Below are 56,451 nucleotides of genomic sequence, written 5' to 3'. Positions count from 1 at the left end.
TAGGAGACATCCGGACGTCAAGACGCGGCCTGAACGGCGGCGGCGGCGGTCGAAGCGATCGGTGAGGGGCGTCCGGCGAAGATATGGTATCAGACGCTCCGAGCGCCGAACCCCGTGCCAATCGTTCGTTGACCCGAATAGGTGTGCGATGGTGTTGAACTGCGCCGACTTCTACGACGCTGAACTGCGGCGGCACAACGAGGTCTTCCGGGCGGCCCTCCAGGTCGGGCCGCGTGATCGCGTGCTCGATATCGGATGCGGTGCGGGACTGACCACGCGCGAGGTTGCCCGCATCGCGGTGCAAGGCAGCGTGCTGGGCGTGGATGTGTCGGCGGAGATGCTCGAGGTCGCCCGCCAGCGCAGCGCGCAAGAGGGGTTGTGGAACGTCGCTTTCGAGGAGGGCGACGCACAGCTGCAGGCGTTTCCCCCTGCCAGCTTCGACCTGTGCATCAGCCGGTTTGGGACGATGTTCTTTGCCGATCCGGCCGCGGCTTTCGCCAATATCGGCCGGGCGATGCGGCCGGGGGCGCGCCTGGCGTGGATGGTGTGGCAGAGCCGGGGCCGCAACGAATGGGCGACCGTGATCCGGCAGGCGCTCGCCCCGGAGACTGTCGCAGCAGCGGATGCCGCCCCGGCGTTTTCGCTGGGTGACCCGGCCATCGCCACGGACCTCTTGAACGCATCCGGCTTTGTCTCGGTCGACTTTGCCGAGGTCCACGAACCGGTCTTCTATGGTTCGGACGTCGATGCGGCCTACGAGTCCGTGATCGGCCTGCAATTCGCCAGGGATGCGCTGGCCGGAACGGATGCAGAGGCCGATGCGGCGCGGCAGCGGCTGCGCGGTCTGCTCGAAACGCACCTGACCGCGGACGGTGTGCTGTTCGATTCGCGCGCGTGGATCATCACCGCATATCGGGCGAAGGGTTAGCCGACAGGCCCTCTGTGCCGCCTGCGCTCCCGTCGGCTTTGGGGTGCCTTGGGCGATGGCCGGTTGTGGCGCGGCTCATCCGGGCAGAGGGCGGACCGCCCCTATGCGGCGCGGCGCATAGGGGCTTGGTCCTTTCGGGTCGTCACGCCGGCAGCTGGAACGCCCAGTTGGCGATCAGCACGATCGCCAGCCCGCCGGCAAGGGCCAGGTAGGGCAGCATGCCGGCCTTCCTGACCCCGAGGTCCTGGCCGACCAGGCCGAGATCGTCCATCGCGCCGGCGGGGAATTTGCCGCCATCGCGCACATAGTGGCGATAGGCGAACACCGGCAGGATCAGGGCGGCGAAGGCGAAGCCGATCCACAGCGCGTTCTCATAGCCCCAGACCTTCGCGCCGGCGCCGAGGAACAGCGCGTTGACGAAGGCCAGAACCGTGTTCAGCCCGATCAGCCAGGTCGGGGCCTTCCAGGGCCGCGCGATGTGTCCGGAATCGATCCGGTGGATCCAGCCGGAGTTGAGGTTGAGGAAGTTGAAGATGATGTAGCCGACGTTGGACACGGCCAGGACGAAGAAATAGCCGCCGGTGTCGGACGCGATCGCCAGCAGGACAAGGTTGAAGGTGAAGTCCGTCCACATCGCGCGGGTCGGGGCACCCTTCTCGTTCACATGCTCGAGATACTTCGGCAGCCAGCCGTCCTTGGACCCCTGGTACAGCGTGCGCGACGACCCGGCCATGGCGGTCATGATCGCCAGGAACAGGGCCAGGATCATCAGCGCGACCAGAATCTGCGTGATGACGGGGCCGGCGCTGATCAGCCCGCCCAAGACCTCGGCGACGCCGGTGCCGTCGACCACCCCGGTCGCCAGCATGCCTTCATGGCCGAGCACGCCCTGGAAGGTGAAGGGGATCAGGAAGAAGAACAGGCAGCAGGCCAGGCCGGAGTAGAAGATCGCCTTGAAGGTGTCCGTCTTCGGGTTGCGGAGCTCGCGGGTGTAGCAGACGGCCGTCTCGAAGCCGTAGGTCGACCACGCGGCGATGTAGAGGCCGCCGAGGAACAGCGTCCAGCCGCCATTGCTCCAGCTGCCCTCCACGGCGGAATAGGCCGCGCTCGGCGGCACCAGCCCGGTCACGTTCGCCCACTGGATCTGGCCGCTGAAGATCGGGTACAGGCCGATCAGCAGCAGCGGCACCAGCACGATGATCGCCAGCCATTTCTGCACGCTGGCGGTCTGGGCGATGCCGCGATGCTGGATCGCGAAGATGACCAGCATCAGGATCGCGCCGATGAAGAAGGTGGCGTTGATGTTGGCGGTGGCGAGGAACGGGATGCCGAAGCTGGTCAGCGACCAGGTGCGGATCGCGGGCGTCAGGGCCGCGACGCCGTCGGCGCTGAGCAGGGCCGAGATCGCATCGCTGGGCGTCGAGCCGGCATGCGCCGCCAGCCACTCCGCCACGCGCGGGCTGTCCGCGGTGATCGAGCCGGCATGGGCGGCGATCCAGGCCACCACCTGCTGCGCGTCGGCCGCCGGGATCGGGAAGAAGGCGTTGAGGATGTAGCCGGCGGCGATGGCGCAGCCCAGCGACAGCACCGGCGACCAGGCGAACCAGTTGCACCACACCGACAGCGGCGCGATGAACTTGGAATAGCGCAGCCAGGCAGTCGCGCCATAGACCGAGGCGCCGCCGGACTTGTTGCCGAACATGCCGGCGATTTCCGCATAGGTGAAGGACTGCAGGAAGCCCATCACCATCGAGATGATCCACACCACGAAGGCCAGCTTGCCTGTCGTGCCGGCGATGCCGCCGATGGAGAAGAGCACGAGCGGCGGCACGCCCGCGGCCACCCAGAACGCGCCTTTCCAGTCCAGGGCGCGGATCAGCCGGCCTTCGCCGCTGGCCGGGACCGCACCGTCCACATTCACCACGTCTGCCATTGGTGATGCTCCCCTGTCGTTGTTCAGGACGTTTCTTTTCACGCCTTGCTGAACGTGCCTCCCCCCGGCGCGTCCCACCGCGCCGCCGTCTCGGCGATCCGCATTCCCCCGCAGATCCGCCCCATTCGAAGCCTTTATACATAGTGAAGATATTTTCCCCTTGGTCAATATGGCTTTACTTTCGGACCGCATTTTGTAACCTGCGCTGCGTGCTCGACTGCGCCATTCCCGTGAGGGTCCATGCGAGATCTCCATCCGCTGACGGCCGGCGTGCGCCCTGCCTCCCCCAGCCTGATCCGCACTCCCGGCATCCCGGTGCTGCCGCCGGGGACCGAGCGGTATCGTGTGCGTGGCGGTGGCTCACTGGTCATGCGGGTCGAGGCCGGCGACCAGGTGATGGTGACCGACCTGGAGGGCGGCCAGGCCTGCGAGCTGTCGTTCCTCGATGAAGCCGGGCGGTTCCTCGCCGCCGGCCTCGGCCTGCCCTTCACCACCGCGGCCGACGGGCTGAAGGCCTGCCTCGCAGGCAACGATGACGGCGCCCGGCGCACCCGTGCCGCCCTGGCGCGGCGCGGTGCCGACCTGGCCTCCGCCGGCGCCGCCCGCCTGTTCGGCGAGGGCTCCCGGCCGGGCGAGCGGGCGGAATTCACCATCCAGGGCCAGGGGCTGCTGATCGCCGTGGCGCCCGGGGCGGTGATGCTGCCGGACGCCCAGGACACGGCGACGCCGATCGAGCTGCGGGTCCGGCGCAGCCGGCTGGTCCGCGACTACGCCGCGGCCCTGCCCGAACCGCTGGCCGACCCGATCGAGGACATCCGCATCCGTGCCGCCACCGCCTCGGCCTATGTCGTCCGGGCCGGCGACTTCATCCAGGTGATCGACGTCTACGGCCGGCAATGCACCGACTTCCAGGCCTTCTCGGCCCGCAAGGTCGACAAGGGCCTCGACCTCGCGCTGGATTCAACCGTCACCCGCACGCTGCTGGGCCGCAGCTATCCGGTGCCGGGCCTGCCCTCCAAGGCCTTCGACCGGGATTTCGAGCCGCTGGTCGAGATCGTGCAGGATACGGTCGGCCGTCACGACGCCTTCGCGACCGCCTGCAATTCCCGCTACTACGACGACATGGGCTATCCCGGGCATGTTAACTGCACCGAGAACTTCAACGCCGCCCTGGCGCCCTATGGCATCGCCGCCCGCAAGGGCTGGGAAGCGCTGAACTATTTCTACAACACCGCTATCGACCACACCAACCAGCTGTACCTCGACGAACCTTGGTCGCGCCCCGGCGACTATGTGCTGATGCGGGCGCTGACGGACCTGGTCTGCGTCTCCTCCTCCTGCCCTGATGATATCGACGCGGCCAATGGCTGGGACCCGACCGACATCCACATCCGGACGTTTTCCGGCAAAGAGACCTTCTCACGAGCGGTGGCCATTCGCATGACGCCCGACGCCGACCCGGAACTGACCCGCGAGACCGCCTTCCACCCCCGCCTGTCCGCGCTGACGCGGGACTATGTGGAGTATCGCGGCTACTGGCTGCCCAACCGCTTCGCCGCCACTGGGCCGGTCGAGGAATACTGGGCCTGCCGCGAGAAGGCCGTGGTGATCGACCTGTCGCCGCTGCGCAAGTTCGAGGTCACCGGCCCCGACGCCGAGGCCCTGCTGCAATATTGCCTGACCCGCGACGTGCGCAAGCTGTCGACCGGCCAGGTGGTCTATTCCGCCATGTGCTACGACCATGGCGGCATGATCGACGACGGCACGCTGTTCCGGCTCGGCGACCGCAACTTCCGCTGGATCGGCGGCGACGATGCCAGCGGCCTGTGGCTGCGCGAGCAAGCGGAGAAGATGGGCTTTAAGGCCTGGGTCCGGTCCTCGACCGACCAGATGCACAACATCGCGGTGCAGGGCCCGGCTAGCCGGGACATCCTCAAGGACATCATCTGGACCGCGCCGCGCCAGCTGACGATCGCAGAGCTCGAATGGTTCCGCTTCACCGTCGGCCGCATCGGCGGCTTCGAGGGCGCCCCGGTGGTGGTGTCGCGCACCGGCTACACCGGTGAGCTGGGCTATGAGGTCTTCTGCCACCCGAAGGACGCCGTGGCGGTGTTCGACGCCGTGTGGCAGGCCGGGCAGCCGCATGGCCTCAAGCCGATGGGGTTGGAGGCGCTGGACATGGTGCGGATCGAGGCCGGGCTGGTCTTCGCCAACCATGAATTCACCGACCAGACCGACCCGTTCGAGGCCGGCATCGGCTTCACCGTGCCGCTGAAGTCGAAGACCGACGATTTCATCGGCCGTACCGCGCTGATCGAGCGCAAGGAGCACCCGCGCCACCGTCTGGTCGGCCTCGACGTGCAGTCCAACGACGCGGTCGGCCATGGCGACTGCATCCATATCGGCCGAGCGCAGGTTGGCGTGGTGACCAGCGCCACCCGCTCGCCGATCCTCGGCAAGACCATCGCCCTGGCGCGGATCGACGTGACCCATGCCGCCGTCGGCACCGCGGTCGAGATCGGCAAGCTGGACGGCCACCAGAAGCGCCTGCCGGCCATCATCGTGCCGCTGTCGCATTACGATCCGCAGAAGACCCGGCCGCGAGCCTGAACACGGCTTCGGGCGCCGTGTCCCGCATGGCCCATGAGGACCACCGCGGCGCTCGAAGTTTTCTCCAGAGTTGAGGGAATTTCACTATGGCGATAGCCTGGACCCAGGCACCACTCGCCAGGACCCATCGATGACATCCAAGACCAAAGACCCGGCGCCGCAGAAGCCGCCGCGCGGCCGGGCCGTCGCGTTTTCCCAGGATCCGCATGCGGTGCGGGAGCCGAAGGACAACAACCTCGAAATGGCGATCGGCCACGAGGTGCGGGCCTATCGCAAGAAGCTCGGCATCACCGTGACGGACTTGGCCGCCGCCACCGGCATCTCGCTCGGCATGCTGTCGAAGATCGAGAACGGCAACATCTCGCCGTCGCTGACCACCCTGCAGTCGCTGTCGCGGGCGCTGGGCGTGCCGCTGACGGCGTTCTTCCGCGGTTATGAGGAGCCGCACAATGCGGTCTTCGTCAAATCGGGGCAGGGGGTCGAACTCGAACGCCGCGGCACGCGCGCCGGCCACCAGTACAACCTGCTCGGCTATATCGGCGGCGGCACCACCGGCGTCGTGGTCGAGCCGTACCTGATCACGCTGACCGCGGATTCGGACGTGTTCCCAACCTTCCAGCACGAGGGGATGGAGTTCCTCTACATGCTGGAAGGCGAGGTGGTCTACCGCCACGGCGACCAGCTGTTTCCGATGCAGCCGGGCGACAGCCTGTTCTTCGACGCCGATGCGCCGCACGGGCCGGAAGTGCTGGTGAAGCTGCCCAGCCGGTACCTGTCGATCATCAGCTACCCCCAGCGCTCGGCCAAGGGTTGACTTGCCCTGAAGGAAAAAATTATTCTTCGTAATTGAGGGAAGCGAAGCGGCCTGCTGCCCCTCGTCCGAAGGCAAAGCGGAGGGTTGCGGTCATGTGCGGGATTGTGGGTCTCTTCCTCAAGGACAGGAGCCTCGAGCCGCAGCTCGGCAGCCTGCTCTCGTCCATGCTGGTGACGATGACGGATCGCGGGCCGGACAGCGCCGGCATCGCGATCTATGGCGACACCGACCATCGCCACGCCAAGCTGACCATCCAGTCCGCCAATCCGAAAGCCGACTTCGCCGGCCTGGCGGGCGAGCTGCAAGGCGCGCTCGACGCGCCCGTGTCGATCGAGGTCAAGAGCACCCACGCCGTCCTCCTGCTGCCGAGGGACAAGCTGGACGAAGGCCGGGCGGCCATCACGCGGCTGCGGCCGGATGTCCGGGTGATGAGCAGCGGCGACGCGATCGAGATCTACAAGGAGGTCGGCTTGCCCAAGGACGTCCTGTCCCGCTTCGCCGTCGCCGGGATGTCCGGCACCCACGGCATCGGCCACACCCGGATGGCCACGGAATCCGCGGTCACCACGCTGGGCGCCCATCCGTTCTCGACCGGGTCCGACCAGTGCCTGGTGCACAACGGCTCGCTGTCGAACCACAACAATTTGCGCCGCGAGCTGCGGCACCAGGGCATGTCGTTCGAGACCGAGAACGACACCGAGGTCGCCGCCGCCTACCTGACCGCGGAGATGGCGAAGGGCAAGAATCTCGGCCAGGCGCTGGAAGGCGCGGTCGACGATCTCGACGGCTTCTTCACCTTCGTCGTCGGCACCAAATCCGGCTTCGGCGTGGTGCGCGACGCCATCGCCTGCAAGCCGGCGATCCTGGCCGAGACCGACCGCTACGTCGCCTTCGGGTCGGAATACCGCGCGCTGGTCAGCCTGCCCGGGATCGACACCGCCCGGATCTGGGAGCCGGAGCCGGCGACAGTCTATTTCTGGGAACGCTGAACGCCCCTCGCACGGCTTCCTCCCCCTCGGCTCGATCTCATCTCAGGGCGACACGATGCCAACATTCGACCTTGCCGCGACCTCCCTCCGCGACCTCAACCAGGCGCTGCACGACATCGCCCCGGGCGACAATGACCGGCAGTTCGAGGTCGTCAATCCGCGTGGCCACCATGCCGTCGCGGTCGGCGTCAGCGCGCCGGTGACGATCGATGTCAGAGGCAGCGTCGGCTACTACTGCGCCAGCATGAATGACGAGGCGACGATCACCATTCACGGCTCGGCCGGCCCGGGCGTCGCCGAGAACATGATGTCCGGCACCGTCGTGGTCAAAGGCGATGCCAGCCAATATGCCGGGGCGACCGGCTGCGGCGGCCTCCTGGTGATCGAAGGCAACGCCTCCTCGCGCTGCGGCATCTCGATGAAGGGCATCGACATCGTCGTGCACGGCAGCATCGGCCACATGTCCGCCTTCATGGGCCAGGCCGGCAACCTCGTCGTGCTGGGCGATGCCGGCGAAGCCCTGGGCGATTCCCTGTACGAGGCGCGCATCTTCGTGCGCGGCAAGGTCAAGAGCCTCGGTGCCGACTGCGTGGAGAAGGAGATGCGGCCGGAGCACATCGCCGTCCTGGCCGAACTGCTCGACAAGGCCGGCGTTACCAACGCCAGGCCGGAGGAGTTCAGCCGCTACGGCTCATCGCGCAAGCTCTACAACTTCCACGTCGACAATGCCGACGCCTATTGATCGAGGTTTGTCATGAGCTATCACAACCCGCCCACCAAGCCTCGGGTCTCGGCGACCTTCGACGAATACACCATCTCGGAAATCCGGCGGGCCGCAGCCACCGGCATCTATGACATCCGCGGCGCCGGCGCCAAGCGCCAGCTGCCGCATTTCGACGACCTGCTGTTCCTCGGCGCCTCGATCTCGCGCTATCCGCTCGAAGGCTATCGCGAGAAGTGCGGCACCAATGTCGTGCTCGGGGCGCGTCATGCCAAGAAGCCGATCGAGCTCAAGATCCCGATCACCATCGCCGGCATGAGCTTCGGGTCGCTGTCCGGCCCGGCGAAGGAAGCGCTCGGCCGCGGCGCCACGCTGGCCGGCACCTCGACCACCACCGGCGACGGCGGCATGACGGAGGAGGAGCGGGGCCATTCCGAATGCCTCGTCTACCAGTACCTGCCGTCGCGCTATGGCATGAACCCGCGCGACCTGCGCCGCGCCGACGCGATCGAGATCGTCATCGGCCAGGGGGCCAAGCCCGGCGGCGGCGGCATGCTGCTGGGCCAGAAGATCTCCGACCGGGTGGCCGAGATGCGCACCCTGCCGAAGGGCATCGACCAGCGCTCGGCCAGCCGCCATCCCGACTGGACCGGGCCGGACGATCTCGAGATCAAGATCCTCGAGCTGCGCGAGCTCACCAACTGGGAAAAACCGATCTATGTGAAGGTCGGTGGCGCCCGGCCCTATTACGACACCGCCCTGGCGGTGAAGGCCGGCGCCGACGTCATCGTGGTCGACGGCATGCAGGGCGGCACCGCGGCGACGCAGGAGGTCTTCATCGAGAATGTCGGCATGCCGACCCTGGCCTGCATCCGCCCGGCGGTGCAGGCGCTGCAGGATCTCGGCATGCACCGGCAGGTCCAGCTCATCATCTCGGGCGGCATCCGCAACGGCGCCGATGTCGCCAAGGCCCTGGCGCTGGGCGCCGATGCCGTGTCGATCGGCACCGCGGCGCTGATCGCGATCGGCGAGAACGATCCGCGCTGGGCGGCGGAGTATGAGGCGCTGGGCACCACCGCCGCCGCCTATGACGACTGGCACGAAGGCAAGGATCCGGCCGGCATCACCACCCAGGATCCGGAGCTGATGAAGCGGGTCGATCCGGTCGCGGCCGGCCGCCGGCTGGCGAATTATCTCAAGGTTATGGCGCTGGAAGCACAGACCATCGCCCGCGCCTGCGGCAAGAATCACGTGCACAACCTGGAACCCGAAGACCTCTGTGCCCTCACGGTCCCGGCCGCCGCCATGGCGCGGGTGCCGCTGGCGGGCACGGACTGGATCCCGGGCCAGGGACGCGACTGACGGCAGGCGGCTGGGGCGGACCGCCCCGGTCGCCTGATAACGACCAAAACGTCGACGGGAAGCCACAGGGGGCTGAGAATGACGCTGGACCTTGCTGCCTTTGCGAAAGACAGGGGCATCAAATATTTCATGATCAGCTACACCGACCTGTTCTCGGGTCAGCGCGCCAAGCTCGTCCCGGCCCAGGCGATCGCCGCGATGCAGGAGGACGGCGCGGGCTTCGCCGGCTTCGCCACCTGGCTCGACATGTCGCCGGCCCATGCCGACCTGTTTGCCGTGCCCGACCCGTCCTCCGTCATCCAGCTGCCGTGGAAGAAGGATGTCGCCTGGGTCGCCAGCGACTGCAGGCTGGATGGGGAACTGCTCGCCCAGTCTCCGCGCAACGTGCTGAAGCGCCTGGTCAAGGAAGCCGCGGCCGAAGACAAGCGGGTGAAGACGGGGGTCGAGGCCGAATTCTTCCTGGTCACCCCCGACGGCAACCGGATCTCGGACGAACTCGATACGGCGGGCAAGCCCTGCTACGACCAGCAGGCGCTGATGCGCCGCTACGACATCATCGCCGAGATCTGCGACTACATGCTGGAGCTCGGCTGGGGCGCCTACCAGAACGACCATGAGGACGCCAACGGCCAGTTCGAGATGAACTGGGAGTTCGACGATGCGCTGCAGACCGCCGACAAGCATTCCTTCTTCAAGTTCATGGTCAAGTCGATCGCCGAGAAGCACGGGCTGCGCGCGACCTTCATGCCCAAGCCGTTCAAGGGGCTGACCGGCAATGGCTGCCATTGCCACATCTCGGTGTGGGACAACAGCGGCCGGACCAACGTCTTCGCCGACCGGGAGGCCGAATTCGGGCTGTCGGCCGAGGGCCGCGAGTTCCTCGGCGGCATCATGAAGCACGCCTCAGCGCTGGCGGCGATCACCAACCCGACGGTCAATTCCTACAAGCGGATCAACGCGCCGCGCACGATTTCGGGCGCCACCTGGTCGCCGAACTCGGTGACCTGGACCGGCAACAACCGCACCCATATGGTGCGGGTGCCCGGCCCCGGCCGGTTCGAGCTGCGGCTGCCGGACGGCGCGGTCAACCCGTACCTGCTGCAGGCCGTGATCATCGCCGCCGGGCTGGACGGCGTGCGCACCCATGCCGATCCGGGGCCGCATCACGACATCGACATGTACACCGAAGGCCATCTCGTGAAGAACGCGCCGCGCCTGCCGCTCAACCTGCTCGACGCGCTGCGCGCCTATGATGAGGACGAAGGCCTCAAGCAGGCGATCGGCGCGGACTTCTCTGCCGCCTATCTCAAGCTCAAGCACCAGGAGTGGAACGCCTACGCGTCCCACTTCACCCAATGGGAACAGGACACCACGCTCGATATCTGATATCGGCGGTTGATCTGTCGAACCGTGATGGCGCGGCGCGGCGATCCAGGTCTTCCGGCTGCCGGATCGCCGCTTTTAAGCTCAAGGGCGGCGCTTTGCGCCGTGCATGACGGTCTCGCACAGCCGATAAGTCGCATGCCTGTTTTTGCAACGACCTAGGCCTCGGGATGGACCGGATGAAGAACTTCGTGCTGACCGTATCGTGCAGGTCGACCCGCGGCATCGTCGCCGCGATCTCCACCTATCTCGCAGGGCAGGGCTGCAACATCATCGACAGCTCGCAATTCGACGATCTCGACACCGGCGAGTTCTTCATGCGGGTGAGCTTCATTTCCGAGGAAGGCCGGTCCGAGGCCGACCTGCGCGCCGGCTTCGCCGCAGTCGCGGCGCCGTTCGGCATGACCTATGAGTATTACGACAGCGAGCGTCGGCCGAAGGTGATGCTGATGGTGTCACGCTTCGGCCATTGCCTGAACGACCTGCTGTACCGCTGGAAGATCGGCGCCCTGCCGATCGACATCGTCGGCGTCGTCTCGAACCACTTCGACTACCAGAAGGTCGTGGTCAACCACGACATCCCCTTCCACCACATCAAGGTGACGAAGGAGAACAAGCCGCGGGCCGAGGCGCAGATCATGGAGCTGGTGGAGCAGACCGGCACCGAGCTGATCGTGCTGGCCCGCTACATGCAGGTGCTGTCGGACGAGATGTGCCGGACGATGTCGGGGCGCATCATCAACATCCACCATTCCTTCCTGCCCAGCTTCAAGGGCGCCAACCCCTACAAGCAGGCCTATGAGCGCGGCGTGAAGCTGATCGGGGCGACGGCGCATTACGTCACCGCGGATCTCGACGAAGGCCCGATCATCGAGCAGGATACCGCCCGCATCACCCATGCCCAGAGCGCCGAGGACTACGTCTCGATCGGCCGCGACGTGGAAAGCCAGGTGCTGGCCCGGGCCGTGCATGCCCATATCCACCACCGCACCTTCATCAACGGCAACCGCACCGTGGTCTTCCCGGCCAGCCCGGGCAGCTACGCCTCGGAACGGATGGGCTGACCGATGGCGCAGGTCATCGACGGACGGCAGGTCGCCGCCTCCATCACCGGCACGGTGAAGGCGGCGGCCGCGGCGCTGGAGGCCGAGACCGGCGTGAAGACCGGCTTGGCCGTCGTCATCGTCGGCGACGATCCGGCCAGCCACGCCTATGTCGGCGCCAAGGGCCGGATGGCGAAGGAATGCGGCTTCAATTCCGTGCAGCACACGCTGCCGGCGACGACGACGCAGGCGGATCTGGCGGCGCTGGTCGCCGCGCTGAACGCCGACCCGTCGATCCACGGCATCCTGGTCCAGCTGCCGCTGCCGAAGCCGCTGGCATCCGACCCGATCATCCAGTCGATCCTGCCGGACAAGGATGTCGACGGGCTGCATGTCGTCAATGCCGGCAAGCTGGCGACCGGCGACCTCGCCACCGGCCTCGTCTCCTGTACCCCGGCCGGCGCCATGGTCTTCGTCCGCCGCACCCATGGCGACGACCTGTCGGGCCTCAGCGCCGTGGTGATCGGCCGGTCCAACCTGTTCGGCAAGCCGATGGCGCAGCTGCTGCTCAACGCCAACGCCACGGTCACCATCGCCCATTCGCGCACCGCCGACCTGCCGGAGGTCTGCCGCCGCGCCGACATCCTGGTCGCCGCCGTCGGCCGGCCGGAAATGGTGCGGGCCGGCTGGATCAAGCCCGGCGCCACCGTGATCGATGTCGGCATCAACCGGGTCCCGGCGCCGGAAAAGGGCGAGGGCAAGACCCGGCTGGTCGGCGATGTCGCCTTCGCCGAAGCGGCCGATGTGGCCGGCGTTCTCACCCCTGTTCCGGGCGGCGTCGGGCCGATGACGATCGCCATGCTGATGGCCAACACCGTGATCGCGGCGCATCGCGCGGCCGGCCGGGTGCCGCCGGCCTTCTAGGCCGGGCCCAAGGCCGGCCAACCGCACAAGATCGGCTTGTCACGGCGCGAAACATGCCTATAGTGAGGAAATAAATATTCTGTAGAGTAAAAACAGGGGACCGGACGATGGCTCTATCGTGGCGCTTTTCAGCCCTGGCCGACCGTCATCGCGCGCTGGGGTCGAAGCTCGAGGACTGGAGCGGCATGGGCACCGCCTGGACCTACGCCAAGGACATGTCGGAAGAGCATGTGGCGGTCCGGACCAAGGCCGGCCTGATGGATGTGTCGGGCCTGAAGAAGGTCCACCTGGTCGGGCCCCACGCGATCGCCGTGCTCGAATACGTCACCACCCGCAGCATGGCCAAGATCACGCCCGGCCGGTCGGTCTATGCCTGCATGCTGAACGACCGCGGCTACTTCACCGAGGACTGCATCGTCTACCGCACCGGGCCGAATGCCTGGATGCTGGTCCACGGCTCCGGCTCCGGCCATGAGGAAATCGCCAAGCAGGCGGCGGGGCGCAACTGCGCCGTGCTCTTCGACGACGACCTGCACGACCTGTCGCTGCAGGGGCCGCTGGCGGTCGACTATCTGGCCCAGCACGTCCCCGGCATCCGCGACCTCAAATACTTCCACCACATGCAGACCACGCTGTTCGGCGTGCCGGTGATGATCTCGCGCACCGGCTACACCGGTGAGCGCGGCTACGAGATCTTCGTCCGCGGCCAGGATGCGCCGCTGGTGTGGGACCGCATCGTCGAGGAGGGCAAGGGCATGGGCATCATCCCGTGCTGCTTCAGCGTCCTCGACATGCTGCGGGTCGAAAGCTACCTGCTGTTCTACCCCTACGACAATTCGCAGATGTACCCCTTCGCCGATCAGGGCCCGGGGGATTCGCTGTGGGAGCTGGGCCTCGACTTCACCGTCAGCCCGGGCAAGACCGGCTTCCGCGGGGCGGAGGAGCATATCCGGCTGCAGGGCAAGGAGCGGTTCAGGATCTTCGGCATGCTGATCGATGCCGACCGCCCGGCCGATGCCGGCGACGAGGTCTGGGCCGATGGCCGCAAGGTCGGGGTCATCACCTGTCCCTGCTATTCCTCGCTGACCCGGAAATCCATGGCGATCGCGCGGCTCGATGTCGACAAGGCCGTGCATGGCACCAAGCTCGAAGTGCGTGGCAAGGCGCTGGAGGCAGCGGCCAGCTCCCACACGCTGCCCTTCGACGACCCGGAGAAGAAGAAGCGGACCGCCGTGGGCTGAGGGCCGGCCATGCTCGTCGCAGGCATCAAGAGCCGGCCGGTCTACCGGGGACTCGACATCCAGCCCCACGCCCGGCGGCATGTCTTCGCGCTCGAAGGGGAGGGGGCGCTGGCCCTGCTCGACCGGCGGGTGGCGCTCGACAGCCCGATCCTGTCCCGCAGCGAGATCCTGTACGCGCCCTGCGGCTCGCAGGGGCGGGGGTATGACGACGCTCTGTTGGGTCTCGGCGCCAATGCCTTCAGCACCGTGCCCAGCATCGCCACGCTGGTGTTCCGGCTGAACGGCACGCTGGCGACGGCGCGGATGGGCACGCGGCTCTACATCTCCGGCACCGAAGGCTTCATCGGCCAGGCCATGGCGGTGGCGCTCGACCGCGGCATGGACCATGCCTCGGTGATCACCGAGCATCGCGGGTCGCTGGCCCGGCGGGTCCAGTGCGTCCATTGCAAGGGCATCACCGAGGACGTGACCACCAGCCCCTTCGCCTGCAGCCATTGCGGCCTGGCGCTGCTGGTGCGCGACCACTATTCGCGCCGGCTTGGCGCCTTCCAGGGCGTGAATGTCGATGCCGAGGCACCGGGCACCGCACCGGCGCCAGAGGAGCTGTTCCGGTGAGCGGCGGCACCGAACTCCCCGTCCGCGTGACCCGCATCACCCCGGTGGCCGAACGGGTCAAGCGCTTCCGCTTCGAGCGGCTGGACGGCCAGCCGATGCCGTATTTCTCCGGCGGCGCCCATGTCATCGTCTCGATGGACGATGACGGCCATATCCGCCGCAACGCCTATTCGCTGATGTCGCCGCCGCATGACTGCTCAGCCTATGAGGTCAGCGTGCTGCATGTCGAGAATTCGCGCGGCGGGTCGACCTTCCTGCACGAGCGGGTGCGGGAAGGTGATGCGCTGCGGATCAGCCACCCGATCAACCTGTTCCAGCCGGATTGGCGCGGCCGCAAGCACCTGCTGGTCGCCGGCGGCATCGGCATCACGCCCTTCATCGCCATGATGGAGCAGTTCGCCCGCGAAGGGCTGAATTTCGAGCTGCACTACGCCATCCGCAGCCGCGACCGCGGCGCCTATTGGCGCGAGCTGGCGGACCGCTACGGCCCGCACCGCGTCACGATCTACTGCGATGCGGAGGGCGATGTCCTCCCGCTCGGCCGCCTGCTCGACAGCCAGCCGCTCGGCACGCATCTCTATGTCTGCGGGCCGTCCGGCATGATCGACGGCGTCCTGAAGGCAGGGATGGAGGCCGGCTGGCCGGCCGAGAATCTGCACTTCGAGCGCTTCCTGGCGCCGCTGCCCGGCAAGCCCTTCACCATCCAACTGCTGCGGTCGGGCAAGACCGTCCATGTGGGCCACCACGAAAGCATGCTGGATGCGATCGAGGCGGCGGGCGTCGATGCGCCGTTCCTGTGCCGCGGCGGGGCCTGCGGCCAGTGCGAGGCCGCGGTCGTCGCCTGCGACGGCACGCTGCTGCATCACGATGTCTATCTGACCGACGAAGAAAAGGCGGCCGGCGGCAAGGTCATGGTCTGCGTGTCCCGCTTCGAGGGGACGACGTTGCATCTCGACCTGTAGCAGGCAGCCATAGAGCGCGGGACAAGGAGGCCGGACATGGCGATCGTCTTCAAGCAGGAGACCTTCCGCGACGATTTCAGCTACCGCAACAGCCCGGAGAATATCCGCCGGTTCCCGTTCCCGTTCCACGAAGACGCCTACATGTACTCCGTCAACATGGAGCCGCATGTCCGGGGGCAGGCGGGCACGGTCTACGAGAACCTGATCGACGTCGACGAGCACTATGTCGCCGAGATGCGGGACCGGGCGCTGGTGCTGGCCGAGGATCCGCTGCGCTACCAGGCCCTGCCGCACATGATGAGCGCGCAATGGGACACGCTGGAACTACTGATGGAGGAACAGGCAGCCGGCTACCCCGACCATTTCACCCTGATCCGCAACGGCGACCAGTGGCGCTGGATCAACCGGCCGCTCGGCATCGACGACAGCTTCACCTTCGGCAACCTGTCGACGCTGCCCTATGAGCCGTTCGAATACATCACCCGGCAGGCCCAGGGCGATTTCTGCATCGTCGACCAGCGCAACGGCAATCTGTGGATGGATGCCGGCATGGTCACGACCCAGGCCGACTGGTCGCTGGATTTCGACCTCGGCATGAACTTCATGGAATGGCACGGGCCGGTGCCGCTGGCGCACCAGATCGGGGTGTTCGACCGGGCGCTGAAGTTCCTGCTCAACCTGCAGCAGGGCCGGCCGACGCGCCGGTTCAACTGGACCATGACGATCAATCCGCGGCTCGACACCAGCCCGGAGAACTATCCGAAATGGGGCCCGGACCGGGCGACCGTGACGCCGGACAATGTCGGCGAGAAGGTGCATCTGCGGGTCGAGCTGCAGACGCTGTGGCGGCTGCCGCGGTCGAACGCGATCCTGTTCGTCATCCGCTGCTACCTGATGAACATGAACGAGCTGGTGACGGTGCCGAAATGGGCGCGGCGCCTGCCGCGGGTGCTGCGGACGCTGCCGCCGGAGCTGGTCGACTACAAGGGGCTGACCCGCTACCGCGAGGACACGATCGCCTGGCTGTCGGCCCATGACGACGGCGCCCCGACCAGCCCCGGCATCTGGCCGGATTGAACGACGAAGATGCGCTTTAAGAACAGCATGCCAGCGACAGGGGACCATCCATGACCAGAGTAGCCGTCATCGGCGCCGGCCCATCCGGCCTTGCCCAGCTGCGGGCCTTCCAGTCCGCCGCCCAGAAGGGGGCCGAGATCCCGGAGGTCGTCTGCTTCGAGAAGCAGGCCGATTGGGGGGGCTTGTGGAACTACACCTGGCGCACCGGGCTGGATGAGTATGGCGAGCCGGTGCATGGCAGCATGTACCGCTACCTCTGGTCCAACGGGCCGAAGGAATGCCTGGAATTCGCCGACTATTCCTTTGAGGAGCATTTCGGCAAGCCGATCGCGTCCTACCCGCCGCGGGCCGTGTTGTGGGACTACATCAAGGGCCGGGTCGAAAAGGCGGATGTCCGCAAGTGGGTGCGCTTCAGCACGCCGGTGCGCATGGTCAAGTTCGACGCGGAGACAAAGAAGTTCACGGTGACGGCCCACAACCGCATTGAAGACCGCATGTATGACGAGGCGTTCGACTACGTCGTCGTCGCCAGCGGCCATTTCTCGACGCCGAACGTCCCCTATTTCGAGGGCGTGAAGACCTTCAACGGTCGGGTGCTGCACGCCCACGACTTCCGCGATGCGGTCGAGTTCAAGGGCAAGGACATCCTGATCGTCGGCCGCAGCTATTCGGCCGAAGACATCGGCTCGCAGTGCTGGAAATACGGCGCCAAATCGGTGACCACGAGCTACCGCTCGAAGCCGATGGGCTTCAAATGGCCGAAGAACTTCGAGGAGCGGCCGCTGCTGACCCGGCTGGAGAACCGCACGGCGCATTTCCTCGACGGTTCCTCAAAGGATGTCGATGCGCTGATCCTTTGCACCGGCTACCAGCATCACTTCCCGTTCCTGCCGGATGATCTGCGGCTGAAGACCGCCAACCGGCTGTGGAGCGACAGCCTGTACAAGGGCGTGGTCTATGACCGCAACCCGCAGCTGTTCTACATCGGCATGCAGGACCAGTTTTATACCTTCAACATGTTCGACGTTCAGGCCTGGTGGGCGCGCGACGTCATGATGGGCCGGATCGAGCTGCCGCCGGAGGCCGAGCAGACGGCGCATTTCGCCAAGTGGCGCGCGCGGGAGGAGACGCTGGACGGCGCCGAGCAGATGATCTGGTTCCAGGGCGACTATGTGAAGGAGCTGCTGGCCGAGACCGACTACCCGCCCTTCGACATCGAGGCCACCAACCAGACCTTCATGGAGTGGGAGCACCACAAGGCGGAGGACATCATGGGATTCCGCAACCACGCCTATCGGTCGCTGATGACCGGCACCATGTCGCCGAAGCACCACACGCCCTGGCTGGAAGCGCTCGACGATTCCATGGAAGCCTATCTCGGAGGCTGAGGCGCCGGTCGATGTCTGGTTGTGGCGCTGCCGCTGCTCAGACCGCTCGAACTTCGGCAAGTCGCTTGATCGCGTGCTCGTCGTCCCAGCAGACGGCGGCTTCCCATGCGGCCGACGCTTGCGCGGCGATGTCATGCGCGCCGCCGTCGAGACCGGCGGCGTTGTAGGGCAGCACCAGGTCGAGGTCGGGGACGTCGACATGCGCCTCGTCCCAGTCGATCAGCGTCACCCGATCCGCGGTCATGCGGACATTGCCGGGGTTGTTGGGGTTGCCGTGGACGACGCAGGTCCGACGTCCGACCAGCCGCGCCCACGCCGCCCGGCATCGCGCAACGCCCTCGGGCGGCATCGCGGCGAGATCGATCTTGGTCCCGGTCTCGGCGTGCAGGAGGTCGGTCGACGATCGCCAGCCTGGGCGCTGCGGCCAGCCCTGCGTCAACCGATGCAGCCGGCGGAGCGTGTCGGCCACGCGACCCCAGTCGGCCTCCGTCTCGGGCGGTCCGCCCTCCACATAGGTCATCACCACCAGACCGTCCGCGAACAGCCGGCCGTCCGTCGTCGGGATCGGCACCGGCACGGCCAGACCTTCACGATCGAGGTGTTGGAGCAGCGCGGTCTCCCAGGCGAGATCGGCGTCGCTCCTGGCCCCGAGACGACCGACCGCGAGGCGCCCGCGGACACGCACGCTCCACACGTCGTTGGCAACTCCGCCAGCGAGCGGTTCGATGCGAGCTGCGTCTTCACCCCACTGCCTGAGTGCCTCCCATCCCACTGGCGACATCTTCGTCCAACCCGATTGGTGCTTGACTTTAACTTAACGCAAGTCTGGAACAGCGTAACCGTTCAGGCCGTCGCGGATGATCTCGCATGCTGAGAACGGAGAAGCAACACCGGTCGGGACTATGTCGGGACTCTTGCTGACTCGTCCTGATGATCGGTGATGTTTCGTTCTCCTGGGCTTTAAAGATGACCCTTGCCAAACCCTTGTGAAATCTCTAGGAAATCTGCGGTGTTTCGGGCCGTCGGGGCGTAGCGCAGTCTGGTAGCGCGCCTGCTTTGGGAGCAGGATGTCGGGAGTTCGAATCTCTCCGCCCCGACCATCCGACCGCCCGCTCAGCCCCGAAAAAATCACGCTCGCCCGGTCCCTGGTGGAAGGCTGATCCGTGCCGACAGAACCCGTGCCCCGGCCGCCCTTGCGCCTCGCCCTGGTGGGATGGGGCGCGATCGGCCGCCGCGTCGTCCAACTGCTGGCCGAGCGCGACGCCGGCATCGTCCTGGCCGGCATCGCCGCGCGGACTCGTCCCGCGGAACTGCCGTCCGGCGTGCCCTGGCTGCAGCACCCCGACGACCTCGGCGCGGCAACGCCCGACCTGGTGGTCGAGGCGGCAGGCCGGGACGCCGTCGAGCCCTGGGGCCACGCGGCGCTGCGGCTTGCGCGTGGCTTCGCCGTGTCCTCGACCAGCGCCTTCTGCGATGACGGGGTGCTGGACCGCCTCGTCGCCACGGCGGAGCGGCATGGCAGCCAGATCCTGATTCCGCCCGGCGCCCTGGCCGGCGTCGACGCGCTCGCGGCCGCCGCGGCGCTGCCGCTGGACGAGGTGCGGCACCAGATCGTGAAGCCGCCCGCGGCGTGGCGGGGAACGCCGGCGGCGGGGCTGGTCGACCTCGACCGCCTGACCGAGGCCACGGTGTTCTTCGCCGGCTCGGCGCGCGAGGCGGCGGGCCGGTTCCCGGCGAACGCCAATGTCGCCGCCATCGCGGCGCTGGCCGGCATCGGCCTCGACCGGACCCGGGTCGAACTCGTGGCCGACCCGAAGGCCGTCGGCAACGGCCATCGCCTGCGGGCCACCGGCGCCTTCGGCACGCTCGACATCGCGATCGAGAACCGGCCGCTGGCGACCAACCCGAAATCCTCCGAGATGGCCGCCCTCAGCCTCGTCCGGCTGGTCGAGAACCACGTTCGGCCGCTCTGCCGGTAGCGGCCGTCGCTGCACCGGTCGCTATGCCGGCGCGGGCGCGACCGCCTCGATGCTCTTGCGCTCGGGTTCGATCCCCAGCCAGGCGACCACGACGATCAGCAGGACCAGGGCCACGCCCATCAGCGTCAGCACGCCGGCGACACCGTGCTGGGCCAGGATCGGGGCGATCAGCAGCGGCACCACGATGCTGGCGCTCCGCCCGGCCGCATTGCTGATGCCAACGCCGCGCAGCCGGAGCTCGGTCGGGAACAGCTCCGGGATGTAGACTGCGAACAGCGCCGCGACCAGGACGTAGATCGGGATGGTCAGCAGGAAGCCGATCGCCGCGGTCAGGATGATGTCCTGGGACAGCGGGAACGCGGCGCTCAGCAGGATGGCGACGGCGGCTGCGGTGATAATGGTGCGCTTGCGCCCGAACAGGTCGGCCGAGACCGCCCCCAGCGCCGACCCGATCGGCCCGCCCACCGCCATCAGCAGGGCGAAGGCGGTGCTGCTCGCGATGGTCTGGCCTTGGCCGATGAAGATGGTCGGCAGCCAGGTGACGAAGCCGTAGATCAGGGTGTTGACCACCATCAGCGACACGCAGCCGACGATCAGCCGCGACAGCAGTGGCGCGCGCAGGAGGTCGGCGGCACGGCCCGGGGCGACCGGCCTGGCCGACAGGTCGGGCGCCGGCAGGGCGCCGCCCATCGCGGCATGGCGCTCGATGTCGGACACCAGCGCCTCCGCCTCGGCCTGGCGCCCGACCGCCTCGAGCCAGCGCGGGGATTCGGGCAGGCCGCGCCGCAGCAGCCAGGCGATCAGGGCGCCGACGCCGCCCAGGATGAACATCACCCGCCAGCCGAAGGTCGGGACCAGCAGCCAGGCCATGAGGGCGGAGGCGGGCAGGCCGCAGGTCACGGTGGTGGCGATCAGCCCGGACCAGCGGCCGCGGACCTTCGGCGGGAAGAATTCGGTGACGATGGAATAGCCGACCACGGTCTCCGCCCCCAGACCCAGCCCCATCAGGAACCGCAGGACGATCAGCGTCTCCATGTTGGGCGCGAAGGCCGAGGCGATCGAGGCGGCGCCGAACACGATCAGGTTGAGCTGGTAGGTGCGGCGGCGCCCGTAGCGGTCGCCCAGGAAGCCGGTCAGGAACGCCCCCAGCGTCATCCCCACGAAGGTCATGGAGATGAACAGGCCGTTCTGCGCCAGCGTCGAGAAGCCGGATTTGTAGGCGGCCCCCAGCACGCTGGCGGCGATGTAGATGTCGAAGCCCTCGAAGAACATGCCGACGGCGACGAGGCCGAAGACCTTGCGGTGGAAGGCCGAGACCGGCAGGCGGTCCAGCCGTGCCCCGATGGTGGCGCCGGCGGTTACGGATGACATCGTGCAGTCCCCCTGTTCGCAGGGTCGCGGTTCATTCGATGACCGCGATGCCCTGGATCTCGATCAGCATGGCCGGGTCGGCGAAGCCGGTGACGGTGATGGCCGCGCTGGCGGGGAAGTCGGAGCCGAAGATCTCGGTCCGGATCTCCGTCATCCGGGTGGTGTGGCGCGGGTCGGTGAGGAACACGGTCATGGTGACGATGTCCTTCAGCGTCGCCCCGGCCTCCTGCAACGTGGCCTCGATGTTGCGGAAGGTCTGGTAGGTCTGGGCCCCGAAGTCGCCGGCGAGCGACTTGCCGTCCTGGTCCTTCTGGCCGGTGTGCCCGGCGATCCAGACGATCCGCCCGCCTTCGGTGACGATGGCCGGCGAGAACGCACGCGACTGCTGCCACGTGCCGCGGACGAATGTCTTCTTCATGGGAAGCTCCCGTATGGGCCGGGCCCGGCCCGGCATGCCGAGATGATGTCCAAACAATCGATTGCAGAACAATCGATTGCGGTCAAGCCGAATTTGCAGTAGCTGACCGGAACGGAAGCTCGGTGAAACGGGAATGGCGCAGCCGCAGAAGACCACTCGACGGGCCGTGACGCTGAAGCAGGTGGCGGCGGCAGCCGGGGTGCATGCGTCGACCGTGTCGCGCGCCCTGAACCCGGCGACGCGGTCGATGGTGGCGCCGGCGGTGGTGGCGCGGGTGATGAAGGCGGCCGCCCATCTCAGCTACCGCCCCGACCCGGTGGCCGCCAGCCTGCGCACCGGGCGGTCCAAGCTGGTCGGCATCCTGGTGCCCGACATCGCCAACACGGTGTTCGCGCCGATCCTCAGCGGCGCCAGCGAGCGCCTGTCGGCCCAGGGCTATTCGGTGATCGTCGCGGATGTCGGCAATGACGGCGACCGTCAGCTGGATCTCGCCGCCGGGCTGGTGGCCCGCCGTGTCGATGGGCTGATCCTGGCCACGGTCAGCCGCGACGATCCGCTGGCGGCATTCTGTGTCGAACGGAACCTGCCGGCGGTGCTGGTCAACCGGGCCGAGACCATGGCGCGGCTGTCGGCGGTGGTGTCCGACGACAGCTTCGGCATGCAGCTGGCCGTGGATCATCTGGTGGAGCTCGGACACCGCCGCATCGGCCATCTCGCCGGCCCGGCCCAGCATTCCACCGGCTTCCTGCGCCGCCGCGGCTTCGGTCACGCCCTCGCGGCCCATGGGCTGGACCCGGCCGCGGCCCCCTGCGAGGTCGCCGCGGCCTACACGCGGGAGGAGGGGGCGGTGGCGATGCGCCGGCTACTCGACGCCCATCCCGGGATGACGGCGATCGTGGCGGCGAACGACCTGCTGGCGCTCGGCGCCTACGACGTGCTGCGCGAACGGGGGCTGGACTGCCCGCGTGACCTGTCGATCGTCGGCCACAACGACATGCCGCTGGTCGACATGGTACAGCCGCCGCTGACCACGGTCCGGATCAGCCATCGCGAGATGGGCCGGCAGGCAGCGGACCTGCTGCAGCAGGCGATCGAAGAGGAGGGCATCTCCGTCCGCAACGTGGTGCTGCCGTCCCGGCTGATCGTCCGCGGCTCCACCGCTGCGCCGCGGAAGGCGGCGCCGGCTGAAGGTGCCAAGCGACCGCGCAAGGCGCGGTGACGGCACTCGACGCCGTCCGTACGATCAGGTCGGGACCGGAACGGCGCCGGGCAGCGGCATGGCCAGCAGGATGGTGGCTGTCCGGTTGCTGTCGTTGCGCAGCGCCCGGGCCTCGCCCGGCGCGATGCGGCAGGAATCCCAAGCGTGCAGCACCACCTCCTCGCCGCCGGCGACGACCGTGACCTCGCCCTCGAGGACGAGATAAAGCTTCTCCAGCGGCGAGGCGTCGAGCGAGGTGCCGCCGCCCGGCAGCAGATGCGAGGCGCCGAGCCACAGCATCGAGGTCGGGCCGGCCTCATGGCCCTGCAGCCGCAGGCAGCGCATGTCGTCATGCGCCGGCGGATGGTAGAAGGGCGCGTCGTCGAAGCGGGTGACCTGCATCACGGGTGCCCGTTCGGGGCGAGGACGATGCGGTCCCGGGTCGATCCCAGCACCTTGGCATAGGCCTCGGCCGCCCGCTCCAGCGGGTAGATCGAGGATGGCAGCACCGGGAACGGCTTCAGCGCGCCGCTGTCGAAGCCGGGCGTCAGCTGCGCCAGGATCGACACGCTGTCCTCGGTGCTCAGGCCCAGGCTGTCGATCCCGACATAGGTGTGCTGGCCGCGGTAGAACGCCAGGATGTCGAAGGGCACGGTGCGGTCGATGGTGGCGATCAGGACCTGGCGCCCGCCCAGCGCGAGCACCTGATGTGCCGTGTCGAAATAGGGGCTGCCGACCGCGTTGAAGACGATGTCGGCGCCGTGGCCGCCAGTCGCCTCGCGGATACGGGCCGCGATCTCGGGGCCGGGTCCCGCCACGATCTCCAGCGGCCCGCTGTGATGGCCGTCGAAGCCGCCTTCGCGCCGGACGACGCCGAAGGTGCGGGCGCCCAGCATGGTGGCGATCTGGATCGCCGCCTGGCCGACCTTGCCGGTGGCGCCGAAGACCACGACGGTGTCGCCCGGCTTGGGCAGGCCGGCCCGCTCGAACCCCTTCCAGGCGGTGACGAAGGGCACGCCGATGGCGCCGGCCTCCGGCAGCGACAGCGCGCGCGGCTTGGCGCGGACGCTGGCGGCGCCGATGACCAGATGGGTGCCGTGGCTGCCGTCGGTCCGGATGCCGAGGTCGCCGCTCGACCCCCAGACCTCCAGGCCGAGCAGTCCGTCCGGTCCCTCGACCACGGTGCCGGCAAAGTCGCGGCCCGGCGTCCGCGGCCATCTGGCGTAAGGCATCTGGCCCAGCACGGCCTTGACGTCGCTCATGTTGACCGCCGCGGCCGCGACCTCGACCACCACCTCGTCCGCCGCCCGCCGCACCGGGGCGCTCTCGATCTCGAAGGACAGCGTGGTCCCATCCTCGGCCTTGCTGTGAACGCGAAGACTCCGGCCGGTCTGGGGGCTTGCCGTCGTCGATCGCGAAGGGGCGGACACGCTCATGACGCTCTCCGGGGCGCTTGGGGCGAGGGGCTCATCAATTCGTTTCTACAATCGATTGCAATTCGGCCGAAAGTCAAGATCGGTCGCCGGTTGTGGGGTGGCGCCTAGCGACGCTCCAGCACGATGCCGAGGTCCCGGGCGATGTAGATCTCCAGGAATCCGGGCAGCAGGCCGGCCTTGACCATCTGCTCGAACGGCTCGATGAAGCGCGGGTCGCGGCGCTCGGTCAGGATCACGATCCGCCACAGATTCAGCGGCGCGGCTTCGGATCCGCCGGCGGCATGGATCACATGGAACAGCGGCTGGTTGTCGCCGGCCCGGATGCGTCCTCCAGCCTCGGTCGTCATCTCGTCGCGGCCGAGGAAGACGACCTCCTGCCCGGCGTGGTCGATGAAGACATCCTCCAGCACCTGGCCGCGATCGTTACCGATCCAGGCACGCTGCTCCGACGCCCTGAAGAAGCGCTCATGGCCGTCCTTCAGCATGTGGCGGCCCCAGGACGTGCCGCCCGAGACGACATAGGGGATGTAGGTCGCGGGGTCCCAGGCCTTCTTGGTCTCCATGTCCCACACCATGGTGCGGGTGACATGGACCGGCGCACTTGTGCGGTAGCGATCCTCCAGCACGCGGTTGACGTCGACGGCGGGCAGTTCGAACCGGGTGTGGCTGGGGTCCTGCCAGGCTGTCTCGAACTCCGCCTTCGCGGCGGCGAAGGAGGCGGTGGTGTGGTCCGGGCTGCTCATGCTGTGCGCCTTGGTCCTTCGGAAGGGGCTGCTCGCAACGGGCGGGCAGGGGACAAGCTCAGAACGTGCAATCGCTTGCATAAACCGGGCCCGGCTGTCAAGCTGACGTCAATCATGACGAAAGCGGCAGGGATGTCGCACTCGGAGCCCGATGCTTTCGCGTCAAAGTTCCTTGCCGCTTGCAATCGATTGTAATAGAAGGCCGTCAGGAGGCACTCATGATCATTGCCAATCAGGAGATGGTGACGGAGGCGGTCCTGCAGGCCATGGCCGCCGCGCCGGATGCCCGGCTGCGGGAGATCATGGCCGCGCTGGTGCGCCATGCCCACGCCTTCGCCCGGGAGGTCCGCCTGACCGAGGAGGAGTTCGAGCAGGGCGTCGATTTCCTCAACCGCATCGGCCAGGCCACCAATGACAGCCACAACGAAGGCGTCCTGTTCTCCGATGCCATCGGATTCTCGACGCTGATCTGCCTGCTGAACAATGGCAATGCCGGCGCGACGGAGACGGCCTCGGCCCTGCTGGGCCCGTTCTGGCGCAAGCATTCGCCACGCACGGCCAATGGCGGCTCGATCGTCCGGTCGGCGACGCCGGGGCCGGAGCTGTTCGCGCGCTGCCGGATCACCGACCCGCAGGGCCGTCCGATCCCCGAGGTCGAGGTCGATGTCTGGCAGGCCTCGCCGGTCGGCCTGTACGAGAACCAGGACGACAGCCAGGCCGATATGAATCTGCGTGGCAAGTTCACCACCGATGCGGATGGCCGGTTCTGGTTCCGCTCGGTCCGCCCGGCCGGCTATCCCGTGCCGACGCATGGGCCGGTCGGCGACCTGCTGCGGGCGCAACACCGCCACCCCTATCGCCCGGCGCATCTGCATGTCCTGGGCTACAAGCCCGGCCACAAGACGCTGATCACCCAGGTCTTCGTCGCCGAGGATGAGCGGCTGGAGACCGATGTCGTGTTCGGCGTCACCCGGCATCTGGTGGGCGAATATGTCCGCCACGAGGGCGGAGTGCCGCCCGAACCCGGCGTCACCTCCCCCTGGTACACGCTCGCCTACGACTTCGTCATGGAGCCGGGCGAGGCGAAGCTTCCCGTTCCCCCGATCAAGTGAGCCGCAGCATGGCCTATCCCAAGGACCTCTCCGGAACGGTTGCCCTGATCGTCGGCGGCGCCGGCGCGATCGGGGCCGCCACCGGCCGGATGCTGGCCGAGGCGGGCGCCACCATCGTCGTCACCCACATGCCGGGCGCGGAGTTCGGGCGCGCCGCGGCCGAGGCGGTCGGCCGGCTGCCCGGCGGCCGCGACCATGCCGCCTATCCCGCCGATGTGGTGGACAGTGCGTCCCTGATCGCCCTGCGCGGGGAGATCGAGCGGCGCTACGGCCGGCTCGACATCCTGGTCAATGCGGCGGGCTTCACCAAGCCGGTGCCGCATGCCGATCTCGACGCGCTCGACGACGCCTTCATCGACCGCATGTTCCAGGTCAACTGGCGCGGCCAGTTCGCCGCGATCCGCAGCTTCGCGCCGCTCCTGAAGGCTTCCGGCGACGGCCTCGTGGTCTCGATCTCCTCGATCGCGTCCTTCACCGGGGTCGGGTCGAACATCGCCTATTGCGCGGCCAAGGCCGGCATCGACGTCATGACCAAGGCGCTGGCGCGGGCCCTGGCGCCGCAGGTGCGGGTGCTGGCGGTGTCGCCCGGCGTGGTCGACACCGCCTTCGTCCCCGGCCGCAGCGCCGACTTCAATGATAAGGTGGCGGCCTCCACCCCGCTCCGGCGCATCGGCGGAGTCGAGGATATCGCCGCCGCGATCACCGCCTGCGCCACCCATCTCGGCTATTCCACCGGCCATATCATCCAGGTCGATGGCGGCCGCGCGCTCTAGGAGGGCTGGCACATGCTCGACAAGGTCCTGATCACCTGCGCCATCACCGGCAACCTGACCACGCCGGAGCAGACGCCGCACCTGCCGATCACCCCGGCGCAGATCGCGCAATCGGCGCTGGAGGCGGCGAAGGCCGGCGCGGCGGTGGCGCATATCCATGTGCGCGACCCCGAGACCGGCCGGCCGTCGATGGCGATCGAGCTGTACCGCGAGGTCGTCGCCCGCATCCGCGACGGCAACCCCGACCTCATCCTCAACATCACCACCGGCCCGGGCGGGCGCTTCGTGCCCTCGGCCGACGACCCCAAGGTCTATGGGCCCGGCACGACCCTGATGGTGCCCGAACAGCGGGTCGAGCACATCGCCCTGCTGAAGCCGGAGATCTGCACCCTCGACCTCAACACCATGAATTCGGGCCGGGAGGTGGTGATCAACACGCCCGGCAATGTCCGTCGCATGGCCAAGGTGATCCGCGAGGCAGGGGTGAAGCCGGAGATCGAGCTGTTCGATTCCGGCGACATCGCGCTGCTGAACGATCTGGTGACGGACGGCACGCTCGACCCCGCGCCACTGTGCTCGATCGTCATGGGGGTGAAGTACGGCTTCCAGCCGGGGCCGGAGACCGTGCTCTACGCCCGGGGGCTGCTGCCGGCGAAGGCGACCTGGACCGCCTTCGGCATCGGCCGAACCACCTTCCCGATGGCGGTGCAGTCGCTGCTGGCCGGCGGCCATGTCCGGGTCGGGCTGGAGGATGCGGTCTACATCGCCCGCGGCGAGTTGGCGCCGTCCAATGCGGCCCTGGTCGCGAAGGTGCGGCGGCTGGTGGAGGAGCTGGGCGCCACGGTCGCAACCCCGCAGGAGGCGCGCGGGCTGCTCGGCCTCGGCGGACCGTCATGACCATCCACGGGCTGGATGACGATGATCCGCGGATCGACAGCGACGTCTGGATCGCCCCCAGCGCCGATGTCATCGGGCGTGTCCATCTGCGCCGCGGCGCCAGCATCTGGTTCGGCGCCATCCTGCGCGGCGACAATGAATGGATCAAGGTCGGGGCGGATTCCAACATCCAGGACGGCGCGGTGCTGCACACCGACATGGGGGCGCCGCTGACGCTGGCGGCGCGCTGCTCGGTCGGCCATCGCGCCATCCTGCATGGCTGCACGGTGGGGGAGGGCTCGCTGGTCGGGATGGGCGCGACCATCCTCAACCACGCGGTGATCGGCCGGAATTCCCTGGTCGGGGCGAATGCGCTGGTGACCGAGGGCAAGGCCTTTCCCGACCGCTCGCTGATCATCGGGGCCCCGGCGCGGGCCGTCGGCATACTCGACGATGCCGCCGTGGAACGCTGCCTGGCCGTCGCCGCCCGCTATGTCGCCAATGGCCGGCGCTTCGCCGCGGGCCTGCGGCCGGCGCGATCGTAGGAGCCTCCGCCGTGTCGATCCGGTTCCAGGTCAATGGCGAAGAGGTCGAGGTCGGCAGCGATGGGGCATCGACGCTGATCCTGGCATTGCGCAACGAGCTGGGATTGAAAGGCACGCGCTTCGGCTGCGGCGAGGAGAATTGCGGCGCCTGCAACGTCATGATCGACGACCGGCTGCACTATGCCTGCAGCATCTTCGTCGAGGATGTTACCGGCAAGCGGGTCGAGACCGTGGAGGGCCTGCGGGGCCCGGTCGCCGACGCGCTGCGGGCGGCCCTGGCCGAGGCGGGGGCCGGCCAATGCGGCTACTGCCTCAGCGGCATCTTCGTCACGGCGCACGACCTGCTGTCGCGGCGGCAGCGCCCGTCGATGGTCGAGGTGAAGCAGGCGCTGTCCCGCAACCTCTGCCGCTGCGGCGCGCATCTCGGTATCCTCAGGGCGGTCGCGGCCGCGATCGACACCGTCGTAGCGTCGGGAGGCTATGATGAAGCCTGAGGCCGCCAGCCCGTCGCCGGGCCCGAGCCGGCGCCTGGGCGCCTGGTTCGACCTGGCCGAGCCCGGCATTGTCACGCTCAAGACCGGCAAGGTCGAACTGGGGCAGGGGATCCTGACCGCCCTGCGCCAGATCGCGGCGGAGGAGCTGGACCTGCCGCTGGACGCGATCGCGGTCGTCTCCGGCGACACCGCGGTCTCGCCCTTCGAGGGCGGCACCGTCGGCAGCATGTCGGTACAGGTCTCGGGGCCTCTTGTCCGAGAGGCGGCGGCGGAACTGCGGCAGCGGCTGTTGCGGGCGGCGGCGATGCGGTCGCAGGTTCTGGCCGCCGAGCTGACCACAGCCGCCGGCCGGTTCTACCGGGATGGCGCCCCACTCGGCGACACCTTCTGGACCGTGGCGGGGGAGATCGACTTCGACGCCGCGATCTCCGGCGACGCGCCGGTGAAGCCGCCGGACCGGTACCGGATCGTCGGCGCCAGCCCGCGACATGCCGGGCTGCAGGATCGCCTGGGCGGCGGTGTCTACATCCACGACATCGCGCCGGCCGGCATGCTGCATGGCCGAATCCTGCGCCCGCCCCATCCGCAGGCCCGCCTCGGCGCGGTGGCCGCCGACAAGGTCGCGGCGATGGCCGGCGTGCTCCACATCCTGCGTCAAGGTGACCTGATCGGCGTCATCGCGGCCGATGAGCACACGCTGTCGGTGGCGATGGAGCGGCTGGCGCGCGCCTGCGACTGGCAACCGCCGCAGCCCAACGACCGCAGCCGGACGGTGCTGGACATCCTGGAGCAGCACGCCGGCCAGGACAGCGTGATCCGCGACGATCCGGGTGTGGCCGACGCCGCCGGCGACCGGGTCGAGGCGACCTACACCAAGCCGCTGATCGGCCATGGCTCGATCGGGCCGTCCTGCGGCATCGCCGTGGTCGATCCCGACGGCATTTCGGTGTGGAGCCATTCGCAATCGGTCTTCGCCCTACGCGACCAGATCGCCCGGGTGACCGGACTCGCCGTCGACCGGGTCCGGGTGCGGCACGCCCAGGGCGCCGGCTGCTACGGCCACAACGGCGCCGACGACGCGGCCATGGATGCGGTGCTGCTGGCCCGGGCGGCGCCGGGCCGCCCGGTCCGGGTGCAGTGGACCCGGCGGGACGAGCTGGTGTCCGAGCCGCTGGGGTCGCCGATGCGGGTGCGCATCGTCGCCAGTGTCGCCGGGGGGCGGATCACCGGCTGGGAGATGGAGACCCGGTCGGGCACCCACATGCGCCGCCCGGGCTGGAACGGAGAGATCAACCTGCTAGGCCCGGCCGCGGCCGCCGGCGGCTGGAGCTTCGAGCGGCAGAAGGACCTGCCAGCCCACAATGGCGGCACCAAGAACGCCGTCGCGCTCTACGACATGCCGCAGCGCGTCACCCACCAGTTCGTGTCCGACCTGCCGTTCCGCCTGTCGGCGCTGCGCTCGCTCGGCGCCTTCGCCAATGTCTTCGCCATCGAGGGCGTGATGGACGAGCTGGCGGACAAGGCCGGCATCGACCCGGTGGCGTTCCGCCTGGCGCATCTGTCCGACCCGCGGGCCCGCGCCGTGATCGAGCGCGCGGCGGCGCTGAGCGGCTGGTCGGACCCGTGCCCGCCGGGCTGCGGCCTGGGGCTCGGTTTCGCCCGGTTCAAGAACACCGGGTCCTACTGCGCCGTGGTCGCCCTGGTCGCGGTGGAGGAGCAGGTCGAGCTGCGCCGGATGTGGGCGGCGGTGGATGCCGGGCTGGCGATCAACCCGGAGGGCATCGTCGCCCAGGTCGAGGGCGGCATGCTGCAGGCCGCGAGCTGGGCCCTGAAGGAGGCGGTGCCGACCGAAGGCACGCTGCTGACGGCGGAGACCTGGAAGGATTATCCGATCCTGAGCTTCGCCGAGATTCCTGAGGTCGAAGTCGACGTGATCTCCCGACCCGAGGAAGACTCGACCGGGGTCGGGGAGGTCTCGCTGGGGCCGGCGGCGGGGGCGATCGGAAATGCCGTGGCCCGGGCGCTCGGTATTCGCATCCGCGACCTGCCGATGACCCGCGAACGAGTGGTCGACGCCGTCATGAACAGCTGAGACGACAGCGGCCGGCGCGCGCTCGCAACCCCTGCCACCGCATCCGATATGCCGCTCGCCACCCTGGTCTGCCAACTGTTCGTCGCCTTAGGCGAAGAAGCACTGATCCAGCGCGACGGGGACGTCGTATAGGGGATGGATCGACAATCGAGATCCCAAACCCGGACGCCGGAGAAACCATCCGGCGTCCGGCAACGAACCAAGGCCAGCACCTGACATCAGCAGTCCGGTCATTTAGACCAAAGACTGAAAGGTCCAGAGTGGGGTCTATGAATTCGATGTCATTTCTTCTCCAGCTATCGACGTGCGCTTGCGCTGGAGGTAGTATGGTAGACTTCTTAAAAGAAACGGGCTCAACAGGGAACAACGACGGGGGCAATGTGTTTGGGTGCGGACTTGTATGATGACAGTGTTTGTCTCTGACGGGAATCCTAGAGTCGCTGTGTCGCCGGGGAATGCGGGTCAAGGCTCCGCATGCCTATGGCGCAGTTGGCCGTTCGGGGTCTCCAACCTGGAGCACGGGTGACGATGAGCGTTGAAACAAGAGTGACGATGGGCGTCGATTCACGGTTCATGATGAGCGTCGAAACCACTCAGGCGGTGCGCGTCCTGGTCGTCGATGACGATCCTGCGATGCTCCACATGATCGTCAACTATCTCGACGAGCATGGGTTCCGTGGCATCCCCGCGGCCGATCCCCACGACATCAACGACCATTTCGCCCAGGGCGAACCGGGCCTGGTGATCCTGGATCTGCATCTCGGCCAGGGTGACGGGCTCGACCTGCTGCGCGACATCCGGTCGCGCTCCGACGTGCCGGTCATCATCACCACCGGCCATCGGCGGGATGAGATCGATCGCGTCGTCGGGCTCGAACTCGGGGCCGACGACTACGTGACCAAGCCCTTCGGGCTGCGCGAGCTGCTGGCGCGGATCCGGGCGGTGCTGCGCCGACATGAGGTCGGCCGCACGGTGCCGGCGCGGGATCCGGAACGGGGCCGCTACCGCTTCGGCGGGTGGCAGCTCGACCGCCGCACGCGCCGCCTGTCGGATTCCGCCGGCGCCCCGGTCACGCTGACCAAGGGCGAATACGCCCTGCTGATCGCCTTCCTCGGCGCCCCGCAGCGGCCGCTCTCGCGCGAACACCTGCTGCAGGCGACCCGGGTGCATGAGGACGTCTTCGACCGCACCATCGATGTCCAGGTGCTGCGGCTGCGGCGCAAGCTGGAGACCGACCCCAGCGCCCCGCGCGTCATCCAGACGGAGCGCGGCGTCGGCTATGTCTTCGCCCTGCCGGTCGAAGTGATCTGACGACGGCTGCCGGGCGAATCGGCAGCCGGGTTCCGGCCGGCATCTGTGTCATGCCGGCCGGATGGGCGCTGATCCTGGCTGCGACAGGATCAGCGCGGCATCTCCTCAGGGGATGGCCGTTTCCACTTTCTTGTTCATGCCCGGTCTTGGAGAAGCAGTCGTTCGACGATGTTCGGACGACTGTCAGTGCTTGCTCGCATGATTCATGTATTCGTCAGAGAGGGTCTTTGAACTCGTGCTCCAGAGACGCGGGTGCGATCGATAAAATTACGATTGTAGCCTTATTCCACGGATCCGAACTGATACGGTAACGACGGATCGCCAAGGTCTCCCCATAACCTCGTGGGAGAAATCCATGCGATCCGTGAACCGACCACCCGATGACGCCAGCGTCGTTCCCAGCGGACGGGCGCGCCCGGGTCCCAGTGGCAGCCTGCGCTTCTGGATCAACGGCCGCGCATTCGGCATCGCCATCGATTCGATCACGGCATTCCCCACCGGCTGGGTCAGCCGTGACCATGCCAATGACCAGCCCGTCGGCGTGATATCGGTCGTCACGCCCGGCGCTCCGCTCTCGCTGGACGAGATTGCGGCCTCTTCCGCAAACAAAGGCCGGCCATGCGCTCCGGAGGGGGCTACCGGCCGCAGCGCTGCCGGACCGAAGCCGAGGGTCGGGGCATGACGGCGAACCGGCGATCGTCGCCCGGCCCGGCCACGCGGCGACGTCCCTTCGCCACCGCGACGTCGCTGGTGATGCGCCATGTGATCGCCAGCTTCGCCTTCGGCGCGACCGCCATGCATCCGGAACTGTTCTATCGGGTCTACGGGCGGCCCGAGCATGACGACTTTGTCGACGACGCCCCCGGCAATTGGCGGGCCGAAAGCCACTTCGACGAAAGCATGTGAGGGGAATCAGATGGTGTCTCTGTTGAAATCCGCGCGGGCGGTCGGGCTTGCGGCCTTGATGATGCTGGCCGCGGTCATGGGGGGAACGCTGGTCAGCCACGCCCTGCCCAGCCCCGATCCGGACGACGTCCCAACCCGGCTGGGTCCCGATGCGGTGAGCAGTTTCCAGGCTGCGCCGATGGTGTCGCAGCCTGAGGAGATGTCGAGCGGCGCCGGTCACGCTTCGGCCTCGGCGGACGGATACGGCCGCGCCGCGATCGATGGCAGGCCCTGAGCCGGTTTTGCGGTGAGGGCGGACGCCGGTCCGGACAGTGTTAGAGACGATGCGGTTTGATTTCGGGCGCCCGATCGTCGATACGACGCGATATCCTTCGAAACCGTTGACGGCGGATGCGCCGCATGGCGGGATCGTGGGCATCGACCAGGGCTGTCATCGGTCGATCGCTATCGTCGTCGATGCCCGGTGCGGACGCCAAGGCCGAGCTGCCGCCCCATTGCAAGGACATGACCGTGGCCGCTTCGCTCGCCCTGGCCGGCGCATCGTATCGCCGATGGATCCCGATCGGCGCCGCGCTGCTGGTGCTGACCGGCGCGGCGACCGCGCAGGCGCCGGATCCGCTCGCCCCGCGCGCGGTGGTTCCGATGACTCAGGAGCCGATCACGCCGATCCCGCCGATGGCCGATCTGGATCCGCGGAAGGTGGCGCTCGGGGAGAGGCTGTTCAGCGACGTTCGCCTGTCCGGCGACGGCGCGCGGAGCTGCCTGTCATGCCACGACACGCGCACCAACGGTGCGGACGACAACCGGCGCGATCCGGGGCCCGATGGGTCGGAGCTTTCGCTCAACACCGATACGGTCTTCAATTCCGCCCTCAGCTTCCGGCTGAACTGGGAGGGCAACTACCGCACGCTGCAGGCGCAGGCCAAGGCGTCGCTGGAGAACCCCGATATCATGGCCACCAGCATCGACGATGTCCTGGCCAGGCTTCAGGCGGATCCGGAGGTGGTCAGGGAATTCCAGGAGGCCTATGGCGGCGATCCGGACCAGGACTCCCTGCTGGATGCCATCGCGACCTTCGAGCGGTCGCTGGTGACGCCGGGAAGCCGCTTCGACCTGTGGCTCGGCGGCGATGCCGATGCCCTGTCGGCGGAGGAGCTGAACGGCTACCAGCTGTTCAAGTCGCTGGGATGCGTCGCCTGTCATCAGGGGGTGAACATCGGCGGCAACCTGTTCCAGCGGCACGGCATCTTTCATCCGCTGGCATCTCCGAACCCGAAGATCCTGCGCGTGCCCAGCCTGCGCAACGTTGCGACGACGGCCCCGTATTTCCATGACGGCAGCGCGGCCACGCTCGACGATGCCGTCAGGCAGATGGCCCGGGCGCAGCTGGACCAGACGCTGTCGGACCCCCAGGTGTCCTCGATCGTCGCGTTCCTGCGCACGCTCACGGGAACCTATCGCGGCCGCCCCATCACTGCCAACGCGCCATGAGGCTGACGCCGACGGTGGTGGCCCTGCCGCTCCTTCTCCTGCTGCTGATGCTGACCTGGCTGCTGGTCCGCGGCATCAACACGGATGCCGAGCTGTTCGACCGCACGCTCGAGGCCGTCGACCAGTTCGCGATGACCAACAGCGCTCTGGGGCGCGATGTCCTGGCCACGCGGGCAGGCCTGTTGCGCACCTACGACCCGTTGGTCCGGGAGGTGAAGGGGCTGTACGATTCCCTCGACCGGCTGCGTGAAGCCGCGGCGGTGGACACGGATCTGGCGACGGCGATCGAGCAGCTCGCGACCTCGGTCGGCCAGCAGGAGCAACTGGTCGAGCTGTTCAAGAGCGACAACGCCCTGCTGCAGAATTCCCTCGCCTATTTCGGGCGCTTCAGTGCCAACCTCGGCACCGCAACCGCAGACGGGCCGCTGATCGCGGATGTCAGCGGCCTGGCCGCGGCCATCCTGCATCTCTCGCTCGACACCTCGCCGGCGACCGCACGAGAGGTTCAGGACCGGCTGGACAGCCTGTCGCAGCTGATGCCGTCCTTCAACGACGTCAACGCCGCGAAGGGGCTGCTGGTGCACGGCCAGATGCTGCACAACCTGCTGCCCGCGACCGACGGCCTGCTGAAAGCCCTGTTCGCCCTGCCGATCCGCCAGGATCAGGTCGCCCTTCGCAACATGATCGTGCGGCACCAGATCCATTCGCGGGATTCGGCGCGGCAATACCGGCTGGTGCTGTATGCCGTGGCGGTGATGCTGCTGGCGCTCCTGATCCATCTCGGGCTGCAGCTTCGCGAGCGGGCGATGGCCCTGCGGGACCGGGCCGCGTTCGAGCATTTCGTGGCCGGCATCTCGACGCGCTTCATCAATGCGCAGCCGCAGCAGGTCTCCGCCCATGTCGAGCAGTCGCTGGCGGAGCTGGCGCAGCGGGTCGGCGCCGACCGCGCCTATTTCGTGTGGCGCAGCCCCCAGACCCAGCGATATCTGTGGAGCCGCGACGGCGGCCCCTATCCGCCGAACTGGCCGGACCAAGCCCTGGCCCTGGCGGCCCGGTTCGACCCGACCAAGGACGGGGTCATCCACATCCGGCGGGTGGACCGCCTGCCGTCCGGTGCCGACCGGGACGCCCTCGCCGATGCCGGCCTGTCCAGCTGGGCTTGCGTCTCGCACCGGAACGCGGGCGCCATCGTCGGCCTGCTGGGGTTCGACGTGCTCGGCCCCTTCGCCGTGATGCGGCACAGCGAGTTCGGCCTGCTGCGCATGGCGCTCGACGCCCTCACCAACGCGGTCGGGCGCGAGCAGCTGGAACAGGAGCGGACACGCCTCGAATCCCGTCTCCAGCAGGCCCGCCACATGGAAACGGTGGGCGTCTTCGCCAGCGGCATCGCCCACAATTTCAACAATATCGTCGGTGCGATCCTCGGCTATACCGAGATGGCGGAGGGCCAGGTCGAACCGGACAGCCGGCCTGCCCGCAACCTCAGGGAAATCCGCCGGGCGGGGGAGCGGGCGCGCGATCTGATCGAACAGATCCTGACCTTCGGCCGGCGTCGCCAGCTGGGCCGCAGGGCCGTCGGCATCCCGGCCCTGGTCGCGGAGGCGGCGTCGCTGCTCCGGGCCTCCCTGCCGTCGGCGGTGGAGCTGACGGTGCACGCGGTCCCGGAGGGTGCGGTGGTGCTCGGCGATCCCGGCCAGCTGCAGCAGGTCATCCTCAATCTCTGCAACAACGCGTCGCAGGCGATGGACGAAGCCGGGACCATCGACATCGAGAGCGAGATCTACGACGTCACCGCGGAAAGCCCGCTGCCGCATCGGGAGTTGGCGTCTGGACGCTACGCGGTGCTGTCGGTCAGCGACCACGGGCGCGGCATGGACCAGGCGACCCTGGAGCGGATCTTCGAGCCGTTCTTCACCACCCGGCTGGCCGGCAACGGCCTCGGCCTGGCCACGGTGCAGGAGATCGTCCGCGAGCATGGCGGGACGGTGGTCGTGCAAAGCAAGCCGGGCTTCGGCAGCCGGTTCGAGGTCTGGCTGCCCTGCGTCTCCGCGGCCGAGCTGGAGATGACGCCGGATCAGGACACGCCCGATGCCATCCCCTTCGGGCGCGGCGAGACGGTGCTGGTGATCGACAGCGACCGGGACCGGCTGCTGCGCGACGAGGAGATGCTGGCGGCGCTCGGCTACGAGCCCGTCGGCTTCGCCCGCGCGGCCGGCGCCCTGGCCGCCTGCAAGGAGGCGCCGGACCGCTTCGACGCGTTGCTGGTGAGCCATCCGGCGTCGGCCGCGGCCGCGCTGGCCCTCGCGAAGGAGCTGCACGGGATCGCACCGTCCCTGCCGGTGCTGCTGGCGGCGAACTCGGTCGACGACTTCAATGCGCGTGATCTGGTGGATGCCGGCGTCGACGAGGTCGTGCGTCAGCCTCTGGCGTCTTCCGAAATCGCCGCCGCCCTGGCGCGGTGCCTGCCGGCGGCTGCGGAACGCCCCGTATCGGCATCCTGATCCATCGTCCCGATCCGCGACGCTGCGGCCGCTACGCCGGTAACGACGATCGGCCATAAGGCAATCATCCGGTGGCTGTGTCCCCCTAAGCCCAATACCCGATGGCCGGATCCTGTCTCCGATCATGCCCTGGCGCAGTTATGCCGGCCCGCACAGCGGTGTTCCCCTGCATCCGGGTTGGTGCTAGGAGGAGGCAGGACGTCGGGAGCGCGAATCTCTCCGCCCCGACCGCCCCGCGAGCACGAGAGGTCGACTGAGGCATGCAGGCGCGCATTTATCGCCGGTCGAAGACCGCAATGCAGAGCGGTCGCGGCAAGATCCACGACTGGGTCCTGGAGTACGAGCCGGCCACGCCGCGCCGGCCCGAGCCGCTGATGGGCTGGGTCGCGTCGGGCGACACGCTGAACCAGGTGCAGCTGGCCTTCCCGACCAAGGAGGAGGCGGTGGCCTTCGCCGAGCGCAAGGGCATGGTCTATTCGGTGCAGCAGGAGCATGAGCGCCGGGTGGTGCCGCGCAACTACTCTGACAACTTCCGGCCGCGGCCGACGCGCTGAGCGCAGGCGGGCCGGTCCGCGACGGAAGGGCTTGGCGCTTCATATTGAAATGGAGTACCGAGACGGCCACGACCCCATAGCTCAGTGGATAGAGCAACCGCCTTCAATCGGGAGTGCGCCGCCGGAAACGGCGGACGTAGAACCTGTCAAATTCGGGGAACCCCCAGCCGCCTTGCGGCGGGCAATCCCGAGCCAAGCCCGGCCGATGCCGGGAAGGTGTAGAGACTAGACGGCAGGCGCCTAACGGCAGGAATGCCCAGGGCGAAGGGATAGTCCAGACCACGAACGCCGGTTGCGGCGGCGGCGGAAGCCGAAGTGGGATGCTAAGCGGTAGGTCGCAGGTTCAAATCCTGCTGGGGTCGCCACTCCATCCAGGCTGGGTCGGGTGGGAGGCAGGGCTATCCTCCTGCCTCCGTCGCGATCATTCTGCCGCCAGACCCTCGGCCCGGCTCGGCGTCAGCCGGACCTCGCCGCCGATCTGCTGCGGGTTCTTCAGCAGATTCAGGATCGGGCAGTTGCGCTCCACCGCCTCCTGCAGGGCGTCGATCTCTTCCCGGCTGGCGGATGAGGTGACGTTCACGGTGTAGGTGATGTCATGGGGATAGATCGGCACCTGCTCGAAGCCCGGACGCCCGGCGCGCGGGTCGATCTGCCCCCGGATCTCGACCTCCAGGGACTCGAGCGGCACGCCGCGGTCGGCGGCCTGGATCAGGAAGATGTGCGTCAGGCAGCTGCCGAGCACGCCGAGCTGCAGCTCGGGTGAGCTGGGGCCGAGGTCGTAGCCGGCGAAATCCGCCTCGCTGTCGCTGATCACCTGAAAGTCGCGGATGCGGATGCGGCGGATGCCGCTGCGGCCCTCGGCGCGCACCTGCGCCGTCAGGGTTTTCGGGCCGGAGTCGCCGGCGGCGATGCGAGCCTTGCGGGCGGTGATCGCCTCGCGCTTCTGGCCGAGATAGTCGTTGAGCGTGCTCATCTTCGAATTCCCATGGGTCGGAAGGGCGGTCGGTCAGTCGGCCTTGGCGACGGCGGCGTAGCTGGTCTTCGGCTGCAGGACCAGGCCGTCGACCGTGCTGCGGTGGGCGGCGACCAGGGTCTGCTGGAACAGCAGGACAAAGGGTCCTTCGGCCTGGACCTTCCGCTGCAGGTCGCCGTACAGCGCGGCACGCTTGCCGGCATCGGGCTCGCGCAGCGCCTCGGTTACGGTCTGGTTCCAGCCGGCATCCTGCCAGCGGTTGCGCCAGGCCAGCGTCTTCGGCGCGGTCGCGTCATTGACGTCCTTGTCGAAGGCGAAGGCGTCGGCATTGCTGTGCGGGTCGCGGTAGTCCGGGCCCCAGGTGCCGATATAGATGTCGTGCGTGCGGGCCCGGTATTTGGTGATGGTCTGCTTGCCGTCGCCCGGCAGGATCTCCAGCTTGATTCCGGCCTGGGCGAAGCTGGCCTGCAGCGCCTGGGCGATGTCGGCGAAGGGGGCGACGTTGCGCACGTCGATGGTGACGCCGAAGCCGTCGCGCAGTCCGGCCTGGGCCAGCAGGGTCTTGGCCCGCTCGACGTCCAGGCGGTAGGGGGCGTCGTCGACGGCGCCGAGATAGCCCGTCGGCAGGAAGCTCTGGCGCACCGTATAGGTGCCGCTCAGCAGGGCGGTCTCGATGCCCTGGTAGTCGACCAGCCACTTCAGGGCCTCGCGCACCTCGGGCTTGGCGAGGTTCGGATTGGTCTGGTTCAGGCCGAGATACAGCAGCAGGTCGCCGCCCTCGCTCTGCAGCGCCACGCCGGGTGTGTCCTTCAGGGACAGGATCTGGTCGCGGGTCAGGTCGCGGGCATAGTCGACATCGCCCTTCTCCAGCAGCAGGCGCTGGCTGGCCGGCTCCGGCACATGCAGGAACACCAGATGCGGCGTCTTTGGCCCGCCGTCCTGGGCGTGCGGATTGGCGTCCAGCACCACCCGCTCATTCGGCACCCAGCGCTGCAAGGCATAGGGGCCGGTGCCGGCGCTGTGGCCCTTCAGCCAGGCATTGCCCAGGTCGCCGCCCACATCATGGGCCTGGACCTCCTTGGCATCGACGATCGAGGCCACGCCCGCGGTCAGCGTGTTCAGGAAGAAGGTCGGCGCCACCGCGTGGTCGATCTTGATCTCCAGCGTGCGGTCGTCGACCGCGTGGATCCGGTCCGCCGCATTGTCCGGGGTGAAGCCGAACTGGGTCAGGATGAACGCCGGCGACTTGTCCAGCCGCACCGACCGCTGCAGCGACCAGGCGGCATCCTGGGCCGTCACCGGATTGCCACTGGCGAAGGCCACGCCGGGCTTCAGCTTGAAGCGGTAGGTCAGCCCGTCATCGCTGATCGACCAGCTTTCGGCCAGGTCGCCGACGATGGTCGGGTCGGCGGCGCTGCGATACCCCACCAGCTGGTCGTAGAGATTGCCGGTGACCTCGCCGACGCCGGGCTCGAAGGCTTCGGCGGGGTCGAGCGAGATGAACTGGTCGATCTGCTTGGCCACCACGATGGTGTCGCGCGGGGTGCCGGCATGGGCGGCGCCGAGGCCGGGCAGGATCAGCAGGGCGCCGAGCAGCGGCGCCGCGAAACGACTCATGGGACTCTCCGTGAGATCGTGTGAGGGGATTTAACGGAGTAGATTGTATAAATAATATTCTATTGACAGTAGAATGTGTATTTCATGAGATAACAACATGAATCTTTGACCTATGGCCGACCGGCCACGGTCCGACCCCGCACGTCATCCCGGGATGAACGGCATGAGTTATGTCCTGAGCCTGCTCGACAAGAGCCCGATCGATGGCGGCGAAGGCGCCTCCGAGGCGCTGGCGCGCACCGTCGCCCTGGCGCAGCGGGCGGAGCGCTGGGGCTTCCACCGCTTCTGGGTGGCCGAGCACCACCACACGGCGCAGCTGGCGAGCTCGTCGCCCGAGGTGCTGATCGCCTATCTCCTGGCCCACACCCGGACGATCCGCGTCGGCTCCGGTGGGGTCATGCTGCAGCATTACAGCCCCTACAAGGTGGCCGAGAACTTCAACCTGCTCGCGGCGCTGGCGCCGGGCCGGGTCGATCTCGGAATCGGCAAGGCGCCGGGCGGGCTGCCGCTGTCGACCCGGGCGCTGCAGGCCGCGATCGATCCGGCGCGCAAGCCCGGCTTCGCCGAACAGCTGGCCCAGCTCGACGCCTTCCTCGACGACACCATCGCCGATGCCGACCCGCTGGCGGGCGTCAGCGCGACGCCGCGGCCCGGGGTCCCGGCCCAACGCTTCCTGCTCGGCGCCAGCGTCGAGAGCGCGCAGCTGGCGGCGGCCGAGGGCTGGGCCTTCGTCCATGCCAGCCACATCAATGGCGATCCGGTTCTGCTCGAACAGGTGTTCGCGGCCTATCGCGCCGTCAGCGGCGGCAAGGCGCCGCTCCTGGCCGTCGGCATCATCGTCGCCGAGACCGAAGCGCGGGCCGAACGGCTGGCCGCCGGGCTGCAGCACTTCAAGGTGCATGTCGACAATGGCCAGAGCGTGAATGTCGGCAGCATCGCCCAGGCCGAGGAGTATGCCCGCCAGGCCGGCGCCAAGCAGTACCGGATCGAGGAAAAGCCCTCGAGCGTGATCCACGGCACGGCGGAGCGGGTGCGGGCCGAGCTGGACCGGCTGCACCGCCAGCACGGCGTCCGTGAATTCATCATCGACACCCCGATCGCCACCGCCGCCGAGCGCCTGGTCTCGATCGAGCTCCTCGCCCAGGCGCATTTCGCGCTCGCGGCCTGATCCCTTTCCGTGTCCAAGGACATCGTCGCATGAGCAAGTCTCAGATCACCTTCGGCGTCATGCTGCAGGGCCCCGGCGGCCACATGAATGCGTGGAAGCATCCCAGTGTGCCGGCCGATGCCAGCGTCAATTTCGGCTTCCTGCTCGACGCCGCCCGCAAGGCCGAGGCGGCGGGCATCGCCTTCGCCTTCATTGCCGACGGGCTGTACATCAACGAGAAGTCGATCCCGCATTTCCTGAACCGGTTCGAACCGATCTCGATCCTGTCGGCCCTGGCGGCCGTAACTTCGAAGATCGGCCTCGTTGGTACGCTGTCGACCTCCTACAGCGACCCGTTCACGGTGGCCCGGCAGTTCGCGACCATCGACGCCATCAGCGGCGGCCGCGCCGGCTGGAACGCCGTGACCTCGCCGCTGGAAGGCTCCGGCCGGAACTACAGCCGTGAGCATCCGGAACACGGGCTGCGCTACGAGATCGCCGAGGAATATCTCGAGGTGGTCAAGGGCCTGTGGGACAGCTGGGACGACGACGCCTTCATCCGCGACCGCGCCACCGGCCGCTTCGTCGACTTCACCAAGATGCGGCGGCTGAATCACCAGGGCCGGTTCTTCTCGGTCGAAGGGCCGTTGAACATCAGCCGCTCGGCGCAAGGGCAGCCCGTGCTGTTCCAGGCCGGCGCCTCCGATGACGGCATCCGGCTGGCGGGGCATCACGCCGATGCCGTCTTCACCAATGGCGGGCCGATCGAGGACGCCAAGGTGTTCTACAAGCGGGTCAAGGACAGCGCCGTGGCCCATGGCCGCCGGCCGGAGCATGTCCGGATCTTCCCCGGCATCGGCCCGATCGTCGGCCGCACGGCGGCGGAGGCGGAGGAGAAGTATCGCGCCATCCGCGACCTGCTGTCGGTGGAGGAGGCGCTGCTGTATCTCGGCCGCTTCTTCGACCATCAGGACTTCAGCCAGTACCCGCTGGACGAGCCGTTCCCGGATCTCGGCGACCTCGGCAAGAACAGCTTCCGCGCCACCACCGACACGATCAAGCGCACCGCGCGCGAGCGCAACCTGACCCTGCGCGAAGTGGCGCTGGAGACGGCGACGCGGCGGGCGCTGATCGGCACGCCGGACACGGTGGCGGACGAGCTGATCCGCTGGGTGGAGGAGGGGGCGGCCGACGGCTTCATCCTCGGCTTCCCGGTGCTGGGCGAAGGGCTGGACGATTTCACCCGCCACGTGCTGCCGCTGCTGCAGGAGCGCGGCCATTACGATCCGGTGCTGCGCGGCACGACGCTGCGGGAGAACCTCGGCCTGCCCTATCGCGAAAGCCGCTATGCCGGAGGGCCGGCGCGCGAACCGGCCGCGGCCGGGCAGGGCGCGCGCCGATGACCGACAGCATCCGCATCGCCGGCCCGGAGGACGCGCCGGCGCTGCTCGACCTGCTGAATGCGGCCTACCAGCCGCTGCGGGAGATGGGCATCCGTTTCACCGCGGTCACCGCCGATCTCGACCTGGTGCGGCGCATCATCCGGCGCCACACCACCTTCCTGCTGGAGCGGGACGGGGAAGCGATCGCCATGGTGTCGGTGCGCTTCCCCTGGCCGATGGGTGAGGGGCACCTCGCCAGCTATCCCTTCATCCATTGGTTCGCGGTGGCGCCGCAGTTGAAGCGCCAAGGCATCGGCGCCGCGCTGCTGGACCATGTCGAGGCCGATTTCCTGCGCGACCGCATCAAGGCACCGGCCGTCTACCTCGCCACCGCCACGCGCCATCCCTGGCTGGCCGGCATCTACGAGCGCCGCGGCTATGGGGCGTTCCACCGCCAGCCGAGCAGCCGGGGCGAGGAGATGGTGTTCCTGCGCAAGATCCTGCTGCCGGAGATCTACAACGATCTCGAGGTCGGCGAGCTGGCGCATGCCTTGTCGCCGGTGCCCGCAGCGGTGCTGGCGGAGGTCCGGGCGGGATGAGCGGCGGAACTGACATCGCCGCGGGCGTCGAGGCCCATCGCGAGGAGATGGTGGCGCTGCGCCGCGACCTGCACCGCCATCCGGAGCTGGCCTATGCGGAACGGCGCACCAGCGACCTGGTGGCGCAGTCGCTCTCCGACTGGGGCTACCAGGTCAGCCGCGGCCTGGGCGGCACCGGTGTGGTCGGGACGCTGGCGCTGGGCGACGGCCCGCGCCGCGTCGGCATCCGGGCCGACATGGACGCGCTGCCGATCGTCGAGGCCACCGGCCTGCCCTATGCCAGCGGCACATCGGGGGTGATGCATGCCTGCGGCCATGACGGGCACACCGCCAGCCTGCTGACCGCAGCCCGGGTGCTGGCCGAACGGCGGGACTTCTCCGGTACGCTGAACCTGATCTTCCAGCCGGCGGAGGAGGGCGGCGCCGGCGCGCGGCGGATGATCGAGGACGGGCTGTTCGAACGCTTTCCCTGCGACGCGGTGTTCGGGCTGCACAACTGGCCCGGCGTGCCGACCGGCCAGTTCGGCTTCGTCACCGGCCCGGCCATGGCCGCGGCCGACCGGGTCGTGATCCGGGTGGTGGGCAAGGGCGGCCACGGCGCCGCGCCGCACCAGACCGTCGATCCGGTGGTGGCGGGCGCCTCGCTGGTGATGGCGCTGCAGAGCGTGGTGTCGCGCAACGTCGACCCGCTCGACGCCGCCGTGATCACCGTGGGGTCGATCCATGGCGGCCTCGCCGCCAATGTCATCCCGGACAGCGTCGAGCTGCAGATCACCGTCCGCACCTTCAAGCCGGAGGTGCGCGACCGGATCGAGGCCCGCATCACCGCCCTGGCTCGCGCCCAGGCCGAAAGCTATGGCGCCGTCGCCGAGATCGACTACCGGCGCGGCTACCCGGTGCTGGTCAACCATGCCGATGAGACCGAGTTCGCGCGCCGGGTCGCCGCCGAACAGTTCGGCCCGGAGCGGATCCAGGCCGGCTTCCCGCCGATCACCGCCAGCGAGGATTTCGCCTATATGCTGCAGGCGCAGCCGGGCAGCTATCTCTTCCTCGGCAACGGCGACAGCGCCGCCCTGCACAGCCCGGGCTACAACTTCAACGACGAGATCCTGCCCGTCGCCGCCCGCTACTGGGTGGCGCTGGCGGAGCGGTATCTGGCGGCGTAGGGCTTCTCTCACCGTCATTGCGAGCGCAGCGAAGCAATCCATGCCAGGCGGCGCCATGGATGGATTCGTCGGCTTCGCCTCCTCGCAATGACGGAGGAGGGGCGGAGTCACGCCGTCCGGCGAACCGCCGGGGCCGGCACGCCGAGGGCCTTCCTGAACGGCAGCGTGCCGTGGATCTCTGGGTCGACCGCGGTGTCGAACAGCGCGGTGTAGCCGGAGCGGAGATAGAGGCCGGCGGCCTCCGGCTGGCGGAAGCCGGTGGTGAGATACAGCTGGGTGTAGCCCTGTCGCGCCGCCTGGGCCTCCAGCTCCTGCAACACCCGGCGCGCCAGGCCCTGGCGGCGGAGGTCGACATGGGTCCAGACCCGCTTCATCTCCGCCGTGGTGTCGTCATAGCGCTTGAAGGCGCCGCCGGCGATGGCGACCCCGTCGCGCAGCAGCAGTAGGAAATTGCCGTCCGGCGGCGCGAACAGCTCGGCCGGATAGCGGTTCATCTCCTTGATCCCGTCCCCGGCGCCCCAATAGTCGCCGTAGCGCGTCTCGTATTCCTGGGTCAGGGCCTGGATCAGCGGCTGCGCCTGCGGGTCCAGGGGGCTGGTGTAGAGGAAGCTGTCGGTCATCTCGGTCATGCCTGTGCGGGACGGGTGAGGGCGGCCGCGACGCCAGAAGGGCCGCGGCCGCTGGCTGGGCACTTAGACCTTGGGCAGGCCGGGTGGGTTGGTCCGGGACTGGGCGACGGCCTCGGCGGTCAGGTTCCAGCGGGCCAACGCCTCGGCATATTTGCCGTTCGCGATCAGCCCGTTGATCGCCGCCGTCAGGGCGTCGGCCAGGCCGCTGCCCTTGCGGGTGGTGATCGCGATCTCCGCCGTCAGCGGCCAGCCGCCGTTGATGACGCCGACCTGGCGGGTCTTGCCGCCGACGGCCGCGGAATAGGCCAGGCGGGAATTCGGGTTGACCTCCACATCGGCGCGGCCGGACTGGAGGGCGAGCAAGGATGCCCCATTGTCTTCGAAATACAGGAATTCAGCCGGCTTCAGGCCGGCCGCGACGTTCTGGCGATTCCATTCCAGCACGATCTTTTCCTGGTTGGTGCCGGCGCCGACGATGACCTTGAGCCCGGCGATGTCCTTGGGCTCCTTGATCGACTTGATCGGGCTGTTCAGCGCGACATGGGCGCCGAGCACGTCCTGGCGGTAGGAGGAGAAGTCGAAGCGCTGCTTGCGCTCCTCGGTCACCGTCACGTTGCTGATGACGGCGTCGAACTTGCCGGAGGTCAGGCCCAGCGGCCAGTCGTCCCAGGCCACCGGCACGAACTCCACCTTCCGGCCCAGGCCTTCCGCCACCAGCGAGGCGAGGTCGGCATCGGTGCCGATAACGGTCTTGGCGTCGGTGGCATAGGTGTTCAGCGGCGGGTCGCCGACGCTGACACCCACGGTGAAGACCCCGTCCTTGACGAATTTGAAGCCGGCGGGGATGGAGGCCGCGGCGGCATCGATCCTGGTGGTGTGGACGCGGCCGGCCTGTTCGGGGCTGAGGTCGAAGGCCTTGGTCTGGGCGGCGGCGCCGAAGGCCGTGAGGAGGGCGGCGATGCCGATGGCCGCGGCTGCCGCGTTCCGGCGGATGGACATGGTGTGACTCCTGGTCTTGAGGCGGTTGGAACCGGCCGCGGTGACGCGGACGGCACGCGGCGGCGTGAAGAACCCGGTGGTCCGGGAAGGGGGCTAGAGCACCTTGGCCAGGAACTCGGCGGTGCGGGCGTGCTTCGGCGCGGTGAACACCTGCGACGGCGGGCCCTGCTCCAGGATTCGGCCGGAATCCATGAACACCACGGTGTCGGCGACCTCGCGGGCGAAGCCGATCTCGTGGGTGACGATGACCATCGTCGTCCCGGACCTGGCGAGGTCGCGGATGACGTCCAGCACCTCGCCGACCAATTCCGGGTCGAGGGCCGAGGTCGGCTCGTCGAACAGCAGCACCTTGGGCTTGAGCGCCAACGCCCGGGCGATGGCGACGCGCTGCTGCTGCCCGCCCGACAGGCGGCGGGGATAGGCATGGGCCTTGTCGCTGAGGCCGACCCGGGCCAGCAGGGCCAGGGCATCCTGCGTCGCCGCCGCCTTCGACTGCCGGCGGACCGTGACCGGGGCCTCGATCACGTTCTCCAGCACGGTCAGGTGGGGGAACAGGTTGAAGGTCTGGAACACCATGCCGACATCGACGCGGCGCTTCAGGATCTCGGCCTCCTTCAGCTCGTACAGCGTGTCGCCCTTCTCGCGGTAGCCGAGCAGGTCGCCGTCGATGGTGACGAAGCCGCTGTCGACCTTCTCCAGGTGGTTGATGCTGCGCAGCAGCGTCGACTTGCCGGAGCCGGAGGGGCCGAGGATCACCGTCACATCGCCGGACGGGACGGTCAGGCTGATGTCGTCCAGCACCTTCAGGGCGCCGAAGCTCTTCGACACGCGATGGATCTGCACCTCCCCGGTGGCGCCGGTCGGCTGCTGCCAGGCGGCCGGGGCGGGGATGGCCGGCTTCGGCACGACGGTGGGCAAGGGGAGGGGGTTGTGGTTCTCGAGTTCCACCGGGACCGGAGCGGCCACGCGGCCGGCCCGCCAGGCCCTCAGCCGCTGGATCGGCGTCGGCGGCAGGGTGCGCAGCGCGCCGCGGGCGAAATGGCGCTCGACATAGAACTGGAGGACCGACAGGCCGGTCATGATGATCAGGTACCAGACTGTGGCGACCATCAGCAGCGGGATGACCGCGAGGTTGCGCCGGTAGATCACCTGGACCGTGTAGAACAGCTCCGGCAGCGCCAGCACGTAGATGATCGACGTGCCCTTCGCCAGGCCGATGATCTCGTTGAAGGCGGTCGGCAGGATCGCCCGCATCGCCTGCGGCAGCACGATGCGCAGGGCCTGGCGCGACCGCGGCAGCCCCAGCGCGGCGGCGGCCTCCAGCTGCCCCTGGTCGACCGACAGGATGCCGCCGCGGATGATCTCGGCCGAGAAGGCGGCCTGGTTCAGGCTGAGGCCCAGGATGGCGGCGGCGAACGGCCCCAGCAGCGCGACCGTCGGGTATTCCGCGAAGACGACGTCGGTGAAGGGGATGCCCAGCCAGACCGTCTCGTAGAGGTAGCCGAGGTTGAACAGGATCAGCAGCAGCACGATCAGCGGGATCGACCGCAGCAGCCAGATATAGCCCCAGGCCAGGCCCGACAGCAGCGGCGATTTCGAGACCCGCGCCAGGGCCAGGGCGGTGCCCAGCAGGAAGCCCAGCGCCGATCCGATGACCGTCAGCAGCAGGGTGCGGCCCAGCCCGCTGATCACCGGCTCGGCGAAGAACCACTCGGCGAAGACGTCCCATTCCCAGCGCGAATTGGTCAGGATCGACTGCAGCACGGCGATGATGACGACCGCCGCGAACAGGGTGCCGGCGAGGCGGCCGGGATGGCGGGCGCCGATGATCCGATGGCCGGAATAGTCGCGCGGCCTGGCCGGGTCCGGCCAGCGAACCTGCGGCTCCGCGGCCTTGGGGACCGGAAGGATCCGGGGACTGGTTTCGATCTCGGCGTCGCGGGTGGTCATGCGGCCTCGCGGGAAGCTCGATGTCGGAAGGGGATTGCCATGGAATCGGGGTGCAGCCGGGCGGGCAGGCGCCGCAGCGGCCCGCCGCGGAACGGCTCGGGCGCCGGCACCACGCCCGGGCGGCGCGGTTCGGCGCCGCACGCCACGACCACCGAAGAGGGCTTATAGAACATATTTAAACTGCATAATTATCAAGATTCACATCACTATTGCGCATATGTATTTTCAAACTGTCAATTGAGATTGTATATGTGATGGCGCTTTCGGCCTGGTCGGGCGGGACCATCACAGTTTTGCGAGGGAGAATTGGGTGTGACCGTTTCCAGGAAGGCGGCAGCCGCCGCGATCGCTGTCCTCTTCGTCGCCCTGGGGTTCGGCGGCGCGGCCTCGGCCCAGACCTTCGACCTCAGCCCGGAGCAGCCGGACCGCGTTCGGGCGCAGAAGGACGACGCGATCGCCGCGTCCCTGCCGAAGGACTTCAAATTCGTCGAGGACGGGGCCCTGACCATCGCAGTCGCGCCGAGCACGCCGCCGATCGCCACCTATGCCACGGATGCGCGGACCGTGGTCGGCGCCGACCCCGACCTGATCCAGCTGGTCGCCGATGTCCTCGGCCGGCGCCTGGTGCTGGTGCCGATCGCCTGGGAGGACTGGCCGCTGGGCCTGGTCTCCGGCAAGTTCGACGCCGTCGTGTCCAATGTCGGGGTGACGGAGGAGCGCAAGCAGCGCTTCGACTTCTCGACCTACCGCAAGGGCCTGCACGGCTTCTACGTGAAATCCGACAGCCCGATCCAGGCGATCCGCGAGCCGAAGGACATCGCCGGCCTCAAGATCATCACCAGCCCCGGCACCAACCAGGAGAGGATCCTGCTGGAATGGAACCGGCAGAACCTGGCCGCCGGCCTCGCCGCCGCCGACCTGCTGTACTACGAGGACGTGGCCGCCTGGCCGCTGGTCATCCAGTCCGGCCGCGTCGATGCGGAGTTCAGCGTCAACTCCGCCCTGGCCTACCAGGCCGCCCGGAACGGCCATCTCAAGCCGGTCGGGACCGTCAGCTCAGGCTGGCCGCTGGCGGCGGAGGTCGGCATCACCACGCGCCGGGGCAGCGGCCTCGCGGCCCCCTTCACCGCGGCGATCAATGCGGTGATCGCAGACGGCAAATATGCCCAGGCGCTCTCCCGTTGGAGCCTGGGTGAGGAGGCGGTGGACGTGGCCCAGACCAACCCGCCCGGCCTGCCGAAATTCTGACGCCCGCCCAGCCCTACCCAGCGACAAGGACCGGATCATGGGATCATTCCCGATCACCCTCGACCATGCGGGCTTCCTGACCCCGGGCAGCTACCCGGACGACGCCCCCCATGACGGGCTGGAGAAGACGCTGCGCCTGTTCGCCTTCGGGGAAGACCTCGGCTTCGACAGCGCCTGGGTCCGGCAGCGGCATCTCGAACCCGGCGTGTCGTCGGCGTCGGTGTTCCTGGCCGCCGCCAGCCAGCGCACCAGCCGCATCCAGATCGGCACCGCGGTGATCCAGATCGGCTATGAAAGCCCGTACCGCCTGGCCGAGGATCTTTCCACCGTCGACGTGCTGTCGCGCGGCCGTCTCAATGTCGGGCTCAGCGCCGGCGTGCCGCCGCATGCCGACCTGCTGGGCCCGCGCGTCTTCGATGGCGACTGGACCGGCTACGACCTGTCCTATGGCCGGGTGGAGCGCCTGGCCGAGAATCTGCGCGGGACGTATCTCGGCGATCCCGACCGGGTCATCGTCAATGCTGCCGGCCGCCATCGGCCGCGGCTGCAGCCGCATGCGGCGGGGCTGGTCGACCGGCTGTGGTACGGCGGCGGGTCGCTGCGCTCGGCCGGCTGGGTCGGCCGCAGCGGCCTCAACCTGCTGATCGGCAACGTCACCTCCGGCGAGGACACCGACGACTTCTTCGTGGCCCAGCGGCGCCAGCTCGACGCCTATCGCGCCGCCTACCGGGGTTTGCGCCCGGCGCGCGTGGCCCTGGGCCGGGTGATCGTGCCCACCGACAGCGCCGATGCGCGCACCCGGGCCCGATACGCGGAGTTTGCCGCCAGCCGCCACGAGCGCACCCTGAAGCCCCAGGGCGAGCGGCGGACGCTGTTCGCGCCGGATCTGGTCGGGACGTCCGACCAGATCCTCGACGCCCTGGCACGGGACCCCGTCCTCGCCGAAGTCCGGGAGCTGCGGCTGGAACTGCCCTACGAGTTCGAACTTCACGACTACGAGCAGATCCTCCAGGACACCATCGATCACATCCTGCCGCAGCTCGGTTGGCAAGGTCTGGACCGCCAGCCCGTGGTGAAGCGCCACCAGGCGTTCTGACACGGCCAATCTGCGTCGCGGACGCCTTCTCAGCACGCATCGGGTGTGGTCCAGTACGCGTCGCCGGCTGCGTCGCCGGCGTGCAGTCGGAGCGTTTCTCGATGCCGCAAAGCGTCCTCATCACCGGTGCCGGCGGCAATCTGGGCCGCAAGCTGACGGCCCATCTGCTGGCGGGAGACTGGTGCGAGCGTGTCGTCGCCGTCGACCGCGTGGGCCACGCGCCGGCTGCCGATGATCCGCGGGTGCGGCCGGTCGAGGCCGAACTGACGGACCCGCTCGACAGCCGCTGGCGCGAGGCGCTGCAGGGCGTCGACGCCGTGGTCCATCTCGCCGCGCAGAACCCGTTGCCCGATGCGTCCTGGGCGGAGGCGGCGGCGTCGTTCGACATGACGGCGAACCTGGTCGGGGCAGCGGCCGAGGCCGGCGTCCGGCGGCTGGTGTTCGCGTCGTCCAACCATGTGATGGGGCAGTACAAGGACCCGCCGCTGGCCGACGGGCTGGAGGCGGGCGGGCTGCGCACCGACCTGCCGCCGGGCCCCGGCACGCGGTGGTTCAACGGCCAGCAGACCGTGCAGGACTTCGGCTATGCCGCGTCGAAGCTGATGGGCGAGCGGATCTGCAATGCGCGCGCGGCGCTGTCGGGCGGCGCGTTCACCACCGTCAGCGTGCGCATCGGCTGGTGCCAGCCCGGCGCGAACCTGCCGGAGACGCTGAGCGCCGCGGGCGTCCCTGGCGGCGCGGCCGGGGCCGACCCGGACGAGGTGCGCAACCTGCGCTGGTTCCGCAACATGTGGCTGTCCAACCGCGACCTGCTGGCGGTGATCGAGCGCGCGCTGGTGGCCGATGCGGCCGGCTGGCCGGCGCCGGGCATCGTGGTCAACGGCATGTCGGCCAATTCGGGCATGCCGTGGGACATCGAGACCACGCGCCGGCTGATCGGCTATCAGCCGCAGGACAACGTCTGGGACCACGTCGGCTGAGGTCTCCGGGTCAGGCCCGGGTCAGCTGGCCCAGGGCAGCGAGTAGGTCTTCACATTGGTGAAGCTCTTCATCGCCTCGACCACGCCTTCCTTGTGGCCGTTGCCGGAATCCTTGATCCCGCCGAAGGGCGACATCTCGGTGCGGTAGCCCGGAACCTCCCACAGGTTGACCGTGCCGACATCCAGCCCGTTGACATAGGCGACCATGCGGTCGAGCCGGTTGGTGCAGACGCCCGAGGACAGGCCGAAGGCGGTGGAGTTCGAGATCGCCATGGTGGCGATGTCGTCATCCGGCACCCGCACGATCGGGATCACCGGGCCGAAGGTCTCCTGCATCACCAGCTCGCTTTCATGCGGCACCCGGTCGACCACGATCGGGGGCAGCAGGGCGCCCTTGCGGCCGGGGTTGTACAGCACCTCGGCCCCCAGTTCGGCGGCGTCATGGACGCGGCGCTCGAAGGTGGCCGCGGCGTGCTCATTCACCACGGTGCCGAGATCGGTGGCCGGGTCCATCGGGTCGCCGAAGCGCAGCCGCCTGGCACGCTCCAACACCAGCGGCACGAAGCGGTCGGCGACGCCCTGCTGGCACAGGATGCGCTTCACCGCGGTGCAGCGCTGGCCGGAGTTTCGGGTGGCGCCCTGCACCGCCAGGTCGGCGGCGCGGGCGAGGTCGTCGGGGTCGAGGTCGTTCAGGATGATCAGCGGGTCGTTGCCGCCGAGCTCCAGCACCTGGCGCTTGTAGCCGGCCTTCGAGGCGATCATCTTGCCGACCGCGACGCCGCCGGTGAAGGTGATCAGGGCGATGTCCGGGTCGGTGATCATCTGGTCGCCGATCTCGGCCGGCCAGCCGGTGACGACCTGGAACATCTCCGGCGGCAGCCCGGCCTCGTACAGGATGTCGGCCAGGGCGATGGCGGTCAGCGGCGTCGCCTCGGCCGGCTTGCACACCACGCAGTTGTTGGTGGCGATCGCCGGGGCCACCTTGTGCGCCACCATGTTCAGCGGATGGTTGAACGGGGTGATGGCCGAGATCACGCCGACCGGCTGGCGCAGCGTGTAGATCTTGCGCTCCTTGCCGTGTGGGGTGACGTCGCAGGAGAAGGTCTGGCCGTCGTCGAGGATCGCCAGCTGGCCGGCCAGAGTGAAGACGTCGAAGGCGCGGCCGATCTCGTAGAGCGAATCCTTCTTCGAGATGCCGAGCTCGAGCGTGATCAGGTGGGACAGCGCGTCCCGCCGCTCGGCCAGCAGCTCCGCGGTGCGCAACAGGATGCGCTGGCGCTCGTAGCGCGACAGCTTCGGCCTGTAGGCCGCCGCGGCGGCGAAGGCCTGCCGGGCATGTTCGGCGCGGCCCGCCGGCACGGTGCCGACCAGGGTGCCGGTGTAGGGGTAGCGGATCTCGATGACCTCGTCGGTGCCGACCGACCGGCCGGCGATCCGCATCTTCTCCCGCCGCAGCGGCCGCTCGGCCGCGGGCTTGAAGGTCAGTGGGGTGACCGTGGACATGCTCGTTCCCCTCGCTTCAGGACACCGCCGCGAGGCGGGTCGCGACCTGGAAGGCATCGAAGTTGCGCAGCCCGGGGGCGTCGCCGAGGTCGGGCAGCCGGCCGTTGACGATGAAGGGGATGACCTGCTCGGTCAGGCCGCCATGCGACCGCAGCGGCTCCTTCAGCGCGCTGAGGTCGTGCCGGTCGGCGCTGGTGCCGATGACCTTGTTCTCGGCGGAGACCAGGACGATGTCGCCGATCCGGTCCGGCGGCAGTTCGAACCGGGCGCAGGCCTCCTCGCGGCCGATGGCGACGGTGATGCCGTCGACGGCCTGGAACTTCGCCAGCACCGCGGCGCGGTCGACGCTCTCCGGCAGATAGGCTGTGGCGAAGGAGCCCAGCGCGCCGTGATGGACCACATAGGGGTCGGTGATCGGCAGGATGACACGGGCCACGGACTTGCCGAGCCAGCCGTCGAGCAGCTCCTGCGCATAGATCACGTCCGGCGCGCCACCGGCCAGGTGCTTCGGCTTCATGCCATGGTCGGCGGTGATGACGATGGCGGCGTCGAGGGCGTCGAGCTGGCCGAGATAGCGGTCGAACATGGCGTAGAAGCGGTTCGCTTCGGCATCGCCCGGCGCGTATTTGTGCTGAATGTAGTCGGTGGTGGTCAGGTACATCACGTCGGGCCGGAAGTCGGCCAGCAGCCGCACCCCGGCGGCGAAGACGAACTCGCTCAGCTCCGCCGAATAGACCTCGGGCACGGCGCGGCCGAGCCATTCGCTGGCATTGTCGATGCCGTGCTCGGCCAGGGTGGTGCGGTCGGACCGCTCGGAGGAGAAGCAGACCGCCCGGCCGTCGTCGAAGCGCAGGCCGTGGCCCAGCAGGGCGCGCAGCTTGTCCTTGGCGGTGACCACCGCGACCCGGGCGCCGGCGTCGTAGAAGCCCTGGAAGATGGTCGGCGCCCGCAGGAACTTCGGGTCGTTCATCATCACCTCTTCGCCGGTCTCCCGGTCGTAGAGGGTGTTGCCGCAGATGCCGTGCACGGAAGGCGGGCGGCCGGTCGCCATCGACAGATTGTTCGGGTTGGTGAAGCTGGGGATCACGCTGTGGGCGTGCCGGCTGGTGCCCTTCTGCCGGATCGCCTGCAGTGCCGGCATCAGCCCGGCCTCGGTCGCGGCGTCGAGATAGGCGGGCTCGCAGCCATCGACGCAGATGGCGACGGCGGCCCGCTTCGGCATCGCATAGTCGCGGCCGTTGACGGTGATGGTGGGGACGCCGGTGCTGCGCGCCAGGGTCGGGGTCATGGTGTTCATCTCAGGCGGCCTGCAGCTTGCGTTCGTCGAGGGCGGAGGAGGGCGGGGCGGCGGTGGCGACGCCCATGGCCGCCAGGGCCTGGTCCGCGGCGGCGACCACGCGGCGCATGACATGTTCGTCCAGCTGGCCGATGCAGCCGATGCGGAAGCTGTCGACCACGGTCAGCTTGCCGGGATAGATGATGAAGCCCTGGTCCTTCATCAGCGCGTAGAACCGGTCGAAGCGGAAGGCCGGGTCGGCCGGGGCGAAGAAGGTGACGATGATCGGCGACATCAAGCGGTCGCCCAGCAGCGTCTCGAAGCCCAGGGCCCGCATCCCCGCCACCACCGTGTCGCGGTTGCGGGTGTACCGCGCCAGCCGGCCGGGCTGGCCGCCTTCCAGCGCATGCAGGCGCAGCGCCTCGAGGAAGGCCGCGACCGCATGGGTCGGCGGCGTGAAGCGCCACTGGCCGGTCTTGTTCATCACCGCCCACTGGTCGTGCAGGTCGAGGCTGAGCGAGTGCGAATTGCCCTTGGCCGCGGCCAGCGAATCCTTGCGGGCGACGACGAAGCCGAAGCCGGGCACGCCCTCGATGCATTTGTTGGCCGAGGACACCATCGCCTCGTAGCCGAGGGTCGCGGCGTCCAGCGGCGCGGCCCCGAACGCGCTCATCGAATCGATCAGCAGCTTGCGGCCGCGCGCCGCCGTCGCCGCCGCGATCTCCTCGATCGGGTTCAGGATGCCGGAGCTGGTTTCGCAATGGACCACGACGACATGGGTGATCGCCGGATCGGCGTCGAGCATCGCCCCGACCTCGTGGCCGCGCGGCGGCAGGTAGTCGCCCTTGTCGAGGGTGACATGGGCGCGGCCGAGATAGCCCAGGGTCCGCGTGATGCGCTGGCCGTAGGCGCCGTTCATCAGCACCAGCACCTTGCCGTCGCGCGGCACGAAGCTGCCCAGCATCGCCTCGACGGCGTAGCTGCCGCTGCCCTGAAGCGGGACGCAGTCGTAGGCGTCGCCACCGCCGGCGATCTCGACCAGGCGGCGCCGCAGCTCGGCCGTCAGGGCCCGGAATTCGCCGTCCCAGGAGCCCCAGTCGACCAGCATCGCTTCCTTGGTCGACCGGGCGGTGGTCAGGGGGCCGGGAGTCAGGAGATAGGGCTCACCACCGGCCGGTGCCGGCAACGGAATTCCCGAGAGGGGCTCGACCGCGGTCATGAGCTGGGTGTCTCCTCCAGATTGGCGCTGACGGGCTGGACTCTGTGGCAGGACCGTGCATCTGTAAAATCGATAAAAAAGATTATCATATCGATGTGACTTATATGTGATGGCGGCCGGCCTAGAGGGTTGAGACATGCAGTACGCGCAGCTCCGCGCCTTCCACGCCGTGGCCGAGCATGGCGGCTTCTCCAGGGCGGCGGAGGCGCTGCACCTGACGCAGCCGGCAATCTCCGACCAGGTGCGCCGGCTGGAGCAGGAGTTCGGCGTGACCCTGTTCTACCGGCGGGCCCGCACGGTGGAGCCGACTCCGCTCGGCCGGCGCCTGTTCAACGTGACGCGGCAGTTCTTCGCCTTCGAGCGGGATGCGCGGGACATCCTGACCTCGGCCGGCACGCTGATCTCGGGATCGCTGACCCTGGCCGCCGACGCGCCCGACCTGGCGGTCAAGCTGATCGCCGCCTTCCGCGAGCGCTATCCCGGCATCCTGGTCAACCTGATGATCGCCAATGCCCAGGAATGCATGGAGCGGGTGCTGAACTACGAGGCCGATGCGGCGGTGACGGCGGCGCTGCTGGTCGACGGCCGGCTGGTGTCGCAGGTGCTGCGGCGGGAGCCGATCGTGGCCATCGTGCCGCGCAACCATCTCTGGGTCGGGCGGGCCGCGGTGACGCTGGCCGAATTCGCCGGCCAGCCGGTGATCTTCCGCGAATCGCGTTCGGTGACCCAGCGGCTGCTGGAGGAGGATCTGACCCGCCACGGCCTGCAGGTCGACCCGGCGATGCTGGTCGAGGGCCGAGAGGCGCTGGAGGAGGCGGTGGCCAATGCGCTGGGCATCGGCGTCATCACCCGGGCCGAGTTCAACGGCGACCCGCGG

Annotated in this window: 52 protein-coding genes and 1 tRNA gene (1 of these 53 running past the window's edge); 38 read left to right on the top strand and 15 right to left on the bottom strand. The window is 68.5% G+C overall.

Annotated elements, in window-relative coordinates; translation table 11 throughout:
- The first annotated feature begins 148 nt into the window (after positions 1-148).
- Positions 149-928, top strand: a complete 780-nt coding sequence (locus tag E9232_RS12845) for a class I SAM-dependent methyltransferase (protein WP_309794504.1) — start codon at positions 149-151, stop codon at positions 926-928.
- Positions 929-1,070: 142 nt separating this feature from the next.
- On the opposite strand, the gene E9232_RS12840 is transcribed toward E9232_RS12845, so the two are convergent.
- Positions 1,071-2,861 (bottom strand): trimethylamine N-oxide permease, encoded by a 1,791-nt coding sequence (locus E9232_RS12840; RefSeq protein WP_309794502.1) that lies wholly within the window; start codon positions 2,859-2,861, stop codon positions 1,071-1,073.
- Between the two features lie 240 nt (positions 2,862-3,101).
- Between E9232_RS12840 and E9232_RS12835 the strand changes: the two genes are divergently transcribed.
- The 13 genes from E9232_RS12835 to E9232_RS12775 all read left to right on the top strand — a co-directional run bounded on the left by E9232_RS12835 (position 3,102) and on the right by E9232_RS12775 (position 17,990).
- A complete protein-coding gene (locus tag E9232_RS12835; protein ID WP_309794500.1) occupies positions 3,102-5,471 on the top strand; it encodes a trimethylamine N-oxide demethylase in 2,370 nt (789 codons plus the stop codon).
- A 130-nt stretch (positions 5,472-5,601) separates the two neighbouring features.
- Positions 5,602-6,285 carry a helix-turn-helix domain-containing protein gene (locus tag E9232_RS12830; protein WP_309794498.1) on the top strand — a complete coding sequence of 228 codons (684 nt, stop codon included), beginning with the start codon at positions 5,602-5,604 and terminating at the stop codon, positions 6,283-6,285.
- A gap of 92 nt (positions 6,286-6,377) precedes the next feature.
- Positions 6,378-7,274, top strand: coding sequence for a class II glutamine amidotransferase (locus E9232_RS12825; RefSeq protein WP_309794495.1), 897 nt, complete (start codon positions 6,378-6,380; stop codon positions 7,272-7,274).
- Between the two features lie 55 nt (positions 7,275-7,329).
- Complete coding sequence (locus tag E9232_RS12820) at positions 7,330-8,016, top strand: GXGXG domain-containing protein (protein WP_309794493.1); 687 nt, start codon at positions 7,330-7,332, stop codon at positions 8,014-8,016.
- 12 nt (positions 8,017-8,028) lie between these two features.
- Positions 8,029-9,357, top strand: coding sequence for an FMN-binding glutamate synthase family protein (locus E9232_RS12815; protein WP_309794491.1), 1,329 nt, complete (start codon positions 8,029-8,031; stop codon positions 9,355-9,357).
- Positions 9,358-9,435: 78 nt separating this feature from the next.
- Positions 9,436-10,743, top strand: a complete 1,308-nt coding sequence (gene glnT / locus E9232_RS12810; RefSeq protein WP_309794488.1) for a type III glutamate--ammonia ligase — start codon at positions 9,436-9,438, stop codon at positions 10,741-10,743.
- Positions 10,744-10,919: 176 nt separating this feature from the next.
- Complete coding sequence (gene purU / locus E9232_RS12805; protein ID WP_309794486.1) at positions 10,920-11,804, top strand: formyltetrahydrofolate deformylase; 885 nt, start codon at positions 10,920-10,922, stop codon at positions 11,802-11,804.
- 3 nt (positions 11,805-11,807) lie between these two features.
- Entirely contained in the window at positions 11,808-12,707 is a 900-nt protein-coding gene (gene folD, locus E9232_RS12800; RefSeq protein ID WP_309794484.1) for a bifunctional methylenetetrahydrofolate dehydrogenase/methenyltetrahydrofolate cyclohydrolase FolD, read from the top strand.
- A gap of 107 nt (positions 12,708-12,814) precedes the next feature.
- The gene (locus E9232_RS12795) at positions 12,815-13,948 is read left to right on the top strand and encodes an aminomethyl transferase family protein (RefSeq protein WP_309794482.1); all 1,134 of its coding nucleotides are present in this window, start codon (positions 12,815-12,817) and stop codon (positions 13,946-13,948) included.
- 9 nt (positions 13,949-13,957) lie between these two features.
- Positions 13,958-14,563 (top strand): dimethylamine monooxygenase subunit DmmA family protein, encoded by a 606-nt coding sequence (locus E9232_RS12790; RefSeq protein ID WP_309794480.1) that lies wholly within the window; start codon positions 13,958-13,960, stop codon positions 14,561-14,563.
- On the top strand, positions 14,560-15,525 hold the full coding sequence (locus E9232_RS12785) for a PDR/VanB family oxidoreductase (RefSeq protein ID WP_309794478.1): 966 nt from the start codon (positions 14,560-14,562) through the stop codon (positions 15,523-15,525). The genes E9232_RS12790 and E9232_RS12785 overlap by 4 nt, the downstream gene beginning before the upstream one ends.
- 36 nt (positions 15,526-15,561) lie before the next feature.
- Positions 15,562-16,602 (top strand): heme-dependent oxidative N-demethylase family protein, encoded by a 1,041-nt coding sequence (locus E9232_RS12780; RefSeq protein ID WP_309794476.1) that lies wholly within the window; start codon positions 15,562-15,564, stop codon positions 16,600-16,602.
- Positions 16,603-16,652: 50 nt separating this feature from the next.
- Positions 16,653-17,990, top strand: coding sequence for a trimethylamine monooxygenase (locus tag E9232_RS12775; RefSeq protein ID WP_309794475.1), 1,338 nt, complete (start codon positions 16,653-16,655; stop codon positions 17,988-17,990).
- Positions 17,991-18,027: 37 nt separating this feature from the next.
- Here the strand turns inward: E9232_RS12775 and E9232_RS12770 are convergent, their stop codons facing one another.
- Positions 18,028-18,771 (bottom strand): phosphotransferase enzyme family protein, encoded by a 744-nt coding sequence (locus tag E9232_RS12770; protein WP_309794472.1) that lies wholly within the window; start codon positions 18,769-18,771, stop codon positions 18,028-18,030.
- A 242-nt stretch (positions 18,772-19,013) separates the two neighbouring features.
- Here E9232_RS12770 and E9232_RS12765 point away from each other — a divergent pair.
- A tRNA-Pro gene (locus tag E9232_RS12765) sits at positions 19,014-19,090 on the top strand.
- Between the two features lie 63 nt (positions 19,091-19,153).
- Positions 19,154-19,969, top strand: a complete 816-nt coding sequence (locus tag E9232_RS12760; protein ID WP_309794470.1) for an aspartate dehydrogenase — start codon at positions 19,154-19,156, stop codon at positions 19,967-19,969.
- Between the two features lie 21 nt (positions 19,970-19,990).
- On the opposite strand, the gene E9232_RS12755 is transcribed toward E9232_RS12760, so the two are convergent.
- Positions 19,991-21,340 carry an MFS transporter gene (locus tag E9232_RS12755; RefSeq protein ID WP_309794468.1) on the bottom strand — a complete coding sequence of 450 codons (1,350 nt, stop codon included), beginning with the start codon at positions 21,338-21,340 and terminating at the stop codon, positions 19,991-19,993.
- A 31-nt stretch (positions 21,341-21,371) separates the two neighbouring features.
- Positions 21,372-21,758 carry a RidA family protein gene (locus E9232_RS12750; RefSeq protein ID WP_309794466.1) on the bottom strand — a complete coding sequence of 129 codons (387 nt, stop codon included), beginning with the start codon at positions 21,756-21,758 and terminating at the stop codon, positions 21,372-21,374.
- 133 nt (positions 21,759-21,891) lie between these two features.
- Here E9232_RS12750 and E9232_RS12745 point away from each other — a divergent pair, with 133 nt between their 5' ends.
- Positions 21,892-22,977: a LacI family DNA-binding transcriptional regulator gene (locus E9232_RS12745; protein WP_309794464.1), complete on the top strand. Its 1,086-nt coding sequence runs from the start codon at positions 21,892-21,894 to the stop codon at positions 22,975-22,977.
- 24 nt (positions 22,978-23,001) lie between these two features.
- Here the strand turns inward: E9232_RS12745 and E9232_RS12740 are convergent, their stop codons facing one another.
- From E9232_RS12740 to E9232_RS12730, 3 genes are all read right to left on the bottom strand, one after another.
- The gene (locus E9232_RS12740; RefSeq protein WP_309794462.1) at positions 23,002-23,358 is read right to left on the bottom strand and encodes a cupin domain-containing protein; all 357 of its coding nucleotides are present in this window, start codon (positions 23,356-23,358) and stop codon (positions 23,002-23,004) included.
- A complete protein-coding gene (locus tag E9232_RS12735) occupies positions 23,358-24,392 on the bottom strand; it encodes a quinone oxidoreductase family protein (RefSeq protein ID WP_309794460.1) in 1,035 nt (344 codons plus the stop codon). Before E9232_RS12735 ends, E9232_RS12740 begins: the two co-directional genes overlap by 1 nt.
- 104 nt (positions 24,393-24,496) lie before the next feature.
- The gene (locus E9232_RS12730) at positions 24,497-25,135 is read right to left on the bottom strand and encodes a hypothetical protein (protein ID WP_309794459.1); all 639 of its coding nucleotides are present in this window, start codon (positions 25,133-25,135) and stop codon (positions 24,497-24,499) included.
- A 218-nt stretch (positions 25,136-25,353) separates the two neighbouring features.
- Here E9232_RS12730 and E9232_RS12725 point away from each other — a divergent pair, with 218 nt between their 5' ends.
- The 13 genes from E9232_RS12725 to E9232_RS12665 all read left to right on the top strand — a co-directional run bounded on the left by E9232_RS12725 (position 25,354) and on the right by E9232_RS12665 (position 37,790).
- Positions 25,354-26,247 carry a dioxygenase family protein gene (locus E9232_RS12725; protein ID WP_309794458.1) on the top strand — a complete coding sequence of 298 codons (894 nt, stop codon included), beginning with the start codon at positions 25,354-25,356 and terminating at the stop codon, positions 26,245-26,247.
- 8 nt (positions 26,248-26,255) lie between these two features.
- Complete coding sequence (locus E9232_RS12720; protein ID WP_309794457.1) at positions 26,256-27,020, top strand: SDR family NAD(P)-dependent oxidoreductase; 765 nt, start codon at positions 26,256-26,258, stop codon at positions 27,018-27,020.
- 12 nt (positions 27,021-27,032) lie between these two features.
- Positions 27,033-27,917, top strand: coding sequence for a beta-keto acid cleavage family enzyme (locus E9232_RS12715; RefSeq protein WP_309794456.1), 885 nt, complete (start codon positions 27,033-27,035; stop codon positions 27,915-27,917).
- Positions 27,914-28,441 carry a gamma carbonic anhydrase family protein gene (locus E9232_RS12710; RefSeq protein WP_309794454.1) on the top strand — a complete coding sequence of 176 codons (528 nt, stop codon included), beginning with the start codon at positions 27,914-27,916 and terminating at the stop codon, positions 28,439-28,441. Before E9232_RS12715 ends, E9232_RS12710 begins: the two co-directional genes overlap by 4 nt.
- A gap of 11 nt (positions 28,442-28,452) precedes the next feature.
- Positions 28,453-28,935, top strand: a complete 483-nt coding sequence (locus E9232_RS12705) for a (2Fe-2S)-binding protein (RefSeq protein WP_309794452.1) — start codon at positions 28,453-28,455, stop codon at positions 28,933-28,935.
- Positions 28,925-31,027 (top strand): xanthine dehydrogenase family protein molybdopterin-binding subunit, encoded by a 2,103-nt coding sequence (locus E9232_RS12700; RefSeq protein ID WP_309794451.1) that lies wholly within the window; start codon positions 28,925-28,927, stop codon positions 31,025-31,027. Before E9232_RS12705 ends, E9232_RS12700 begins: the two co-directional genes overlap by 11 nt.
- Before the next feature lie 552 nt (positions 31,028-31,579).
- Positions 31,580-32,338, top strand: coding sequence for a response regulator (locus E9232_RS12695; RefSeq protein ID WP_309794450.1), 759 nt, complete (start codon positions 31,580-31,582; stop codon positions 32,336-32,338).
- A gap of 355 nt (positions 32,339-32,693) precedes the next feature.
- Positions 32,694-33,020, top strand: coding sequence for a hypothetical protein (locus E9232_RS12690; RefSeq protein WP_309794448.1), 327 nt, complete (start codon positions 32,694-32,696; stop codon positions 33,018-33,020).
- Complete coding sequence (locus tag E9232_RS12685; RefSeq protein ID WP_309794446.1) at positions 33,017-33,244, top strand: hypothetical protein; 228 nt, start codon at positions 33,017-33,019, stop codon at positions 33,242-33,244. Before E9232_RS12690 ends, E9232_RS12685 begins: the two co-directional genes overlap by 4 nt.
- A 10-nt stretch (positions 33,245-33,254) precedes the next feature.
- Positions 33,255-33,518 (top strand): hypothetical protein, encoded by a 264-nt coding sequence (locus tag E9232_RS12680; protein ID WP_309794445.1) that lies wholly within the window; start codon positions 33,255-33,257, stop codon positions 33,516-33,518.
- Positions 33,519-33,754: 236 nt separating this feature from the next.
- Complete coding sequence (locus E9232_RS12675) at positions 33,755-34,735, top strand: cytochrome-c peroxidase (RefSeq protein ID WP_309794443.1); 981 nt, start codon at positions 33,755-33,757, stop codon at positions 34,733-34,735.
- Entirely contained in the window at positions 34,732-37,236 is a 2,505-nt protein-coding gene (locus E9232_RS12670; RefSeq protein WP_309794441.1) for a two-component system VirA-like sensor kinase, read from the top strand. The genes E9232_RS12675 and E9232_RS12670 overlap by 4 nt, the downstream gene beginning before the upstream one ends.
- 260 nt (positions 37,237-37,496) lie before the next feature.
- Entirely contained in the window at positions 37,497-37,790 is a 294-nt protein-coding gene (locus E9232_RS12665) for an ETC complex I subunit (protein ID WP_309794439.1), read from the top strand.
- A gap of 421 nt (positions 37,791-38,211) precedes the next feature.
- Here the strand turns inward: E9232_RS12665 and E9232_RS12660 are convergent, their stop codons facing one another.
- On the bottom strand, positions 38,212-38,763 hold the full coding sequence (locus E9232_RS12660) for an OsmC family protein (protein WP_309794437.1): 552 nt from the start codon (positions 38,761-38,763) through the stop codon (positions 38,212-38,214).
- Positions 38,764-38,796: 33 nt separating this feature from the next.
- Positions 38,797-40,380 (bottom strand): ABC transporter substrate-binding protein, encoded by a 1,584-nt coding sequence (locus E9232_RS12655; RefSeq protein ID WP_309794436.1) that lies wholly within the window; start codon positions 40,378-40,380, stop codon positions 38,797-38,799.
- 163 nt (positions 40,381-40,543) lie between these two features.
- Between E9232_RS12655 and E9232_RS12650 the strand changes: the two genes are divergently transcribed.
- The 4 genes from E9232_RS12650 to E9232_RS12635 are packed head-to-tail and all read left to right on the top strand — an operon-like array spanning position 40,544 to position 44,674.
- Positions 40,544-41,548: an LLM class flavin-dependent oxidoreductase gene (locus E9232_RS12650; protein ID WP_309794434.1), complete on the top strand. Its 1,005-nt coding sequence runs from the start codon at positions 40,544-40,546 to the stop codon at positions 41,546-41,548.
- 29 nt (positions 41,549-41,577) lie between these two features.
- The gene (locus tag E9232_RS12645; protein ID WP_309794432.1) at positions 41,578-42,930 is read left to right on the top strand and encodes an LLM class flavin-dependent oxidoreductase; all 1,353 of its coding nucleotides are present in this window, start codon (positions 41,578-41,580) and stop codon (positions 42,928-42,930) included.
- On the top strand, positions 42,927-43,508 hold the full coding sequence (locus E9232_RS12640) for a GNAT family N-acetyltransferase (RefSeq protein WP_309794430.1): 582 nt from the start codon (positions 42,927-42,929) through the stop codon (positions 43,506-43,508). The genes E9232_RS12645 and E9232_RS12640 overlap by 4 nt, the downstream gene beginning before the upstream one ends.
- Positions 43,505-44,674, top strand: coding sequence for a M20 aminoacylase family protein (locus E9232_RS12635; RefSeq protein ID WP_309794429.1), 1,170 nt, complete (start codon positions 43,505-43,507; stop codon positions 44,672-44,674). The genes E9232_RS12640 and E9232_RS12635 overlap by 4 nt, the downstream gene beginning before the upstream one ends.
- A gap of 107 nt (positions 44,675-44,781) precedes the next feature.
- Here the strand turns inward: E9232_RS12635 and E9232_RS12630 are convergent, their stop codons facing one another.
- From E9232_RS12630 to E9232_RS35900, 3 genes are all read right to left on the bottom strand, one after another.
- Positions 44,782-45,294 (bottom strand): GNAT family N-acetyltransferase, encoded by a 513-nt coding sequence (locus E9232_RS12630; protein ID WP_309794427.1) that lies wholly within the window; start codon positions 45,292-45,294, stop codon positions 44,782-44,784.
- Positions 45,295-45,366: 72 nt separating this feature from the next.
- Positions 45,367-46,302 (bottom strand): ABC transporter substrate-binding protein, encoded by a 936-nt coding sequence (locus E9232_RS12625; protein ID WP_309794425.1) that lies wholly within the window; start codon positions 46,300-46,302, stop codon positions 45,367-45,369.
- A 93-nt stretch (positions 46,303-46,395) separates the two neighbouring features.
- The gene (locus E9232_RS35900; protein ID WP_445351985.1) at positions 46,396-48,252 is read right to left on the bottom strand and encodes an amino acid ABC transporter permease/ATP-binding protein; all 1,857 of its coding nucleotides are present in this window, start codon (positions 48,250-48,252) and stop codon (positions 46,396-46,398) included.
- A gap of 312 nt (positions 48,253-48,564) precedes the next feature.
- Between E9232_RS35900 and E9232_RS12610 the strand changes: the two genes are divergently transcribed.
- The 3 genes from E9232_RS12610 to E9232_RS12600 all read left to right on the top strand — a co-directional run bounded on the left by E9232_RS12610 (position 48,565) and on the right by E9232_RS12600 (position 51,576).
- Positions 48,565-49,500 carry an ABC transporter substrate-binding protein gene (locus tag E9232_RS12610; RefSeq protein WP_309794424.1) on the top strand — a complete coding sequence of 312 codons (936 nt, stop codon included), beginning with the start codon at positions 48,565-48,567 and terminating at the stop codon, positions 49,498-49,500.
- Positions 49,501-49,537: 37 nt separating this feature from the next.
- Positions 49,538-50,596: an LLM class flavin-dependent oxidoreductase gene (locus E9232_RS12605; RefSeq protein ID WP_309794422.1), complete on the top strand. Its 1,059-nt coding sequence runs from the start codon at positions 49,538-49,540 to the stop codon at positions 50,594-50,596.
- A 101-nt stretch (positions 50,597-50,697) separates the two neighbouring features.
- Complete coding sequence (locus tag E9232_RS12600; RefSeq protein WP_309794420.1) at positions 50,698-51,576, top strand: NAD-dependent epimerase/dehydratase family protein; 879 nt, start codon at positions 50,698-50,700, stop codon at positions 51,574-51,576.
- Between the two features lie 21 nt (positions 51,577-51,597).
- On the opposite strand, the gene phnY is transcribed toward E9232_RS12600, so the two are convergent.
- From phnY to E9232_RS12585, 3 genes are read right to left on the bottom strand one after another with little or no spacing between them, the layout of a single operon-like run.
- Entirely contained in the window at positions 51,598-53,079 is a 1,482-nt protein-coding gene (gene phnY / locus E9232_RS12595; RefSeq protein ID WP_309794419.1) for a phosphonoacetaldehyde dehydrogenase, read from the bottom strand.
- A gap of 16 nt (positions 53,080-53,095) precedes the next feature.
- On the bottom strand, positions 53,096-54,376 hold the full coding sequence (phnA, locus tag E9232_RS12590; protein WP_309794417.1) for a phosphonoacetate hydrolase: 1,281 nt from the start codon (positions 54,374-54,376) through the stop codon (positions 53,096-53,098).
- Position 54,377: 1 nt separating this feature from the next.
- On the bottom strand, positions 54,378-55,574 hold the full coding sequence (locus E9232_RS12585; protein ID WP_309794415.1) for a 2-aminoethylphosphonate--pyruvate transaminase: 1,197 nt from the start codon (positions 55,572-55,574) through the stop codon (positions 54,378-54,380).
- 136 nt (positions 55,575-55,710) lie between these two features.
- Between E9232_RS12585 and E9232_RS12580 the strand changes: the two genes are divergently transcribed.
- A protein-coding gene (locus tag E9232_RS12580; RefSeq protein ID WP_309794414.1) for a LysR substrate-binding domain-containing protein crosses the window boundary here: on the top strand, positions 55,711-56,451 show its 5' portion. 123 nt of this gene lie beyond the right edge of the window; the window shows 741 of its 864 coding nt (coding positions 1-741); the start codon lies at positions 55,711-55,713; its stop codon lies off the right edge, out of view.

The sequence above is a fragment of the Inquilinus ginsengisoli genome, from assembly GCF_031453975.1.
GTDB lineage: Bacteria > Pseudomonadota > Alphaproteobacteria > DSM-16000 > Inquilinaceae > Inquilinus > Inquilinus ginsengisoli_A.
This window is presented reverse-complemented; position numbering and strand designations above follow the sequence as displayed.

Coding starts and splice junctions, on each gene's coding strand:
- E9232_RS12845 (WP_309794504.1), top strand. CDS start 149: ATGGTGTTGAACTGCGCCGACTTCTACGACGCTGAACTGCGGCGGCAC.
- E9232_RS12840 (WP_309794502.1), bottom strand. CDS start 2,861: ATGGCAGACGTGGTGAATGTGGACGGTGCGGTCCCGGCCAGCGGCGAA.
- E9232_RS12835 (WP_309794500.1), top strand. CDS start 3,102: ATGCGAGATCTCCATCCGCTGACGGCCGGCGTGCGCCCTGCCTCCCCC.
- E9232_RS12830 (WP_309794498.1), top strand. CDS start 5,602: ATGACATCCAAGACCAAAGACCCGGCGCCGCAGAAGCCGCCGCGCGGC.
- E9232_RS12825 (WP_309794495.1), top strand. CDS start 6,378: ATGTGCGGGATTGTGGGTCTCTTCCTCAAGGACAGGAGCCTCGAGCCG.
- E9232_RS12820 (WP_309794493.1), top strand. CDS start 7,330: ATGCCAACATTCGACCTTGCCGCGACCTCCCTCCGCGACCTCAACCAG.
- E9232_RS12815 (WP_309794491.1), top strand. CDS start 8,029: ATGAGCTATCACAACCCGCCCACCAAGCCTCGGGTCTCGGCGACCTTC.
- glnT (WP_309794488.1), top strand. CDS start 9,436: ATGACGCTGGACCTTGCTGCCTTTGCGAAAGACAGGGGCATCAAATAT.
- purU (WP_309794486.1), top strand. CDS start 10,920: ATGAAGAACTTCGTGCTGACCGTATCGTGCAGGTCGACCCGCGGCATC.
- folD (WP_309794484.1), top strand. CDS start 11,808: ATGGCGCAGGTCATCGACGGACGGCAGGTCGCCGCCTCCATCACCGGC.
- E9232_RS12795 (WP_309794482.1), top strand. CDS start 12,815: ATGGCTCTATCGTGGCGCTTTTCAGCCCTGGCCGACCGTCATCGCGCG.
- E9232_RS12790 (WP_309794480.1), top strand. CDS start 13,958: ATGCTCGTCGCAGGCATCAAGAGCCGGCCGGTCTACCGGGGACTCGAC.
- E9232_RS12780 (WP_309794476.1), top strand. CDS start 15,562: ATGGCGATCGTCTTCAAGCAGGAGACCTTCCGCGACGATTTCAGCTAC.
- E9232_RS12775 (WP_309794475.1), top strand. CDS start 16,653: ATGACCAGAGTAGCCGTCATCGGCGCCGGCCCATCCGGCCTTGCCCAG.
- E9232_RS12770 (WP_309794472.1), bottom strand. CDS start 18,771: ATGTCGCCAGTGGGATGGGAGGCACTCAGGCAGTGGGGTGAAGACGCA.
- E9232_RS12755 (WP_309794468.1), bottom strand. CDS start 21,340: ATGTCATCCGTAACCGCCGGCGCCACCATCGGGGCACGGCTGGACCGC.
- E9232_RS12750 (WP_309794466.1), bottom strand. CDS start 21,758: ATGAAGAAGACATTCGTCCGCGGCACGTGGCAGCAGTCGCGTGCGTTC.
- E9232_RS12745 (WP_309794464.1), top strand. CDS start 21,892: ATGGCGCAGCCGCAGAAGACCACTCGACGGGCCGTGACGCTGAAGCAG.
- E9232_RS12740 (WP_309794462.1), bottom strand. CDS start 23,358: ATGCAGGTCACCCGCTTCGACGACGCGCCCTTCTACCATCCGCCGGCG.
- E9232_RS12735 (WP_309794460.1), bottom strand. CDS start 24,392: ATGAGCGTGTCCGCCCCTTCGCGATCGACGACGGCAAGCCCCCAGACC.
- E9232_RS12730 (WP_309794459.1), bottom strand. CDS start 25,135: ATGAGCAGCCCGGACCACACCACCGCCTCCTTCGCCGCCGCGAAGGCG.
- E9232_RS12725 (WP_309794458.1), top strand. CDS start 25,354: ATGATCATTGCCAATCAGGAGATGGTGACGGAGGCGGTCCTGCAGGCC.
- E9232_RS12720 (WP_309794457.1), top strand. CDS start 26,256: ATGGCCTATCCCAAGGACCTCTCCGGAACGGTTGCCCTGATCGTCGGC.
- E9232_RS12715 (WP_309794456.1), top strand. CDS start 27,033: ATGCTCGACAAGGTCCTGATCACCTGCGCCATCACCGGCAACCTGACC.
- E9232_RS12710 (WP_309794454.1), top strand. CDS start 27,914: ATGACCATCCACGGGCTGGATGACGATGATCCGCGGATCGACAGCGAC.
- E9232_RS12700 (WP_309794451.1), top strand. CDS start 28,925: ATGAAGCCTGAGGCCGCCAGCCCGTCGCCGGGCCCGAGCCGGCGCCTG.
- E9232_RS12695 (WP_309794450.1), top strand. CDS start 31,580: ATGGGCGTCGATTCACGGTTCATGATGAGCGTCGAAACCACTCAGGCG.
- E9232_RS12690 (WP_309794448.1), top strand. CDS start 32,694: ATGCGATCCGTGAACCGACCACCCGATGACGCCAGCGTCGTTCCCAGC.
- E9232_RS12685 (WP_309794446.1), top strand. CDS start 33,017: ATGACGGCGAACCGGCGATCGTCGCCCGGCCCGGCCACGCGGCGACGT.
- E9232_RS12680 (WP_309794445.1), top strand. CDS start 33,255: ATGGTGTCTCTGTTGAAATCCGCGCGGGCGGTCGGGCTTGCGGCCTTG.
- E9232_RS12670 (WP_309794441.1), top strand. CDS start 34,732: ATGAGGCTGACGCCGACGGTGGTGGCCCTGCCGCTCCTTCTCCTGCTG.
- E9232_RS12665 (WP_309794439.1), top strand. CDS start 37,497: ATGCAGGCGCGCATTTATCGCCGGTCGAAGACCGCAATGCAGAGCGGT.
- E9232_RS12660 (WP_309794437.1), bottom strand. CDS start 38,763: ATGAGCACGCTCAACGACTATCTCGGCCAGAAGCGCGAGGCGATCACC.
- E9232_RS12655 (WP_309794436.1), bottom strand. CDS start 40,380: ATGAGTCGTTTCGCGGCGCCGCTGCTCGGCGCCCTGCTGATCCTGCCC.
- E9232_RS12650 (WP_309794434.1), top strand. CDS start 40,544: ATGAGTTATGTCCTGAGCCTGCTCGACAAGAGCCCGATCGATGGCGGC.
- E9232_RS12645 (WP_309794432.1), top strand. CDS start 41,578: ATGAGCAAGTCTCAGATCACCTTCGGCGTCATGCTGCAGGGCCCCGGC.
- E9232_RS12640 (WP_309794430.1), top strand. CDS start 42,927: ATGACCGACAGCATCCGCATCGCCGGCCCGGAGGACGCGCCGGCGCTG.
- E9232_RS12635 (WP_309794429.1), top strand. CDS start 43,505: ATGAGCGGCGGAACTGACATCGCCGCGGGCGTCGAGGCCCATCGCGAG.
- E9232_RS12630 (WP_309794427.1), bottom strand. CDS start 45,294: ATGACCGACAGCTTCCTCTACACCAGCCCCCTGGACCCGCAGGCGCAG.
- E9232_RS12625 (WP_309794425.1), bottom strand. CDS start 46,302: ATGTCCATCCGCCGGAACGCGGCAGCCGCGGCCATCGGCATCGCCGCC.
- E9232_RS35900 (WP_445351985.1), bottom strand. CDS start 48,252: ATGACCACCCGCGACGCCGAGATCGAAACCAGTCCCCGGATCCTTCCG.
- E9232_RS12605 (WP_309794422.1), top strand. CDS start 49,538: ATGGGATCATTCCCGATCACCCTCGACCATGCGGGCTTCCTGACCCCG.
- E9232_RS12600 (WP_309794420.1), top strand. CDS start 50,698: ATGCCGCAAAGCGTCCTCATCACCGGTGCCGGCGGCAATCTGGGCCGC.
- phnY (WP_309794419.1), bottom strand. CDS start 53,079: ATGTCCACGGTCACCCCACTGACCTTCAAGCCCGCGGCCGAGCGGCCG.
- phnA (WP_309794417.1), bottom strand. CDS start 54,376: ATGAACACCATGACCCCGACCCTGGCGCGCAGCACCGGCGTCCCCACC.
- E9232_RS12585 (WP_309794415.1), bottom strand. CDS start 55,574: ATGACCGCGGTCGAGCCCCTCTCGGGAATTCCGTTGCCGGCACCGGCC.